43 protein-coding genes, 6 tRNA genes, 4 rRNA genes and 1 riboswitch (1 of these 54 cut by a window edge) are annotated in these 57,671 nt (G+C 55.2%); of the genes, 37 read left to right on the plus strand and 16 right to left on the minus strand.

Annotated features, from left to right (window positions below):
• The 3 genes in view from FEM41_RS06835 to FEM41_RS06845 are tightly spaced (at most 10 nt apart) and all read right to left on the minus strand, a layout consistent with a single transcriptional unit that may run on beyond the window.
• Nucleotides 1-900 carry the 5' end (the start) of a hydantoinase/oxoprolinase family protein gene (locus tag FEM41_RS06835; RefSeq protein WP_138095274.1) on the minus strand. 1,251 nt of this gene lie to the left of the window's left edge, so only the first 900 of its 2,151 coding nucleotides appear in the window; it begins with the start codon at nt 898-900; its stop codon lies off the left edge, out of view.
• 9 nt (nt 901-909) lie between these two features.
• Entirely contained in the window at nt 910-2,205 is a 1,296-nt protein-coding gene (locus tag FEM41_RS06840) for a Na+/H+ antiporter NhaC family protein (RefSeq protein WP_138095275.1), read from the minus strand.
• Between the two features lie 10 nt (nt 2,206-2,215).
• Nucleotides 2,216-3,562, minus strand: a complete 1,347-nt coding sequence (locus FEM41_RS06845) for an FAD-dependent oxidoreductase (RefSeq protein WP_138095276.1) — start codon at nt 3,560-3,562, stop codon at nt 2,216-2,218.
• Nucleotides 3,563-3,855: 293 nt separating this feature from the next.
• Here FEM41_RS06845 and FEM41_RS06850 point away from each other — a divergent pair, with 293 nt between their 5' ends.
• Together FEM41_RS06850 and FEM41_RS06855 are read left to right on the plus strand one after the other, a co-directional pair.
• Nucleotides 3,856-4,785: an ROK family protein gene (locus FEM41_RS06850; RefSeq protein ID WP_138095277.1), complete on the plus strand. Its 930-nt coding sequence runs from the start codon at nt 3,856-3,858 to the stop codon at nt 4,783-4,785.
• Complete coding sequence (locus tag FEM41_RS06855; RefSeq protein ID WP_138095278.1) at nt 4,782-5,756, plus strand: LacI family DNA-binding transcriptional regulator; 975 nt, start codon at nt 4,782-4,784, stop codon at nt 5,754-5,756. The genes FEM41_RS06850 and FEM41_RS06855 overlap by 4 nt, the downstream gene beginning before the upstream one ends.
• A 55-nt stretch (nt 5,757-5,811) precedes the next feature.
• Here the strand turns inward: FEM41_RS06855 and fadA are convergent, their stop codons facing one another.
• Nucleotides 5,812-6,975, minus strand: coding sequence for an acetyl-CoA C-acyltransferase FadA (gene fadA / locus FEM41_RS06860; protein WP_138095279.1), 1,164 nt, complete (start codon nt 6,973-6,975; stop codon nt 5,812-5,814).
• Nucleotides 6,976-6,985: 10 nt separating this feature from the next.
• A complete protein-coding gene (fadB, locus tag FEM41_RS06865) occupies nt 6,986-9,175 on the minus strand; it encodes a fatty acid oxidation complex subunit alpha FadB (protein ID WP_138095280.1) in 2,190 nt (729 codons plus the stop codon).
• A 188-nt stretch (nt 9,176-9,363) separates the two neighbouring features.
• On the opposite strand from fadB, the gene pepQ reads away from it, so the two are divergent.
• From pepQ to birA, 10 genes are all read left to right on the plus strand, one after another.
• A complete protein-coding gene (gene pepQ, locus FEM41_RS06870) occupies nt 9,364-10,695 on the plus strand; it encodes a Xaa-Pro dipeptidase (protein ID WP_138095281.1) in 1,332 nt (443 codons plus the stop codon).
• Nucleotides 10,695-11,309: an IMPACT family protein gene (locus FEM41_RS06875; RefSeq protein ID WP_138095282.1), complete on the plus strand. Its 615-nt coding sequence runs from the start codon at nt 10,695-10,697 to the stop codon at nt 11,307-11,309. The genes pepQ and FEM41_RS06875 overlap by 1 nt, the downstream gene beginning before the upstream one ends.
• Before the next feature lie 41 nt (nt 11,310-11,350).
• Nucleotides 11,351-12,802, plus strand: coding sequence for a Trk system potassium transporter TrkH (trkH, locus tag FEM41_RS06880; RefSeq protein ID WP_138095283.1), 1,452 nt, complete (start codon nt 11,351-11,353; stop codon nt 12,800-12,802).
• 12 nt (nt 12,803-12,814) lie between these two features.
• Nucleotides 12,815-13,360 (plus strand): menaquinone-dependent protoporphyrinogen IX dehydrogenase, encoded by a 546-nt coding sequence (hemG, locus tag FEM41_RS06885; protein WP_138095284.1) that lies wholly within the window; start codon nt 12,815-12,817, stop codon nt 13,358-13,360.
• 353 nt (nt 13,361-13,713) lie between these two features.
• Nucleotides 13,714-15,255 (plus strand): 16S ribosomal RNA (locus FEM41_RS06890).
• A gap of 88 nt (nt 15,256-15,343) precedes the next feature.
• Nucleotides 15,344-15,418 (plus strand) — tRNA-Glu (locus FEM41_RS06895).
• Nucleotides 15,419-15,598: 180 nt separating this feature from the next.
• A 23S ribosomal RNA gene (locus FEM41_RS06900) occupies nt 15,599-18,504 on the plus strand.
• Nucleotides 18,505-18,609: 105 nt separating this feature from the next.
• A 5S ribosomal RNA gene (rrf, locus tag FEM41_RS06905) occupies nt 18,610-18,725 on the plus strand.
• Together the 16S, 23S and 5S rRNA genes with 1 tRNA gene alongside form the textbook arrangement of a ribosomal RNA operon.
• A gap of 143 nt (nt 18,726-18,868) precedes the next feature.
• Nucleotides 18,869-19,897, plus strand: a complete 1,029-nt coding sequence (gene murB, locus FEM41_RS06910; RefSeq protein WP_138095285.1) for a UDP-N-acetylmuramate dehydrogenase — start codon at nt 18,869-18,871, stop codon at nt 19,895-19,897.
• Nucleotides 19,894-20,856, plus strand: coding sequence for a bifunctional biotin--[acetyl-CoA-carboxylase] ligase/biotin operon repressor BirA (gene birA / locus FEM41_RS06915; protein WP_138095286.1), 963 nt, complete (start codon nt 19,894-19,896; stop codon nt 20,854-20,856). Before murB ends, birA begins: the two co-directional genes overlap by 4 nt.
• Before the next feature lie 27 nt (nt 20,857-20,883).
• Here the strand turns inward: birA and coaA are convergent, their stop codons facing one another.
• Entirely contained in the window at nt 20,884-21,834 is a 951-nt protein-coding gene (gene coaA, locus FEM41_RS06920; RefSeq protein ID WP_138095287.1) for a type I pantothenate kinase, read from the minus strand.
• Between the two features lie 405 nt (nt 21,835-22,239).
• On the opposite strand from coaA, the gene FEM41_RS06925 reads away from it, so the two are divergent.
• The 15 genes from FEM41_RS06925 to FEM41_RS25035 all read left to right on the plus strand — a co-directional run bounded on the left by FEM41_RS06925 (nt 22,240) and on the right by FEM41_RS25035 (nt 38,905).
• Nucleotides 22,240-22,315 (plus strand) — tRNA-Thr (locus FEM41_RS06925).
• A gap of 10 nt (nt 22,316-22,325) precedes the next feature.
• A tRNA-Tyr gene (locus tag FEM41_RS06930) sits at nt 22,326-22,410 on the plus strand.
• A gap of 255 nt (nt 22,411-22,665) precedes the next feature.
• A tRNA-Gly gene (locus tag FEM41_RS06935) sits at nt 22,666-22,740 on the plus strand.
• Nucleotides 22,741-22,742: 2 nt separating this feature from the next.
• A tRNA-Thr gene (locus FEM41_RS06940) sits at nt 22,743-22,818 on the plus strand.
• A gap of 113 nt (nt 22,819-22,931) precedes the next feature.
• Nucleotides 22,932-24,116, plus strand: coding sequence for an elongation factor Tu (gene tuf, locus FEM41_RS06945; protein WP_138095288.1), 1,185 nt, complete (start codon nt 22,932-22,934; stop codon nt 24,114-24,116).
• A 229-nt stretch (nt 24,117-24,345) separates the two neighbouring features.
• Nucleotides 24,346-24,729 carry a preprotein translocase subunit SecE gene (gene secE / locus FEM41_RS06955; protein ID WP_138095289.1) on the plus strand — a complete coding sequence of 128 codons (384 nt, stop codon included), beginning with the start codon at nt 24,346-24,348 and terminating at the stop codon, nt 24,727-24,729.
• Nucleotide 24,730: 1 nt separating this feature from the next.
• Nucleotides 24,731-25,276: a transcription termination/antitermination protein NusG gene (gene nusG, locus FEM41_RS06960; RefSeq protein ID WP_138095290.1), complete on the plus strand. Its 546-nt coding sequence runs from the start codon at nt 24,731-24,733 to the stop codon at nt 25,274-25,276.
• A 139-nt stretch (nt 25,277-25,415) separates the two neighbouring features.
• Nucleotides 25,416-25,844 (plus strand): 50S ribosomal protein L11, encoded by a 429-nt coding sequence (gene rplK / locus FEM41_RS06965; RefSeq protein WP_138095291.1) that lies wholly within the window; start codon nt 25,416-25,418, stop codon nt 25,842-25,844.
• A gap of 4 nt (nt 25,845-25,848) precedes the next feature.
• Entirely contained in the window at nt 25,849-26,553 is a 705-nt protein-coding gene (gene rplA / locus FEM41_RS06970) for a 50S ribosomal protein L1 (RefSeq protein WP_138095292.1), read from the plus strand.
• 298 nt (nt 26,554-26,851) lie between these two features.
• Nucleotides 26,852-27,349 carry a 50S ribosomal protein L10 gene (gene rplJ, locus FEM41_RS06975; RefSeq protein WP_138095293.1) on the plus strand — a complete coding sequence of 166 codons (498 nt, stop codon included), beginning with the start codon at nt 26,852-26,854 and terminating at the stop codon, nt 27,347-27,349.
• A 69-nt stretch (nt 27,350-27,418) separates the two neighbouring features.
• The gene (rplL, locus tag FEM41_RS06980) at nt 27,419-27,787 is read left to right on the plus strand and encodes a 50S ribosomal protein L7/L12 (protein ID WP_138095294.1); all 369 of its coding nucleotides are present in this window, start codon (nt 27,419-27,421) and stop codon (nt 27,785-27,787) included.
• A 318-nt stretch (nt 27,788-28,105) separates the two neighbouring features.
• Nucleotides 28,106-32,134 (plus strand): DNA-directed RNA polymerase subunit beta, encoded by a 4,029-nt coding sequence (gene rpoB, locus FEM41_RS06985; RefSeq protein WP_138095295.1) that lies wholly within the window; start codon nt 28,106-28,108, stop codon nt 32,132-32,134.
• A 76-nt stretch (nt 32,135-32,210) separates the two neighbouring features.
• Entirely contained in the window at nt 32,211-36,434 is a 4,224-nt protein-coding gene (gene rpoC / locus FEM41_RS06990) for a DNA-directed RNA polymerase subunit beta' (RefSeq protein WP_138095296.1), read from the plus strand.
• A gap of 130 nt (nt 36,435-36,564) precedes the next feature.
• On the plus strand, nt 36,565-36,978 hold the full coding sequence (locus FEM41_RS06995; protein WP_138095297.1) for a PilZ domain-containing protein: 414 nt from the start codon (nt 36,565-36,567) through the stop codon (nt 36,976-36,978).
• Nucleotides 36,979-37,549: 571 nt separating this feature from the next.
• Nucleotides 37,550-38,905 carry a sensor domain-containing diguanylate cyclase gene (locus FEM41_RS25035; protein ID WP_277752994.1) on the plus strand — a complete coding sequence of 452 codons (1,356 nt, stop codon included), beginning with the start codon at nt 37,550-37,552 and terminating at the stop codon, nt 38,903-38,905.
• A gap of 1 nt (nt 38,906) precedes the next feature.
• Here FEM41_RS25035 and FEM41_RS07005 read toward each other — a convergent pair whose 3' ends face one another.
• The 8 genes from FEM41_RS07005 to rsd form a co-directional block, all read right to left on the minus strand.
• Entirely contained in the window at nt 38,907-39,908 is a 1,002-nt protein-coding gene (locus FEM41_RS07005; RefSeq protein ID WP_138095299.1) for a glycosyltransferase family 9 protein, read from the minus strand.
• A gap of 93 nt (nt 39,909-40,001) precedes the next feature.
• A complete protein-coding gene (thiH, locus tag FEM41_RS07010; protein WP_138095300.1) occupies nt 40,002-41,129 on the minus strand; it encodes a 2-iminoacetate synthase ThiH in 1,128 nt (375 codons plus the stop codon).
• The gene (locus FEM41_RS07015) at nt 41,126-41,896 is read right to left on the minus strand and encodes a thiazole synthase (protein ID WP_138095301.1); all 771 of its coding nucleotides are present in this window, start codon (nt 41,894-41,896) and stop codon (nt 41,126-41,128) included. Before FEM41_RS07015 ends, thiH begins: the two co-directional genes overlap by 4 nt.
• A 1-nt stretch (nt 41,897) precedes the next feature.
• Nucleotides 41,898-42,098 carry a sulfur carrier protein ThiS gene (gene thiS / locus FEM41_RS07020; RefSeq protein WP_138095302.1) on the minus strand — a complete coding sequence of 67 codons (201 nt, stop codon included), beginning with the start codon at nt 42,096-42,098 and terminating at the stop codon, nt 41,898-41,900.
• Entirely contained in the window at nt 42,082-42,837 is a 756-nt protein-coding gene (locus FEM41_RS07025; protein ID WP_138095303.1) for a HesA/MoeB/ThiF family protein, read from the minus strand. The genes thiS and FEM41_RS07025 overlap by 17 nt, the downstream gene beginning before the upstream one ends.
• The gene (gene thiE, locus FEM41_RS07030; protein ID WP_138095304.1) at nt 42,830-43,465 is read right to left on the minus strand and encodes a thiamine phosphate synthase; all 636 of its coding nucleotides are present in this window, start codon (nt 43,463-43,465) and stop codon (nt 42,830-42,832) included. The genes FEM41_RS07025 and thiE overlap by 8 nt, the downstream gene beginning before the upstream one ends.
• The gene (thiC, locus tag FEM41_RS07035) at nt 43,465-45,363 is read right to left on the minus strand and encodes a phosphomethylpyrimidine synthase ThiC (RefSeq protein WP_138095305.1); all 1,899 of its coding nucleotides are present in this window, start codon (nt 45,361-45,363) and stop codon (nt 43,465-43,467) included. The genes thiE and thiC overlap by 1 nt, the downstream gene beginning before the upstream one ends.
• 84 nt (nt 45,364-45,447) lie before the next feature.
• Nucleotides 45,448-45,556: riboswitch (TPP riboswitch) on the minus strand.
• Between the two features lie 59 nt (nt 45,557-45,615).
• Nucleotides 45,616-46,116 (minus strand): sigma D regulator, encoded by a 501-nt coding sequence (gene rsd / locus FEM41_RS07040; protein ID WP_138095306.1) that lies wholly within the window; start codon nt 46,114-46,116, stop codon nt 45,616-45,618.
• A 99-nt stretch (nt 46,117-46,215) separates the two neighbouring features.
• Here rsd and nudC point away from each other — a divergent pair, with 99 nt between their 5' ends.
• The 8 genes from nudC to FEM41_RS07080 all read left to right on the plus strand — a co-directional run bounded on the left by nudC (nt 46,216) and on the right by FEM41_RS07080 (nt 52,456).
• Nucleotides 46,216-46,983, plus strand: coding sequence for an NAD(+) diphosphatase (gene nudC, locus FEM41_RS07045; RefSeq protein WP_138095307.1), 768 nt, complete (start codon nt 46,216-46,218; stop codon nt 46,981-46,983).
• 137 nt (nt 46,984-47,120) lie between these two features.
• Nucleotides 47,121-47,834 (plus strand): bactofilin family protein, encoded by a 714-nt coding sequence (locus tag FEM41_RS07050; RefSeq protein WP_138095308.1) that lies wholly within the window; start codon nt 47,121-47,123, stop codon nt 47,832-47,834.
• Between the two features lie 385 nt (nt 47,835-48,219).
• Nucleotides 48,220-48,750 carry a bactofilin family protein gene (locus FEM41_RS07055; protein WP_168198770.1) on the plus strand — a complete coding sequence of 177 codons (531 nt, stop codon included), beginning with the start codon at nt 48,220-48,222 and terminating at the stop codon, nt 48,748-48,750.
• Between the two features lie 155 nt (nt 48,751-48,905).
• Complete coding sequence (gene hemE / locus FEM41_RS07060) at nt 48,906-49,970, plus strand: uroporphyrinogen decarboxylase (RefSeq protein ID WP_138095310.1); 1,065 nt, start codon at nt 48,906-48,908, stop codon at nt 49,968-49,970.
• 9 nt (nt 49,971-49,979) lie between these two features.
• On the plus strand, nt 49,980-50,651 hold the full coding sequence (gene nfi, locus FEM41_RS07065; protein ID WP_138095311.1) for a deoxyribonuclease V: 672 nt from the start codon (nt 49,980-49,982) through the stop codon (nt 50,649-50,651).
• A gap of 43 nt (nt 50,652-50,694) precedes the next feature.
• The gene (locus FEM41_RS07070) at nt 50,695-51,285 is read left to right on the plus strand and encodes a YjaG family protein (RefSeq protein WP_138095312.1); all 591 of its coding nucleotides are present in this window, start codon (nt 50,695-50,697) and stop codon (nt 51,283-51,285) included.
• 186 nt (nt 51,286-51,471) lie between these two features.
• Complete coding sequence (gene hupA / locus FEM41_RS07075) at nt 51,472-51,744, plus strand: nucleoid-associated protein HU-alpha (RefSeq protein WP_002884342.1); 273 nt, start codon at nt 51,472-51,474, stop codon at nt 51,742-51,744.
• A gap of 19 nt (nt 51,745-51,763) precedes the next feature.
• Nucleotides 51,764-52,456 (plus strand): DUF1481 domain-containing protein, encoded by a 693-nt coding sequence (locus tag FEM41_RS07080; protein WP_138099130.1) that lies wholly within the window; start codon nt 51,764-51,766, stop codon nt 52,454-52,456.
• 38 nt (nt 52,457-52,494) lie between these two features.
• On the opposite strand, the gene purD is transcribed toward FEM41_RS07080, so the two are convergent.
• A complete protein-coding gene (gene purD / locus FEM41_RS07085) occupies nt 52,495-53,778 on the minus strand; it encodes a phosphoribosylamine--glycine ligase (RefSeq protein WP_138095313.1) in 1,284 nt (427 codons plus the stop codon).
• Nucleotides 53,779-53,792: 14 nt separating this feature from the next.
• On the minus strand, nt 53,793-55,382 hold the full coding sequence (gene purH, locus FEM41_RS07090; RefSeq protein ID WP_138095314.1) for a bifunctional phosphoribosylaminoimidazolecarboxamide formyltransferase/IMP cyclohydrolase: 1,590 nt from the start codon (nt 55,380-55,382) through the stop codon (nt 53,793-53,795).
• Between the two features lie 571 nt (nt 55,383-55,953).
• Here purH and FEM41_RS07100 point away from each other — a divergent pair.
• Both FEM41_RS07100 and FEM41_RS07105 read left to right on the plus strand, forming a co-directional pair.
• Nucleotides 55,954-57,495: ribosomal RNA gene (locus tag FEM41_RS07100) — 16S ribosomal RNA — on the plus strand.
• Nucleotides 57,496-57,568: 73 nt separating this feature from the next.
• A tRNA-Ile gene (locus FEM41_RS07105) sits at nt 57,569-57,645 on the plus strand.
• Nucleotides 57,646-57,671 lie beyond the last annotated feature (26 nt).

Raw genomic sequence — 57,671 nt, forward strand, 5'->3', positions numbered from 1 at the left:
GCCGACCTGGGCATTCTGGATCATCACCTTGCCGTTTTTAATCACCGAAATATCGACGCTGGTACCACCGACTTCAAAAAAGATGCCGTCGGAGACCTTCTCATACATCAGAGCGCCTGCCACACCGGCCGCCAGTCCCGATAGCATGGTCAGAATGGGGCGCTTACGCACCTCGTCGATGCTCATCACGCCGCCGTCGCAGCGCATAATCATCAACTGTGAAGAGATACCGGCCTCTTTGATCGCCTGCTCGGTCATGTTGGCGGTTTCCAGCATGCGCGGAATCAGGCTGGCATTGACGACGGCGGTACGGGTCCGGGTTTTCAGACCGTATAGCTGGGTGATCTCATGGCCGCCGGTGGCGCAGATCCCCATTTCTGCGGCGATAGCGATCACCCGTAATTCGTTGGTGGGATCATCGACGCTATAGGCTTCTGAGGCGACGATCACCTCCGCGCCCTGATCGCAAAGTGCATTAATCGCCGAGCGAATCGTCCCGTCATCGAGCTGGCGACTGTCCAGAAAGGTATTGTACGTGTGCAGAAACTTGCCGTCGGCCAGCGGGATATCCTGAATATGCGCCTCTTTGCGGGCGCTTTTTCCCTCCAGCCCGCTGCCCATGGCAATGATCCCGACCTTTGCGACATCGCCTTCCAGCAGCGCGTTAGTGGCCTGAGTGGTGCCGTGGGCAATAAAGCTGACCTCCTGTGGCGAAATGCTATTTTCTTCCAGCACCTGATGAATAATGGTAATGATGCCGTGCGCCACCCCGTTGGGGTGATGGTGGGTAGTCGGGATCTTTTTCCGGGCGATGAGATCAAAGGTGGCATTATCGATCACCGCCGCATCGGTAAAGGTGCCGCCGACATCAATGCCGAGACGGTATTTTTTTGTTGTCATATCAGCTCCTTAGAAGGCAATGTAGCCCGCCATCATCATGGAAATCAGTACCGCGACCATCGCCCACGGCAGGGTCGCACGCAGGATGTCGTTCACATCCACTTTGGCGAAATCGGATGACCAGACGTTATGGGTATTGGTGGGGTCGGAGAGCCCCTGGACCAGATAAGCCGAACGCAGGGCCAGCATGGTCGCCAGCGGAGAGAGACCGCCGTGCATCATCAGCACGCCCACGCCGCTGCCGAGTCCGTAGCTGTTTAGCGGACCGCGATAGAGCGCCAGCGGGCTAAGCAGAGAGAAGAGCAGAATGTAACCCCACAGCGATCCAGGAACGATCGCTTCGATCAACGGCTTAAGGACCACGCTGACCTGCGGCGCCGTGACGGCATTTAGCAGAATGCCGATGCCGATCATCAGACCGATAGCGCCCGCGACATTCTGAATCCCCTCCACCAGGCTACTCACCAGGATATGGGTGATGCGTTTCGGTCTTGCCAGCAGCAGGCAGATTGCCAGGCTCAGGCAGATGGCGGGCACCACATCCATTTTAAAGACAAAGATAATGGTGACCGGCACCAGCGGTGAAATCAGCGCCAGGCCATTGACCTGCTTGCGGCGGTTAAGCGTATCGGCAGTCGGCATCGACCAGGCCTTACGCACTACGACATCGCGTTTCACCATCCAGACCACCATGGCGAGGTAGACGATGGTGGCCGGAATGGCGAACAGCGCGGCGTAACGGGCCATATCGGCAATGGGAATGCCATAGAGATCGTGCATCAGCGCCCAGCCGCTCACGGAGAACAGGCTGCCCAGCGCATGGCAGGCAAGCAGTACGACACAACTGGTGAGTGGCGACAGTCCGGCGGTCAGCAGAATGGGGATCACAATACTGCCTACCAGAATCACCATCCCCAGCCCGTCGCTGGATGAGAAGATAATGGTTCCGATAATAAAGAAAATAATGGCCATGGTGAGCGGTTTATCGCCGGACAGCTCCGCCGCTTTACGGACCAGTGCTTCTGTGACGCCAATTTTCTTGAGCACTTCGCCAAACCATGCGCCAAAAATCAGCGCGGCAATGGTCGCGCCAAGGCGCATCGAACCCTGAGTCAGCACGTTATTGGCAATAGAGAAGGTGCTTTTGTCTGCGCTGAACAGGGGAGCCCCGGCGATCAGCGGCATCAGCACCGCCATAATCGGCAACGCCAGAATAGCGGGCATTTTGCGGGTCATCATCAACCCGGAGAACAGCAGGAAGGTTAACAGAATCGCGCAGATTCTGATGATATGCAGCATATCCATAAAGGCTTCCTTAGAAGTCGAGATAACCCTGTTGTTGACGAATGGTGTCCTGAAGCTGTGACACCTGAAGCTGATGCACGCTGGTACTGGCCCGGGCGACCAGCGCTGCCGCAATCCCACCGGCCTGGCCGATGGCGCCGACCGTAGGGGTGGTGCGAATGGCGGCCTGGGCTTCGAAGGTGGCGGAAATGCAGCGGCCGACCACGATCAGGTTATCCAGCGTCTGTGTAATCAGCGAGCGCCAGGGGATTCCGTACATGCCGCCTTCCGGCAGTTTGCCGTGCTCTGTTCCTTCGCCGTCCGGGCTGTGAATATCGATGGGATAACCGGAGATAGCGATGGTGTCGTCAAAGCGCGTCTGCGCCAGCAAATCTTCGGCCGTAAGCTGGTAGCAGCCTACTATCTGGCAGGAACTGCGCACGCCAACCGACGGACCGGTCTGGACCACCAGCGCCTGCTCAAAGCCGGGTATTCTGCTTTTCATAAAGGCTTCCAGCTCGCGGCACTGCTGGCGCCCCACGAATTCAGCGTGGCTCAGGCTCCAGGGGTCGGTGGAATCGTGATCGAGGATGCGGCTGGTATTAAACACGACCTCGCCTGGAGTATTGGTTTCAAAGAACAGGATGTCCTCACGGGGAATCGAGATCTCCCCGGCGGCTCTGGCCGCTGCCAGCTCTTCTATAAATCCGTGACAGGCCAGACGGCTGGCGTTACGGACATCATCGGCGCGGTAGTGATTGTTAAGCTTATCGATGTTTTCCAGCATATAGCGGCGGATGGCTTCGCGGTCGACGTTGACCATTTTCATGGTCATGGTCATCGGCTGTGATTTACCGTCCGATTCGCGACCTTTGATGACCGGAACGCCTGCTTTGGTGGCCAGCATGGCATCGCCGCTGGCGTCGATAAAGGTAGTGGCACTGATATCCATCAGCCCTGACCTTGTGCAGACCGTGATGCTGTTAACCCGGCGCTCCTCGCAGGTGACATCCGCCAGGGTGGCGTGATAGAGCAGGGTGCCGCCTGCTTCCAACAGCATAAGCTCCAGCTCGTGTTTCATCGCTTCGGCATCGAAGGGGGTATAGGTCGTGGTGAAATGACCGGGGTCCGCAACGTGTCCGGGGGATTTTCCACGGGCCTGTAATCGGCTAATGAGTTCATCGGTAATACCACGAATGACCTGTTTCTCACCGGCATGAAACGTCATCATGGGATTAACGCCATTGGTGGTCAGCGAACCGCCCAGGCAGGAGGTCGCTTCAACAATTAACGTTTTTGCCTGGCAACGTGCTGCGGCAATAGCGGCGATACTGCCAGAGAAACCACCGCCGACAACGACAACATCAAAGTGCTCCATATCCTTACCTTTTAGTAAACATTATTTCGTGTGAAATCCTGCGGGCAATGATGGGCTGTTGTACAGAGGTGGAAAGCGGGTAATGTGAAGGCGCTCTCTGTTTTTAATAAACTTAATTTCAAACTGTGACCGATATTTAACTATCAGTGAAAATCTAATCCTGTCGCGGAAAAAAATTTCCAGGCGCCCGTTGTTATACCGCCTCTGCATCACATTTATTTCGTGATTGCATTGTGTATAGTAAACAAAATGCGTAGCCTGATTTGAGAGCACCGGGTAGAAGGAAACACAGGATGAGACTGGGACTGGATATTGGCGGCACGAAAATTGAAGCGGCGCTGTTAAGCGCACAGGGCGAGATCCTGTACTGCCAGCGCTACCCGACGCCGAAACAGAGCTATAGCCTGTTTCTGGCGGAGGTGATCAGAGTGATTCAACTGGCGCAGCAGCAGGCATCAGCGCCGGTGACGGTGGGTATCGGGGTGCCCGGTACGCCAGATCCCTCCACGGGACTTATCAAAAACTCCAATATCCTGGTACTGAACCAGCAGGCGTTCGTTCGCGATCTGGAACAGGGGCTGGGCATGCCAGTCGCGGTGACCAATGACGCCAACTGCTTCACGCTATCGGAAGCGATGGATGGCGGTGGAAGAGGGCATAGCGTGGTGTTTGGTGTGATACTTGGCACCGGGTGCGGGGGCGGTATGTGTATCGACCAACGGCCGATCGTCGGACCGAATGCCTGTGCCGGCGAGTGGGGGCATAATTCGCTGCCGCGTTACCGGAATGACCGGGACGGTGAGGCGGTTGTCTGTTACTGCGGGCAGACGAACTGCATTGAAAGTTTTATCTCTGGCAGTGGTCTGGAGCGACAGTATGCTGCCCGGGGGATGAACCAGCTCATGGTGCCGGAAATCGTCGGGCGGGTTGCGGCGGGAGAGCGGCTGGCGACTGACGTCTGGGAACAGTATTGCGATCAGCTTGCCCGCTCCCTGGCGGGAATTGTTAATATACTGGATCCGGATATCATTGTTCTGGGCGGCGGCGTTTCCAACGTTGAGCAGCTTTATTCCGGTTTACAGCTGCGCGTCGCCAGCTATGTCTTCGGCGGTCACTGCCATACCCCTATTGTGCGCGCTCGTCATGGCGATAGCAGCGGCGTGCGGGGGGCGGCATGGCTGGGGGCGCAGCAGATGAAAACGTCACAAACGAGTAATGCATGAGTAAACCTGTACGAATCAGAGATATTGCCGATGCCTGTGGCGTATCGCCCGGCGCGGTATCCCGGGCGCTGAAAGGCCAGCCAGGGCTGCGTGATGATACGCGCCAGCGCATTATTTCCGTTGCCCAGCAGCAGGGGTATGACTTTACCCGCCTGCGCAGCGATAAAATCAAACGGGTGCTGTTTTTGCTGCACCGTCAGCATAATATCAGCCGGGCGCTCCCCTTCTATTCCCAGCTTCTGTTGGGGATTGAGGATACCTGTCGGGAGCAGGGCATTGCGCTCAGCTTTCTTGCTATTGGCCCTGGAGATGCCGTTAGCGAACAGGTGATGCTGCATCAGCCCGATGCCCTGATTTGCGCCGGTTTTTTTGAGCCCGAGCTGCTGGCGCTGTTGCAACAGATGAAGCTGCCGCTGGTGCTGACCGATCTGTGGGCCCCGGGGATGCCGTGCGTTAACCCGGATAACGTGTTAGGGGGCTATCTGGCGACGCATCATCTGATTGCGCAGGGACGTCGGCGGATTGCCTTTTTAGCCAGTTCGCTGGCGCATTACAGTATTCGTCAGCGCGAGAAAGGATACCGACAGGCGCTCTATGAGGCGCAGCTATTAATGCCGCCGGAATACGAGGCCATTGCGCCACCGCTGCTGGATACCGAACAGTCGCTTACCCAGGCGGTCAACGAACTGCTTGCGCTTCCGACGCCGCCGGATGCCATTTTTGCCTACAATGACGCTGCGGCACGAGTGGTGTTGAGAGTGTGCGAACAGCGTGGATTACGGGTCCCTGCGGACATTTCGCTGGTGGGGTTTGATGATATCGATGCCGCTGCATGGACTTCGCCGCCCCTGACGACCATTGCCGTAGATAAACAGCAACTGGGACGACAGGCAGTCATGCTGCTGCTGGCTGAGGCGCAGGAAGGAAATACGCTGCTTCCGGTCAGTCTGGTAGCGCGGGCCAGCGCCTGAAATAAAAAACCCGCCCCTGACAGGCGGGAAGTACCACAGTTTAACCCCTTGCGCCTCAGGCGCGTTCGAAAAGGGTGGCTATCCCCTGGCCCAGCCCGATGCACATCGTGGCAAGGCCGAGTTGGGCATCCCGGCGCGTCATCTGGTTCACCAGGGTTGCGGTGATCCTGGCGCCTGAACAGCCCAGAGGGTGACCCAGGGCGATAGCGCCGCCGTTCAGGTTGACCCGATCGTCGATCTTCTCCATTAGCCCCAGATCCTTGATGCAGGGCAGGATCTGCGCGGCGAAGGCCTCGTTCATCTCGACCAGATCGATATCCTCCATCGCTATTCCGGCTTTGCTTAGCGCTTTACGGGTAGCGGGAACCGGGCCATAGCCCATAATTGACGGATCGCAGCCAGCAACGGCCATCGTCCGAATACGCACCTTTGGCGTCAGACCCAGCGATCTGGCATAAGATTCGCTCATAACCAGCAGCGCGGCGGCGCCGTCCGACAGGGCCGATGAGCTGCCCGCGGTAACGGTGCCGTTAACCGGATCGAAGGCTGGTGGCAACTGAGCCAGGGCTTCGACGCTGGTTTCCGGGCGAATCACTTCATCCTGTGTGATGCAGACCAGCGCGCCGTCGGCGTTGTGGCCCCAGGTGGGAACGATCTCATCATTGAACAGACCCGCTTCGGTGGCGGCCCAGGCCAGCTTGTGCGAGCGCGCGGCGAAGCTGTCCTGCATGGCGCGGCTGATGCCGTGCATGCGCGCCAGCATTTCTGCGGTCATCCCCATCATAGCGGCGGCTTTTGCCGTGGTGCGGCTGAGTCCGGGGTGAAAATCCACGCCGTGACTCATTGGAACGTGCCCCATATGCTCTACGCCGCCCACCAGGCAGACCCGGGCGTCGCCGGTCATAATGGCTCGGCTGGCGTCGTGCAGTGCCTGCATGGAAGAGCCGCACAGCCGGTTCACGGTGACGGCAGGCACGCTGGCGGGGATCTCTGCCAGTAGCGCCGCGTTACGGGCGATATTAAACCCCTGCTCCAGAGTCTGCTGAACGCAGCCCCAGTAAATATCATCGATGCTTTCCTGCTCCAGGGCGGGGTTGCGCGAAAGCAGGCTGCGCATCAGGTGCGCCGACAGATCCTCCGCCCGGGTGTGGTGATAAGCGCCCCCTTTAGAGCGGCCCATTGGGGTGCGAATGGCGTCGACAATGACCACATTTTCCATCTCAGCCTCCTCAGGCTTGCGCTACTGCGCCTGCCGGACGAACCGGGGCGACGGGGGGATACCAGGTTTGGTTATTGCGCGCTTTTTCCTGCACGCCAGCGCTGACCGTATAGAGCGGCCCCAGTTGCTGATACTGTTCGGCCATTTCCATGAAACGGGCATTACCCAGAGTGTCCAGCCAGCGCATGGCGCCGCCGTGGAAGGGCGGGAATCCCAGCCCGTAAACCAGGGCAATGTCGGCTTCTGCCGGGCTGGCGATAATTCCTTCTTCAAGGCAGCGGACGACCTCGTTCACCATCGGGATCATCATACGTTTGATAATTTCACTGTCGCTGAAGTCGCGTACTGGTTGGCAGACCTCCAGCAGCAGACGATCGGTGGTGTCGTCCGGCGTTTTGCGCGGTTTGCCTTTACGATCTGGTTGATAGCGCCAGAAGCCCTGGCCGCTCTTCTGACCGTAGCGTCCGGCTTCGAACAGCACGTCGATAGCGTCACGGTCGGATTTCGCCATGCGATCGGGATAGCCCTCCGCCATCACTGTCTGAGCATGGTGGGCAGTATCGATACCTACCACATCCAGCAGCAGGGCGGGTCCCATCGGCCAGCCGAACTTTTTCTCCATCACCTTATCAACCCGTCGGAAATCGGCGCCGTCGCGCAGTAGCTGGCTAAAGGCAGCGAAATAGGGGAACAGCACCCGATTAACGAAAAATCCGGGGCAGTCGTTAACCACCACCGGCGTCTTACCCATTTTCCGGGCCCAGGCGACCACCCGGGCGGTGGTTTCGTCCGTGGTCTGACGGCCACGAATCACTTCGACCAGCGGCATGCGGTGCACCGGGTTAAAGAAGTGCATACCGCAGAATTTTTCAGGTCGTTGCAGGCCTTCCGCCAGCAGTGAGATCGGAATGGTGGAAGTGTTCGAGGCCAGCACGGTATCGGCACCGACCTGACTTTCCAGCTCCGCCAGTACGGCGCGCTTCACTTTAGGATTTTCCACTACCGCTTCGACCACGGCGTCGACCCGTTCAAAGCCGGTATAGTCGAGTGTCGGATGAATGGTCGAGACGACCTCCGAGAGCCTCAGGCCGTCGATTTTCCCCTGCTCCAGCTTTTTATTCAGCAGTTTGCCTGCCTCATTCATGCCCAGCGTCAGCGCTTTGTCGTTGATGTCTTTCATCAACACCGGAATACCTTTCCAGGCACATTGGTAAGCGATGCCGCCGCCCATAATTCCGGCGCCCAGCACTGCGGCCTGACGGGGAGGATTCACGTCGCGGGTCAGTTGTTTCGCCTGACCTTTAATATAATGATCGTTCAGGAAGATACCGACCAGCGCCCGGGCGGCGTCGGTGTGAGCCAGGGGAACAAAGTTGCGGGTTTCCAGCGCCAGTGCTTCGTCGCGAGGCAGACCGGCCGCGGCTTCAATCGTTTCAATGGCCGTTACCGGCGCCGGATAGTGTCCGCCAGCCTGCTGCTTCACCATGGCTTTGGCGGTGGCGAAACTCATGGCTGATTCTATGGGGCTGAGCTTCAGGGGCTGTAGGCGGGGTGCGCGTCTGGCCTTCCAGTCCAGTTGCTCGTTAATGGCCTGGCGCAGCGTGGTTAAGGCTGACTCATGCAGCTTTTCCGGTTCGACGATAGCATCCAGCAGTCCACGCTTCAGGGCTTCGCTGGCATCCAGCTCTTTACCGGCGGCGATGACCTCCATCGCGCTGTCGGCTCCCAGCAGGCGGGGCAGTCTGACGGTGCCACCAAACCCGGGCATGATGCCGAGTCGGGTTTCCGGCAGGCCAATGCGAACATCCGGCGTGGCAATGCGGAAATCGGTCGCCAGCACGCATTCACAGCCGCCGCCGAGCGCATAGCCGTTAATGGCTGAAAGAGTGGGAACCGGAAGATCTTCCAGTCGGCTGAAAATCGAATTGGCATAGCGCAGCCATTCGCTGAGCTGTTCGGCAGGGGCAAGGAACAGCCCCAGAAACTCGGTGATATCAGCGCCGACGATAAACGCCTGTTTGCCGGAGCGCAGCAGGAGCCCGCGCAGTTCCGGCAATGCTTCAAGCACTTCAACCGCCTGGCCCAGGCTGGCAACGGTTGCCGTATCGAGCTTATTGACCGAACCGGGAGCGTCAAAGACCAGTTCGGCGATGCCATCATCCAGCCAGTCGAGGTACAGGGTGTCGCCTTGATAAAGCATATCAATCTCCTGAATCCAGCGTTGGGATCTGGTCTTACCAGATGAAGCGGAGTGTGGAATTAATGTTAATAAAATGCAAATTTCAGTTTAAATAATTGCTGTGAAGATCACGGATGGCGGAAAGGGTTCGGTGCCCGAATGGCTGTGCTAAGATGCGCAGGTTATGGTCGAAAACAGAAGGGTAAACTATGGATTCGCTGGCCGCACAGTATAAAGAGCATATGGCAACGCTACAGGAGCGCGCCCGCAATGTTCTGGCGCGCTTCAATCTTGATGCGTTGCTGATTCATTCGGGTGAACTGTTCAACGTCTTCCTTGACGATCACCCCTATCCCTTCAAGGTGAACCCCCAGTTTAAGGCGTGGGTGCCGGTCACCCAGGTGCCGAACTGCTGGCTGCTGGTGGATGGCGTGAACAAGCCGAAACTCTGGTTCTACCTGCCGGTGGATTACTGGCATAACGTAGAGCCGCTGCCGGACAGTTTCTGGACCGATGAAGTTGAGCTGGTGGCGCTGCCGAAAGCGGATGGCATCGGCAGCCAGTTGCCCGCGAATCGTAAAAATATCGCTTATATTGGCCCGGTGCCGGAACGTGCGCTGCAACTGGAGATTCCGGCCGACCAGATCAACCCGAAAGGGGTGATTGATTACCTGCACTACTACCGCGCCTATAAGAGCGACTATGAGATTAGCTGCATGCGTGAAGCGCAGAAAATGGCGGTATCAGGTCACCGGGCGGCCGAAGAGGCGTTTCTCTCTGGGATGAGCGAATTCGATATTAACCAGGCTTATCTGACCGCGACGGGACATCGTGATATCGATGTGCCTTACGGCAATATTGTGGCCCTGAACGAGCATGCCTCAGTACTTCATTACACCAAACTGGATCACACTGCGCCGCCTGAAATGCGTAGCTTCCTGCTGGATGCCGGGGCGGAGTATAACGGCTATGCGGCGGATCTGACCCGAACCTGGACCACGCATCACGACAGTGACTTTGCCCAACTGATTAAAGACGTCAATGAAGAACAGCAGGCGTTGATCGCCACTATGAAAGTCGGCGAGCGCTATAGCGATTACCATCTTCAGTTTCACCAGCGCCTGGCGAAGATTCTGCGTCGTCATCAGATTGTGACCGACATCAGCGAAGAGGCGATGGTGGAAGCGAACCTGACCGGGCCCTTTATGCCGCATGGTATCGGCCATCCGCTGGGGCTCCAGGTCCACGATGTGGGCGCTTTTATGCAGGATGATACCGGCACCCATCTGGCGCCGCCGGAGCTGTATCCTGCACTGCGCTGCACCCGTATCCTGGAGCCGCGTATGGTGTTGACCATTGAGCCGGGTATCTACTTTATCGACTCGCTGCTGTCGCCCTGGCGTGAAGGCCAGTACAGTAAGCACTTTAACTGGCAGAAGATCGAAGCGCTGAAGCCTTACGGCGGTATCCGTATAGAGGATAACGTGGTGATGCATGAAAATAGCCTCGAAAATATGACCCGGGATCTGAAGCTGGCCTGATGGAAAGCTGGTTGATTCCGGCGGCGCCGGTCACCGTTAACGAAGAGATTAAAAAGAGCCGCTTTACCACGCTGTTGGCCCATACCGACGGCGTGGAGGCGGCGAAGGCGTTTGTTGATGCCGTACGTGCCGAACATCCTGATGCCCGCCATCATTGCTGGGCCTGGGTGGCCGGTGCGCCTGATGATTCGCAGCAGTTGGGGTTTTCCGACGATGGCGAACCCGCGGGCACGGCGGGTAAACCGATTCTGGCGCAGCTGATGGGCAGCGGCGTTGGCGAAATTACCGCCGTGGTGGTGCGTTACTATGGCGGGATTAAGCTTGGAACCGGCGGGCTGGTTAAAGCCTATGGCGGCGGCGTACAGTTGGCGCTTGGCCAGCTCACTACCTCGCGTAGGGTGCCTCTGCAAACGTACCTTCTTCACTGTGACTATGGCCAACTGTCTGGCGTGGAAGCACTGCTGAAACAGTATGAAGGAGTGGTGGACCATAGTGACTATCAGGCCGAAGTCAGGCTCCAGGTGGCGCTTCCCCAGGCAAAAGTGGCCGAATTTTCGGCCAGACTGGCCGATCTGAGCCGCGGTACATTGCATTTGCTACCGTTTGCACAATAATCCCACCTGATATTTTTTTGATTGCAAAGGAAACGGCTGAAATGCATTTTCGTGCCATAACCCGAATCGTTGGCCTGTTGGTTATCCTCTTTTCGGGAACGATGTTCCTTCCCGGCCTGGTGGCATTGATTTATCGGGATGGCGCCGGCCGCGCCTTTACGCAGACCTTTTTTGTCGCACTGGCCATTGGCGTGTTGTTGTGGTGGCCCCATCGTCATCAGAAAAGTGAACTGAAGCCGCGCGAAGGCTTTCTTATTGTGGTGCTGTTCTGGACCGTGCTGGGTAGCGTCGGGGCCCTGCCTTTTATCTTTTCCGAACGGCCTAACCTGACGGTGACTGATGCTTTCTTTGAGTCCTTCTCTGGGCTGACGACCACTGGTGCCACTACGCTTGTGGGGCTGGATTCGCTGCCGCATGCGATACTCTTCTATCGTCAGATGCTTCAGTGGTTTGGCGGGATGGGAATCATCGTACTGGCGGTGGCGATACTCCCGATCCTGGGGGTTGGGGGCATGCAGCTCTATCGCGCGGAAATGCCAGGGCCGCTGAAGGACAATAAAATGCGACCGCGTATTGCCGAGACGGCCAAAACGCTGTGGCTAATCTACGTACTATTAACGATAGCCTGTGCTCTGGCGCTGTGGTTCGCCGGTATGCCAGCCTTCGATGCCATTGGCCACAGCTTTTCGACCATCGCCATCGGCGGCTTTTCGACACATGACGCCAGCGTGGGCTACTTCGACAGCACGACTATCAACACCATTATCGCCATCTTCCTGCTGATCTCTGGCTGTAACTATGGGCTGCACTTCTCGCTGCTGAGCGGTCGCAGCCTGAAGGTGTACTGGCGCGACCCGGAATTCAGAATGTTTATTGGGGTACAGCTATCGCTGGTGGTGATCTGCACTCTGGTGCTGTGGTTCCATAATGTCTATGAATCGGCCTGGCAAACTCTGAATCAGTCTTTCTTCCAGGTGGTCTCGATGGCGACCACGGCAGGGTTCACGACCGACAGTATTGCTCGCTGGCCGCTGTTCCTGCCGGTATTGCTGCTCTGTTCTGCGTTTATCGGCGGCTGTGCTGGTTCTACCGGTGGGGGCCTTAAAGTCATTCGTATCCTGCTGTTGTTTAAACAGGGGAACCGCGAACTGAAGCGCCTGGTGCATCCCAGCGCGGTCTACAGTATTAAGCTTGGCAATCGCGCGCTGCCGGAACGTATTCTGGAAGCCGTGTGGGGATTCTTTTCGGCCTATGCACTGGTCTTCCTGATCAGTATGCTGGCGATTATCGCCACCGGTGTGGACGACTTCTCAGCATTTGCTTCTGTAGCAGCTACGCTAAATAACTTGGGGCCGGGACTTGGCGTAGTGGCGGATAACTTTTCCACCATGAATCCGGTTGCTAAGTGGATCCTGATTTGCAACATGCTGTTCGGGCGACTGGAAGTCTTTACCTTATTGGTACTCTTTACGCCAACATTCTGGCGCGAATAATCGGAGCGAAATGTGACAACCCTGATTCTGTTTTCGACAAGGGACGGGCAAACCCGGGAGATTGCTGCCAGCATTGCTTCCGGTCTGAAGGAACATGGCATTGATGCCGAGCTGCAGAATCTGCATCGGGTGGAAACGCTGGCGTGGGAGCAGTACGATCGGGTGGTGATTGGCGCTTCTATTCGCTATGGCCATTTTCATCCGGCCCTGACGGATTTTGTGAAAAAGCATGTGGTCGAGCTCAATGCGCGGCCAGGCGCCTTCTTTTCCGTAAATCTGGTTGCTCGTAAGCCGGAAAAGCGGACTCCGCAAACCAACTCTTATACGCGCAAGTTTCTGCTGGCTTCTCCCTGGCAACCGGATCTCAGCGCGGTCTTTGCTGGCGCGCTGCGTTATCCACGCTATCGCTGGTTTGATCGCTTTATGATTCGCCTGATTATGAAAATGACCGGGGGAGAAACGGATACCAGTAAAGAAGTGGTCTACACCGACTGGAATCAGGTGGCTGATTTTGCCCGTGAAGTTGCTCGCTTAACGCGCAGCGGGACGATTAATTGAGCGTAATGGCGGAAAAACGGGCTGATAAACATTTTTTTTAAATTAGCCCTTGCCAGCACGAATTCAGGCCCTATAATGCGCCACCACTGACACGGAACAACGCCTTACGGCACACCGGGTCAGCGGGACGAAAGCGAAAATAAACGCTTGACTCTCAAGCGGGAAAGCGTAATATACGCAGCCCGCGCCGCTGACAAAACAGCGCGCACTGCTCTTTAACAATTTATCAGACAATCTGTGTGGGCACTCGAAAGCACTGATATCCTGAACGTCGAAAGACGCTAAATGAATATCAAGTCTCAAGAGTGAACACGTAATTCATTACGAAGTTTAATTCTTTGAGCATCAAACTTTAATTGAAGAGTTTGATCATGGCTCAGATTGAACGCTGGCGGCAGGCCTAACACATGCAAGTCGGGCGGTAACAGGGAGAAGCTTGCTTCTCTGCTGACGAGCGGCGGACGGGTGAGTAATGTCTGGGGATCTGCCTGATGGAGGGGGATAACCACTGGAAACGGTGGCTAATACCGCATAATCTCGAAAGAGCAAAGTGGGGGACCTTCGGGCCTCACGCCATCAGATGAACCCAGATGGGATTAGCTAGCAGGTAGGGTAATGGCCTACCTGGGCGACGATCCCTAGCTGGTCTGAGAGGATGACCAGCCACACTGGAACTGAGACACGGTCCAGACTCCTACGGGAGGCAGCAGTGGGGAATATTGCACAATGGGCGCAAGCCTGATGCAGCCATGCCGCGTGTATGAAGAAGGCCTTCGGGTTGTAAAGTACTTTCAGTCAGGAGGAAGGGTGTGAGCTTAATACGCTCATGCATTGACGTTACTGACAGAAGAAGCACCGGCTAACTCCGTGCCAGCAGCCGCGGTAATACGGAGGGTGCAAGCGTTAATCGGAATTACTGGGCGTAAAGCGCACGCAGGCGGTTGGTTAAGTCAGATGTGAAATCCCCGGGCTCAACCCGGGAACTGCATTTGAAACTGGCCAGCTGGAGTCTCGTAGAGGGAGGTAGAATTCCAGGTGTAGCGGTGAAATGCGTAGAGATCTGGAGGAATACCGGTGGCGAAGGCGGCCTCCTGGACGAAGACTGACGCTCAGGTGCGAAAGCGTGGGGAGCAAACAGGATTAGATACCCTGGTAGTCCACGCCGTAAACGATGTCGACTTGGAGGCTGTGAGCTTGACTCGTGGCTTCCGGAGCTAACGCGTTAAGTCGACCGCCTGGGGAGTACGGCCGCAAGGTTAAAACTCAAATGAATTGACGGGGGCCCGCACAAGCGGTGGAGCATGTGGTTTAATTCGATGCAACGCGAAGAACCTTACCTGGTCTTGACATCCACGGAAGGTCTCAGAGATGAGACTGTGCCTTCGGGAGCCGTGAGACAGGTGCTGCATGGCTGTCGTCAGCTCGTGTTGTGAAATGTTGGGTTAAGTCCCGCAACGAGCGCAACCCTTATCCTTTGTTGCCAGCGATTCGGTCGGGAACTCAAAGGAGACTGCCGGTGATAAACCGGAGGAAGGTGGGGATGACGTCAAGTCATCATGGCCCTTACGACCAGGGCTACACACGTGCTACAATGGCGCATACAAAGAGAAGCGACCTCGCGAGAGCAAGCGGACCTCATAAAGTGCGTCGTAGTCCGGATTGGAGTCTGCAACTCGACTCCATGAAGTCGGAATCGCTAGTAATCGTGAATCAGAATGTCACGGTGAATACGTTCCCGGGCCTTGTACACACCGCCCGTCACACCATGGGAGTGGGTTGCAAAAGAAGTAGGTAGCTTAACCTTCGGGAGGGCGCTTACCACTTTGTGATTCATGACTGGGGTGAAGTCGTAACAAGGTAACCGTAGGGGAACCTGCGGTTGGATCACCTCCTTACCTTTGGATACAGGTTTCGCAGTGTCCACACAGATTGTCTGATGAAAGTAAAGAAGCAAGACGGCTACGAAGTCGTGACACTTTTCGTGTCCCCTTCGTCTAGCGGTTAGGACTCCGCCCTTTCACGGCGGCAACAGGGGTTCGAATCCCCTAGGGGACGCCACTTGCTCGGTGACAGGTGAAAGATGTTACCCCCGATATCTCAAAACTGGCTCAGTGAGTCACGTTTGAGATATTTGCTCTTTAACAATCCGGAACAAGCTGAAAATTGATAATCCATAAACGGGACAACCGTTTAATGGGTCTCTCAAGCTTACAACACGAAGACATCTTCGGGTTGTGAGGTTAAGCGAATAAGCGTACACGGTGGATGCCCTGGCAGTCAGAGGCGATGAAGGACGTGCTAATCTGCGAAAAGCGTCGGTAAGCTGATATGAGGCGTTATAACCGACGATGTCCGAATGGGGAAACCCAGTGTGATTCGTCACACTATCATTAACTGAATCCATAGGTTAATGAGGCGAACCGGGAGAACTGAAACATCTAAGTACCCCGAGGAAAAGAAATCAACCGAGATTCCCTGAGTAGCGGCGAGCGAACGGGGAAGAGCCCAGAGTCTGAATCAGCGTGTGTATTAGTGGAACGGTCTGGAAAGTCCGGCGATACAGGGTGACAGCCCCGTACACGAAAATGCACATGCTGTGAGCTCGATGAGTAGGGCGGGACACGTGTTATCCTGTCTGAATATGGGGGGACCATCCTCCAAGGCTAAATACTCCTGACTGACCGATAGTGAACCAGTACCGTGAGGGAAAGGCGAAAAGAACCCCGGCGAGGGGAGTGAAACAGAACCTGAAACCGTGTACGTACAAGCAGTGGGAGCACTCTTTATGGGTGTGACTGCGTACCTTTTGTATAATGGGTCAGCGACTTATATTCTGTAGCAAGGTTAACCGAATAGGGGAGCCGAAGGGAAACCGAGTCTTAACCGGGCGTTAAGTTGCAGGGTATAGACCCGAAACCCGGTGATCTAGCCATGGGCAGGTTGAAGGTTGGGTAACACTAACTGGAGGACCGAACCGACTAATGTTGAAAAATTAGCGGATGACCTGTGGCTGGGGGTGAAAGGCCAATCAAACCGGGAGATAGCTGGTTCTCCCCGAAAGCTATTTAGGTAGCGCCTCGTGAATTCATCTCCGGGGGTAGAGCACTGTTTCGGCTAGGGGGCCATCCCGGCTTACCAACCCGATGCAAACTACGAATACCGGAGAATGTTATCACGGGAGACACACGGCGGGTGCTAACGTCCGTCGTGAAGAGGGAAACAACCCAGACCGCCAGCTAAGGTCCCAAAGTCATGGTTAAGTGGGAAACGATGTGGGAAGGCCCAGACAGCCAGGATGTTGGCTTAGAAGCAGCCATCATTTAAAGAAAGCGTAATAGCTCACTGGTCGAGTCGGCCTGCGCGGAAGATGTAACGGGGCTAAACCATGCACCGAAGCTGCGGCAGCGACACTCATGTGTTGTTGGGTAGGGGAGCGTTCTGTAAGCCGTTGAAGGTGTACTGTGAGGTATGCTGGAGGTATCAGAAGTGCGAATGCTGACATGAGTAACGATAAAGCGGGTGAAAAGCCCGCTCGCCGGAAGACCAAGGGTTCCTGTCCAACGTTAATCGGGGCAGGGTGAGTCGACCCCTAAGGCGAGGCCGAAAGGCGTAGTCGATGGGAAACGGGTTAATATTCCCGTACTCGGTGTTACTGCGATGGGGGAACGGAGAAGGCTATGTCATCCGGGCGACGGTCGTCCCGGTTTAAGCGTGTAGGCTGACTTTCCAGGCAAATCCGGAAAGTTAAGGCTGAGGCGTGATGACGAGGCACTACGGTGCTGAAGTGACAAATGCCCTGCTTCCAGGAAAAGCCTCTAAGCTTCAGGTAACAACGAATCGTACCCGAAACCGACACAGGTGGTCAGGTAGAGAATACCAAGGCGCTTGAGAGAACCCGGGTGAAGGAACTAGGCAAAATGGTGCCGTAACTTCGGGAGAAGGCACGCTGACATGTAGGTGAAGCCCCTGCGGGTGGAGCTGAAGTCAGTCGAAGATACCAGCTGGCTGCAACTGTTTATTAAAAACACAGCACTCTGCAAACACGAAAGTGGACGTATAGGGTGTGACGCCTGCCCGGTGCCGGAAGGTTAATTGATGGGGTTATGGGTAACCAGAAGCTCCTGATCGAAGCCCCGGTAAACGGCGGCCGTAACTATAACGGTCCTAAGGTAGCGAAATTCCTTGTCGGGTAAGTTCCGACCTGCACGAATGGCGTAATGATGGCCAGGCTGTCTCCACCCGGGACTCAGTGAAATTGAACTCGCTGTGAAGATGCAGTGTACCCGCGGCAAGACGGAAAGACCCCGTGAACCTTTACTATAGCTTGACACTGAACATTGAGCCTTGATGTGTAGGATAGGTGGGAGGCTTTGAAGCGTGGACGCAAGTACACGTGGAGCCAACCTTGAAATACCACCCTTTAATGTTTGATGTTCTAACCTGGCGCCCTAATCGGGCGTGGGGACAGTGTCTGGTGGGTAGTTTGACTGGGGCGGTCTCCTCCCAAAGAGTAACGGAGGAGCACGAAGGTTGGCTAATCCTGGTCGGACATCAGGAGGTTAGTGCAATGGCATAAGCCAGCTTGACTGCGAGCGTGACGGCGCGAGCAGGTGCGAAAGCAGGTCATAGTGATCCGGTGGTTCTGAATGGAAGGGCCATCGCTCAACGGATAAAAGGTACTCCGGGGATAACAGGCTGATACCGCCCAAGAGTTCATATCGACGGCGGTGTTTGGCACCTCGATGTCGGCTCATCACATCCTGGGGCTGAAGTAGGTCCCAAGGGTATGGCTGTTCGCCATTTAAAGTGGTACGCGAGCTGGGTTTAGAACGTCGTGAGACAGTTCGGTCCCTATCTGCCGTGGGCGCTGGAAGACTGAGGGGGGCTGCTCCTAGTACGAGAGGACCGGAGTGGACGCACCACTGGTGTTCGGGTTGTGATGCCAATTGCATTGCCCGGTAGCTAAGTGCGGAAAAGATAAGTGCTGAAAGCATCTAAGCACGAAACTTGCCCCGAGATGAGTCTTCCCTGAGACTTTGAGTCTCCTGAAGGGACGTTGAAGACGACGACGTTGATAGGCCGGGTGTGTAAGCGCAGCGATGCGTTGAGCTAACCGGTACTAATGACCCGAGAGGCTTAACCTTACAACGCCAAAGATGTTTTGGTATGATGTTGAGAGACAGAATCAAATCAGCTTGTGACGGATAAACGCTTATGGCCGTGTGTGGCGGTAAGCGGAACAGAATTTGCCTGGCGGCGAGAGCGCGGTGGTCCCACCTGACCCCATGCCGAACTCAGAAGTGAAACGCCGTAGCGCCGATGGTAGTGTGGGGTCTCCCCATGCGAGAGTAGGGAACTGCCAGGCATCAAATTAGTGAAGAACCCCGGTCATTGACCGGGGTTTTTTGCGTTCAGGGAACGGGGAAAAATCCCCTCCCCGTCACGTTATAAGCGATCGTCGCCAGGATAGGGTAAACTAGCGGGGTTTGACTGACCTGGAAAGAAACCATGACCACCTCCCTAAAACCTTTCAATACATTCGGTATAGATGCACAAGCCGCTCGAATTGTGCACGCTGAAAATGAACAGCAACTCCTGAAGGCATGGCAGAGCGCCAGTGCGGAACATCAGCCGATATTGATCCTGGGGGAGGGAAGCAACGTACTACTGCTGGAAGACTTTGCAGGCACGGTGATCCTGAATCGTATTGGTGGCATAGACATCCGTGAAGGGCATGATGCCTGGTATTTGCACGTGGGTGCGGGTGAAAACTGGCACCACCTGGTGAAGTATACGCTGGATCATGGTATTGCTGGTCTGGAGAATCTGGCGCTGATTCCTGGATGTGCGGGGTCTGCGCCTATTCAGAACATCGGTGCCTATGGCGTGGAGCTGAAGCAGGTGTGTGATTATGTTGACTGCCTGGAACTTGCTACCGGGAAGCATAAACGCCTGTTGGCGGATGAATGCTGCTTCGGTTATCGCGACAGTATCTTCAAGCATGAGTATCAGCACCGCTATGCCATCACGGCACTGGGCCTGCGCCTGCCTAAACAATGGCAGCCAGTGCTCTCCTATGGCGATCTGTCCCGCCATAACTCTCAGAATGTTACGCCACGTCAGGTTTTCGACGCGGTGTGCCATATGAGACGCAGTAAGTTGCCGGATCCCGCACTTACCGGGAATGCAGGCAGCTTTTTCAAAAATCCTGTCATCACAGAGCAGCAGGCCGCGTCATTACTGGCGGAGTACCCTAATGCTCCTCGTTATCCTCAGGTGGATGGAACGGTGAAGCTGGCAGCCGGCTGGCTGATCGACCGCTGCCAGTTAAAAGGACATCAGAAAGGGGGGGCTGCGGTTCATCGTCAACAGGCGTTGGTTCTGATTAATGAAAACAATGCGACTGCACGGGATGTGGTTGCCCTGGCCCATGACGTCCGACAGCGTGTGGGGGAAACGTTTAATGTCTGGCTTGAACCTGAAGTCCGCTTTATTGGCGCCCGGGGAGAAGTCAGCGCGGTGGAGACCATTGCATGAAGGATTACAAGATCCCCCTGACGTTGATCGGCATTCTGGCCGACGGCGAGTTTCATTCTGGCGAGCAGCTTGGTGAGCAGTTGGGAATGAGCCGGGCTGCGATTAATAAGCATATTCAAACCCTGCGTGACTGGGGGATCGATGTCTTTACCGTTCCAGGTAAGGGCTATAGCCTGCCTGCCCCTATTCAGTTACTGGAGCGCGATGTCATCCTCAACCAGATTGGTGATGGCTCGGTGGAGGTGCTGCCGGTGATCGATTCCACTAACCAGTACCTGATTAACCGTATTGGTGAACTGCATTCGGGTGACGTCTGTATTGCCGAATATCAACAGGCCGGTCGTGGCCGCCGTGGCCGTCAGTGGTTCTCTCCCTTTGGTGCGAACCTGTATCTTTCCATGTACTGGCGTCTTGAGCAGGGACCTGCAGCGGCTGTAGGGTTGAGTCTGGTGATCGGTATCGTCATGGCTGAAGTGCTTCACAAGCTGGGTGCCGATGAGGTTAGGGTTAAATGGCCGAACGATCTCTATTTACATGACCGTAAGCTGGCGGGGATTCTTGTTGAACTCACGGGTAAGACCGGTGATGCGGCGCAGATCGTTTTCGGTGGTGGTATTAACCTGGCAATGCGTAATGTTGCGACCGATATCGTAAACCAGGGCTGGATCAATCTGCAGGAGGCGGGGATCAGCGTCGACCGTAACCAACTGGCGGTGCTACTGATCAAAGAGCTGCGTCAGTCACTGCGTCAGTTTGAACAAGGTGGCCTGGCGACTTTCCTGGCGCGCTGGGAAAAGCTGGATAATTTTATTAACCGGCCGGTTAAGCTCATTATTGGCGAGCGTGAAATACCCGGTATCTCTCGGGGAATTAATGAACAGGGCGCGCTAATGCTGGAGCAGGATGGGGTAATTACGCCCTGGGTTGGCGGCGAAATTTCATTACGTCCGGGCGATTAATAATAAAGGGGGATATACCCCCTTTGTTTATTTCCGTAACCGCACGCAGTCCACGGCGTGATTGGCGCTTTTGGTCATGATCAGACTGGCGCGCTCACGAGTGGGAAGGATATTTTCCTTAAGATTCTGCCAGTTAATTTCTCTCCACAGACGAGTCGCTGTCTCGACAGCCTCATCACGGGATAACTTTGCATAGTTGTGGAAATAAGAGTCGGGATCGGTAAATGCCCCTTCGCGGAATTTCAGGAAGCGGTTAATGTACCAGCTTTCCAGTAAATTCTCAGGCGCATCGACGTAAATAGAAAAGTCGACGAAGTCAGAGACAAATACATGATGCGGATCGTGGGGATAATCCATGCCACTCTGTAGAACATTAAGACCTTCAAGAATCAGAATGTCCGGTTGATTAACGGTTTTATCTCCACCGGGAATCACGTCATAGGTCAGATGAGAATAGACCGGTGCGGTAACGTTAGGTACGCCTGACTTGATGTCTGAGACAAACTTCACCAGCCGGTGCATATCATATGACTGTGGGAACCCCTTCTTCTTCATCAGGTTACGTTCGTTCAGAACCTTGATGGGGTAGAGGAAACCGTCAGTGGTAATAAGCTCTACTTTGCGATGTTCCGGCCAGCGGCTGAGTAACGCCTGTAAAACGCGCGCAGTAGTGCTTTTACCCACGGCAACGCTGCCGGCGATACTAATCACATACGGAATCCGCTGCCCATTGGTACCGAGGAATTGCTCCAGCACCGCCTGACGACGTAGATCAGAACTGATATAGAAATTTAGTAGACGGGAAAGAGGCAGATAGATTTCCGCCACCTCTTCAAGCGAGAGATCTTCGTTGATCCCCTTAAGGCGTGCGACTTCGCTTTCCGTCAGCGTCATGGGGACGGAATTACGAAGTGCGGCCCACTGGCTCCGGTTGAACTGAAGATAAGGCGTCATTAACTTTTGCTCTTTATTGCTCATAAGCATGCATCGGCCTGCGGTTCAGGGAGATACCAGAGGACTCCCACACTGGCGCACTACATCAACAAATTTTTAATATCAGGGCTGGAGGGTATCACCAGATGCTGGCGAATAATAAGAAAAAATCGCCTCTGGTCATCCTGTGCTATGCTGCAATCGAAGCGTTAGTCTGGTGCTGTACCGGGTCAGTGGTGCGGAGTCTGCGCACATAATGTGCAATGTTCTGGTGGATAAGGAAAATCTGCTGAACATAAAATCCGCGCCCGCAGAGAAATCGCGGTAGCAAATTGCGTAAAATAACAGCACTTTTTCGGTCTGTAGCGCAAAATGTGAGCGGTAGGCCATTTTACGCAATTTTTTTGTTGCATAGGCGGGCAGCTGTTTCTAGAATGCGCGCTACTTGATGCCGGCTTAGCTCAGTTGGTAGAGCAACTGACTTGTAATCAGTAGGTCGCCAGTTCGATTCCGGCAGCCGGCACCATCAAGTATCGGGTGGGGTTCCCGAGTGGCCAAAGGGAGCAGACTGTAAATCTGCCGTCATCGACTTCGAAGGTTCGAATCCTTCCCCCACCACCATATTCACCGCAGAAATGCGGTAAACCAGTAAGCGGTTTCGTTAAGAAACGCTTGCCGGGGAAGGCGCAAGCCTTCTGGGGCATTATGTCACGGTTGAGTAATCAACCTGCGTGGTGGCCCCCTGGTGAGACGTATTTTGTCTCACCGCTGTTTTAGCAGTGCTTTTAGTGCTGTGAGGCGGTAGCCTCAACAAAACGGCTCGAATACTTGAGAGGTTTTCTCTCCAGAAAGAATCAGGTAGCCGGGTTTCAGGATGCGGGCATCGTATAATGGCTATTACCTCAGCCTTCCAAGCTGATGATGCGGGTTCGATTCCCGCTGCCCGCTCCAGTGCTGATATAGCTCAGTTGGTAGAGCGCACCCTTGGTAAGGGTGAGGTCGGCAGTTCGAATCTGCCTATCAGCACCACCTCCTTTATCCCCCCTGTTTCTCTTCTGCTTGCTGAATTCAACAAATTCAGGCGTTGTGCCTGGTTGATGTGGTGATATCACCGATTTATCCGTGTCTTAGAGGGACAATCGATGTCTAAAGAAAAGTTTGAACGTACAAAACCGCACGTTAACGTCGGTACTATCGGCCACGTTGACCATGGTAAAACAACGCTGACCGCCGCCATTACCACCGTACTGGCTAAAACCTACGGTGGTTCTGCTCGCGCATTCGATCAGATCGATAACGCGCCGGAAGAAAAAGCTCGTGGTATCACCATCAACACCTCTCACGTTGAGTATGACACCCCGACTCGCCACTACGCGCACGTTGACTGCCCCGGGCACGCCGACTACGTGAAAAACATGATCACCGGTGCTGCTCAGATGGACGGCGCTATCCTGGTTGTTGCTGCAACTGACGGCCCGATGCCGCAGACCCGTGAGCACATCCTGCTGGGTCGCCAGGTAGGCGTACCGTGCATCATCGTGTTCATGAACAAGTGCGACATGGTTGATGACGAAGAGCTGCTGGAACTGGTTGAGATGGAAGTTCGTGAGCTGCTGTCTCAGTACGACTTCCCGGGCGACGACTGCCCGGTTATCCGCGGTTCTGCACTGAAAGCGCTGGAAGGTGACGCTGAGTGGGAAGCGAAGATCGTTGAACTGGCTGAAGCTCTGGATACCTACATCCCTGAGCCGGAGCGTGACACCGACAAGCCGTTCCTGCTGCCGATCGAAGACGTATTCTCCATCTCTGGTCGTGGTACCGTTGTTACCGGTCGTGTTGAAACCGGTATCGTTAAAGTGGGCGACGAAGTAGAAATCGTCGGTATCAAAGATACTGCGAAGACCACCTGTACTGGCGTTGAAATGTTCCGCAAACTGCTGGACGAAGGTCGTGCTGGTGAGAACTGTGGCGTTCTGCTGCGTGGTACCAAGCGTGATGAAATCCAGCGTGGCCAGGTTCTGGCTAAGCCGGGCTCCATCAAGCCGCACACCAAGTTCGAAGCGGAAGTTTACGTTCTGTCCAAAGACGAAGGCGGCCGTCACACTCCGTTCTTCAAAGGCTACCGTCCGCAGTTCTACTTCCGTACCACTGACGTGACGGGTTCTATCACTCTGCCGGAAGGCGTAGAGATGGTAATGCCGGGCGACAACGTTAAAATGAACGTTGAGCTGATCCATCCGATCGCAATGGACCAGGGTCTGCGCTTCGCAATCCGTGAAGGCGGTCGTACCGTTGGTGCGGGTGTTGTTGCTAAAGTTGAAGCTTAATTGCCGATAACGTTTGACGCAATGCACAAGGAAAGGGCATCATTTGATGCCCTTTTTGTACGCTGTCGAAATACAGAACCTGGCTCATCAGTGATTTTTTTCTCATAATCATTGCTGAGACAGGCTCTGCCGATAGCGTTAATGCCGGATGTGCGGCAACGTACGCCGGTCTGGTCTGCCCCGCTTAGCCGGGGCGCAAATGTTTGTCTTTATTGTGACAGGTTGATTTATGAGTGCGAATACCGAAGCTCAGGGAAGTGGGCGCGGCCTGGAAGCGATGAAATGGCTGGTTGTTGCCGTGCTGCTGCTTGTGGCTATCGTCGGCAACTATCTTTATCGTGATATTACCCTGCCGCTGCGTGCTCTCGCAGTGGTGATTCTGATTGCTGCGGCGGGCGGTGTTGCGCTGTTGACGACCAAAGGCAAAGCGACGGTTGCGTTTGCCCGCGAAGCGAGAACCGAAGTCCGTAAGGTGATTTGGCCGACTCGTCAGGAAACTCTGCACACCACGCTGATTGTGGCAGCGGTGACGGCTGTCATGTCACTGATCCTGTGGGGGCTGGATGGTATTCTGGTCCGCCTGGTCTCCTTTATCACTGGCCTGAGGTTCTGAGATGTCTGAAGCTCCAAAAAAGCGCTGGTACGTCGTTCAGGCGTTTTCCGGTTTTGAAGGCCGCGTAGCGACTTCCCTGCGCGAGCATATCAAATTGCATAACATGGAAGATCTGTTTGGCGAAGTCATGGTGCCAACCGAAGAGGTTGTTGAAATCCGCGGTGGCCAGCGTCGTAAAAGCGAGCGCAAATTCTTCCCGGGCTATGTACTGGTTCAAATGGTTATGAATGACGCGAGCTGGCACCTGGTGCGCAGCGTACCGCGCGTGATGGGATTCATTGGTGGGACGTCCGATCGTCCGGCACCGATCAGCGACAAAGAAGTTGATGCGATTATGAACCGCCTGCAGCAGGTGGGTGATAAGCCGCGTCCGAAGACGCTGTTCGAACCGGGCGAAATGGTTCGCGTCAACGATGGGCCCTTCGCCGACTTTAACGGCGTGGTGGAAGAGGTGGATTACGAAAAGAGCCGCCTGAAGGTTTCCGTCTCTATCTTCGGCCGCGCAACACCGGTCGAGCTGGACTTCGGCCAGGTAGAAAAAGCCTAACCACGGCGATCAATCGTTGCACAGGGCGTGAGATTGGAATACAATTTCGCGCCTTTTGTTTTTATGGGCCTTGCCCGTAAGACGGTTTTAATATGGGGAGCCTGATTTCAGGCGCTATACCCAACAGAGGAAATTTAAGATGGCCAAGAAAGTACAAGCCTACGTTAAGCTGCAGGTTGCAGCTGGTATGGCTAACCCGAGCCCGCCGGTTGGTCCGGCTCTGGGTCAGCAGGGTGTTAACATCATGGAATTCTGTAAGGCGTTCAACGCCAAGACTGATTCCGTTGAGAAAGGTCTGCCGATTCCGGTTGTTATTACCGTTTACGCTGACCGTTCCTTCACCTTTGTTACCAAAACCCCGCCGGCTGCCGTTCTGCTGAAGAAAGCTGCTGGTATCAAGTCTGGTTCCGGTAAGCCGAACAAAGACAAAGTGGGTAAAGTAACTCGCGCTCAGGTTCTGGAAATTGCCCAGACTAAAGCAGCGGACATGACTGGTGCCGATATTGAAGCGATGGCTCGTTCCATCGAAGGTACCGCTCGTTCCATGGGCCTGGTAGTGGAGGACTAAGACAATGGCTAAACTGACCAAGCGCATGCGCGTGATCCGTGACAAGGTTGATGCGACCAAACAGTACGACATCAACGAAGCCGTTGCCCTGCTGAAAGAGCTGGCTACCGCTAAATTCGTAGAAAGCGTTGACGTTGCCGTTAACCTCGGTATCGACGCGCGTAAATCTGACCAGAACGTTCGTGGTGCAACCGTACTGCCGCACGGTACTGGCCGTTCCGTTCGCGTAGCCGTATTTACCCAGGGCCCGAACGCTGAAGCTGCTAAAGCAGCTGGCGCTGAGCTGGTAGGTATGGAAGATCTGGCTGACCAGATCAAGAAAGGCGAGATGAACTTCGACGTGGTTATCGCTTCTCCGGATGCGATGCGCGTAGTTGGCCAGCTGGGCCAGATTCTGGGGCCGCGTGGCCTGATGCCGAACCCGAAAGTGGGTACCGTAACGCCGAACGTTGCTGAAGCTGTTAAGAACGCTAAAGCCGGTCAGATCCGTTACCGTAACGACAAGAACGGCATCATCCACACCACCATCGGTAAAGTGGACTTTGACGCTGACAAACTGAAAGAAAACCTGGAAGCGCTGCTGGTTGCCCTGAAAAAGGCGAAGCCGGCTGCAGCGAAAGGCGTGTACATCAAGAAAGTTAGCCTGTCCACCACCATGGGCGCTGGCGTTGCGGTAGACCAGGCTGGTCTGAGTGCTTCCGCTAACTGATTTCGCCTTTGACGTGGGCGGCGAATTTGTCTACAATTTTACGCCCACTGTTCTGCCACGTGCAGAACGGCAATGATTTATCTGGTTGGAGCCTGGCCTTATCCAGGCCTCCGTCCAAGACCGCAGGTGGTTCGCAAGAGTCTTAATTTCCTGCGTAGACGGTGACAGAACCTGAAGAATATTTTTAATAATCTTTGGCTTGCTTCTGCTCACCGTATTTCGACGCTTAGGGCTTCGCCCGAAGTGAAGTGAGTTCCGGGGCCATTTGTCCCCGGCAAAAATCCAGGAGCAAAAGCTAATGGCTTTAAATCTTCAAGACAAACAAGCGATTGTTGCTGAAGTCAGCGAAGTAGCCAAAGGCGCGCTGTCTGCAGTAGTTGCGGATTCCCGTGGCGTGACTGTAGACAAAATGACCGAACTGCGTAAAGCAGGTCGCGAAGCCGGCGTATACATGCGTGTTGTTCGTAACACCCTGCTGCGCCGTGTTGTTGAAGGTACTCAGTTCGAGTGCCTGAAAGACGCGTTTGTTGGTCCGACCCTGATCGCATACTCGATGGAACACCCGGGCGCTGCTGCTCGTCTGTTCAAAGAGTTCGCTAAAGCGAATGCAGATTTTGAGGTCAAAGCCGCTGCCTTTGAAGGTGAGCTGATCCCGGCGTCGCAAATCGATCGCCTGGCAACGCTGCCGACTTACGAAGAAGCACTGGCACGCCTGATGTCGACCATGAAAGAAGCCGCTGCCGGCAAACTGGTCCGTACTCTGGCTGCTGTACGCGATGCAAAAGAAGCTGCTTAATTGCACTCCTTTGGCTGGCGTACTCCTTGCTAACGTATAAACTTAATTCTGATTTTCAGGAACAATCAAATGTCTACCACTAAAGATCAAATCATCGAAGCAGTTGCCGAAATGTCCGTAATGGATATCGTAGAGCTGGTATCTGCAATGGAAGAAAAATTCGGCGTTTCTGCCGCTGCTGCTGTAGCTGTTGCTGCCGGCGGTGCTGCTGAAGCTGCTGAAGAGAAGACCGAGTTCGACGTCATTCTGAAAGCCGCTGGCGGTAACAAAGTTGCTGTAATCAAAGCAGTACGTGGTGCTACCGGCCTGGGCCTGAAAGAAGCTAAAGACCTGGTAGAGTCTGCTCCGGCAGCTCTGAAAGAAGGCGTTAGCAAAGACGACGCTGAAGCTCTGAAAAAATCCCTGGAAGAAGCTGGCGCTGAAGTTGAAATCAAGTAAGCCCAACTTTCAGGTTGCAGCCTGAGAAATCAGGCTGATGGCTGGTGACTTTTTAGTCACCAGCCTTTTTGCGCTGTAGAGCGCCAGTAGCGTTTCACACTGTTTGACTGCTGGTTGCTCCACAATGCTTGTTTCTATCGACGACTTAATATACTGCGACAGGACGCAGTCCTGTGTAAATTGCAATGAAATGATTTAAGAGTGATAGAAACAGGCATTGCGAGAGGTGTTCCACTTCTCGGTCAACAAAATGGTGTTGCATAAACTGTCCTTTCAATGGGCAGAGTGGGTCGACTTGTCAGCGAGCTGAGGAACCCTATGGTTTACTCCTATACCGAGAAAAAACGTATTCGTAAGGATTTTGGTAAACGTCCGCAGGTGCTGGATGTTCCATATCTCCTTTCTATCCAGCTTGACTCGTTCCAGAAGTTTATCGAGCAAGATCCTGAGGGGCAGAACGGTCTGGAAGCGGCTTTCCGTTCCGTATTCCCGATTCAGAGTTATAGCGGTAACTCCGAGCTGCAGTACGTCAGCTACCGCCTTGGCGAACCTGTGTTCGATGTTAAAGAGTGCCAGATTCGCGGCGTGACCTTTTCGGCACCGCTGCGTGTGAAACTGCGCCTGGTGATCTACGAGCGTGAAGCGCCGGAAGGCACCGTAAAAGACATCAAAGAGCAGGAAGTCTACATGGGCGAAATTCCGCTCATGACTGACAACGGTACCTTCGTTATCAACGGTACCGAGCGTGTTATCGTTTCTCAGCTGCATCGCAGCCCGGGCGTCTTCTTTGACAGCGATAAAGGGAAAACCCACTCTTCGGGTAAAGTGCTGTATAACGCACGTATCATCCCTTACCGTGGCTCCTGGCTGGATTTCGAATTCGATCCGAAAGACAACCTGTTCGTCCGTATTGACCGCCGTCGTAAACTGCCGGCCTCCATCATTCTGCGCGCCCTGAACTACACCTCTGAGCAGATTCTCGATCTGTTCTTCGAAAAAGTGGTGTATGAGATCCGCGACAACAAGCTGCAGATGGAGCTGGTTCCGGAACGCCTGCGTGGCGAAACCGCCTCCTTCGACATCGAATCTGACGGCAAGGTCTACGTTGAGAAAGGTCGTCGTATCACCGCGCGCCATATCCGTCAGCTGGAAAAAGACGATGTGAAACACATCGAAGTTCCGGTTGAGTACATTGCAGGTAAAGTTGCCGCGAAGGATTATGTTGATGAATCCACCGGTGAGCTGATCTGCACGGCTAACATGGAGCTGTCGCTGGATCTGCTGGCGAAACTGAGCCAGGCCGGCCACAAGCGTATCGAGACCCTGTTCACCAACGATCTCGACCATGGCCCGTACATCTCCGAAACGCTGCGCGTTGACCCGACCAGCGATCGCCTGAGCGCGCTGGTTGAAATCTACCGCATGATGCGTCCTGGCGAGCCGCCGACGCGTGAAGCGGCTGAGAGCCTGTTCGAAAACCTGTTCTTCTCTGAAGACCGCTACGATCTGTCTGCGGTTGGCCGTATGAAGTTCAACCGTTCGCTGCTGCGTGACGAAGTTGAAGGTTCCGGCATCCTGAGCAAAGACGACATTATCGATGTGATGAGAAAGCTCATCGATATCCGTAACGGTAAAGGCGAAGTGGACGATATCGACCACCTCGGCAACCGTCGTATCCGCTCCGTAGGCGAAATGGCGGAAAACCAGTTCCGCGTTGGCCTGGTTCGTGTAGAGCGTGCGGTAAAAGAGCGTCTGTCTCTGGGCGACCTCGATACCCTGATGCCTCAGGATATGATCAACGCCAAGCCGATCTCCGCAGCGGTGAAAGAGTTCTTCGGTTCCAGCCAGCTTTCTCAGTTCATGGACCAGAACAACCCGCTGTCCGAGATTACCCATAAGCGTCGTATCTCTGCTCTGGGCCCGGGCGGTCTGACCCGCGAGCGTGCCGGCTTTGAAGTTCGAGACGTTCACCCGACCCACTACGGTCGCGTATGTCCTATCGAAACGCCGGAAGGTCCGAACATCGGTCTGATCAACTCCCTGTCCGTGTACGCGCAGACTAACGAGTATGGCTTCCTGGAAACGCCGTACCGTCGCGTTATCGATGGCAAGGTATCGGATGAGATTCACTACCTTTCCGCCATTGAAGAAGGCAACTTCGTTATCGCGCAGGCTAACGCCCCTCTGGATGACGACGGCGCTTTCGTCGACGACCTGGTAACCTGCCGTAACAAAGGCGAGTCCAGCCTGTTCAGCAACGATCAGGTTGACTATATGGACGTATCCACCCAGCAGGTGGTTTCCGTTGGTGCCTCCCTGATTCCGTTCCTGGAGCACGATGACGCAAACCGTGCATTGATGGGTGCGAACATGCAGCGTCAGGCTGTACCGACCCTGCGTGCTGACAAGCCGCTGGTTGGTACTGGTATGGAGCGCGCCGTTGCCGTTGACTCCGGTGTAACCGCCGTTGCCAAACGCGGTGGTGTGGTGCAGTACGTTGACGCCTCCCGTATCGTTATCAAGGTTAATGAAGATGAGATGTATCCGGGCGAAGCGGGCATCGACATCTACAACCTGACCAAATACACCCGTTCTAACCAGAACACCTGCATCAACCAGATGCCTTGTGTCTCTCTGGGTGAGCCGGTAGAGCGCGGAGACGTGCTGGCCGACGGTCCGTCCACCGATCTGGGCGAACTGGCGCTGGGCCAGAACATGCGCGTCGCGTTCATGCCGTGGAACGGTTACAACTTCGAGGACTCCATCCTCGTATCCGAGCGCGTGGTGCAGGAAGACAGATTCACCACCATCCACATTCAGGAACTGGCCTGTGTGTCTCGTGACACCAAGCTGGGGCCGGAAGAGATCACCGCGGATATTCCGAACGTGGGTGAAGCTGCGCTCTCTAAACTGGATGAATCCGGTATCGTCTACATCGGTGCGGAAGTCACCGGCGGTGATATCCTGGTCGGTAAGGTAACGCCGAAAGGTGAAACCCAGCTGACCCCGGAAGAGAAGCTGCTGCGCGCCATCTTCGGTGAGAAAGCGTCTGACGTTAAAGACTCTTCTCTGCGCGTGCCGAATGGCGTATCCGGTACCGTTATCGACGTTCAGGTCTTTACCCGCGATGGCGTAGAAAAAGACAAGCGTGCTCTGGAAATCGAAGAGATGCAGCTCAAGCAGGCTAAGAAAGACCTGTCTGAAGAACTGCAGATCCTTGAGGCCGGTCTGTTTAGTCGTATCTACGCGGTGCTGGTTGCCGGTGGTGTGGAAGCCGAGAAGCTCGACAAGCTGCCGCGCGACCGCTGGCTGGAACTGGGCCTGACCGACGAAGATAAACAGAACCAGCTGGAACAGCTGGCTGAGCAGTACGATGAACTGAAACATGAGTTCGAGAAGAAACTGGAAGCCAAACGTCGCAAGATCACTCAGGGCGACGACCTGGCACCGGGCGTACTGAAGATCGTTAAGGTCTATCTGGCCGTTAAACGTCAGATCCAGCCGGGTGACAAGATGGCAGGCCGTCACGGTAACAAAGGTGTTATCTCCAAGATCAACCCGATCGAAGATATGCCTTACGACGAAAACGGCACGCCGGTTGATATCGTACTGAACCCGCTGGGCGTACCGTCGCGTATGAACATCGGTCAGATCCTGGAAACCCACCTGGGTATGGCTGCCAAAGGCATCGGCGATAAGATCAACGCGATGCTCAAGCAGCAGCAGGAAGTGGCGAAGCTGCGTGAGTTCATCCAGCGCGCTTACGATCTGGGCATGGATGTTCGTCAGCGCGTCGATCTGAACACCTTCAGCGATGATGAGGTTCTGCGTCTGGCTGAAAACCTGCGTAAGGGTATGCCGATTGCAACGCCAGTGTTCGACGGTGCGAAAGAGGCAGAGATCAAAGAGCTTCTGAAGCTGGGTGACCTGCCGACCTCCGGTCAGATCACGCTGTACGATGGCCGTACCGGCGAGCAGTTTGAGCGTTCGGTAACCGTTGGCTACATGTACATGCTGAAACTGAACCACCTGGTTGACGATAAGATGCACGCGCGTTCCACCGGTTCTTACAGCCTCGTTACTCAGCAGCCGCTGGGTGGTAAGGCGCAGTTCGGTGGTCAGCGCTTCGGTGAGATGGAAGTGTGGGCGCTGGAAGCTTACGGCGCCGCCTACACCCTGCAGGAAATGCTGACCGTGAAGTCTGATGACGTGAACGGCCGTACTAAGATGTATAAGAACATCGTAGATGGCAATCACCAGATGGAACCGGGCATGCCGGAATCCTTCAACGTACTGTTGAAAGAGATCCGTTCGCTGGGTATCAACATCGAACTGGAAGACGAGTAATTCTCGCTCAAACAGGTCACTGCTGCCGGGGTAACACCCGGCAGCAGAATGTGCTAACTCCGACGGGAGCCAATCCGTGAAAGACTTATTAAAGTTTCTGAAAGCGCAAACTAAAACCGAAGAGTTTGATGCGATCAAAATTGCTCTGGCTTCGCCAGACATGATCCGTTCCTGGTCTTTCGGTGAAGTTAAAAAGCCGGAAACCATTAACTACCGTACGTTCAAGCCGGAACGTGACGGTCTGTTCTGCGCCCGCATTTTCGGGCCGGTAAAAGACTATGAGTGCCTGTGCGGTAAGTACAAGCGCCTGAAGCACCGCGGCGTTATCTGTGAAAAATGTGGTGTTGAAGTTACTCAGACCAAAGTACGTCGTGAGCGTATGGGTCACATTGAGCTGGCTTCTCCGACCGCGCACATCTGGTTCCTGAAGTCGCTGCCGTCCCGTATCGGTCTGCTGCTGGATATGCCGCTGCGCGACATTGAGCGCGTGCTGTACTTCGAATCCTATGTGGTTATCGAAGGCGGTATGACCAACCTGGAACGTAGCCAGATCCTGACTGAAGAGCAGTATCTGGATGCGCTGGAAGAGTTCGGTGACGAATTCGACGCCAAGATGGGTGCCGAAGCGATCCAGGCGCTGCTGAAAGCGATGGATCTGGAGCAGGAGTGTGAAACCCTGCGCGAAGAGCTGAATGAAACCAACTCAGAAACCAAACGTAAGAAGCTGACCAAGCGCATCAAGCTGCTGGAAGCCTTCGTACAGTCCGGCAACAAGCCGGAGTGGATGATTCTGACCGTTCTGCCGGTTCTGCCGCCGGACCTGCGTCCGCTGGTACCGCTGGATGGCGGCCGCTTCGCGACTTCCGATCTCAACGATCTGTATCGCCGTGTGATCAACCGTAACAACCGTCTGAAACGCCTGCTGGATCTGGCTGCGCCGGATATCATCGTACGCAACGAAAAGCGTATGCTGCAGGAAGCGGTCGACGCCTTGCTGGATAACGGTCGTCGCGGTCGCGCCATCACGGGCTCTAACAAGCGTCCGCTGAAATCTCTGGCCGACATGATCAAAGGTAAACAGGGTCGTTTCCGTCAGAACCTGCTGGGTAAACGTGTCGACTACTCCGGTCGTTCCGTTATCACCGTAGGTCCGTACCTGCGTCTGCATCAGTGCGGTCTGCCGAAGAAAATGGCGCTGGAGCTGTTCAAGCCGTTCATCTACGGCAAGCTGGAGCTGCGTGGCCTTGCTACCACGATCAAAGCGGCCAAGAAAATGGTCGAGCGCGAAGAAGCAGTAGTATGGGATATCCTGGATGAAGTTATCCGTGAGCACCCGGTACTGCTGAACCGTGCGCCGACCCTGCATCGTCTGGGTATCCAGGCGTTCGAGCCGGTACTGATCGAAGGTAAAGCTATTCAGCTTCACCCGCTGGTGTGTGCGGCGTACAACGCCGACTTCGATGGTGACCAGATGGCGGTACACGTTCCGCTGACCCTGGAAGCCCAGCTCGAAGCTCGTGCGCTGATGATGTCTACCAACAACATCTTGTCGCCGGCGAACGGTGAGCCGATCATCGTACCGTCTCAGGACGTGGTTCTGGGTCTGTACTACATGACCCGTGACAAGATTAACGCCAAAGGCGAAGGCATGGTGCTGACTGGCCCGAAAGAGGCTGAGCGTATTTATCGCGCTGGCCTGGCTGAGCTGCACGCCCGCGTTAAGGTACGTATCACTGAGTATGAAAAAGATGCTCAGGGTGAGTTCGTGGCCAAAACCAGCCTGATCGACACCACCGTTGGTCGTGCGATCCTGTGGATGATCGTGCCGAAAGGCCTGCCGTTCTCCATCGTCAACCAGGCGCTGGGTAAGAAAGCGATCTCCAGGATGCTGAACACCTGTTACCGCATCCTGGGCTTGAAGCCGACCGTTATCTTCGCTGACCAGACCATGTATACCGGCTTTGCCTATGCAGCACGTTCTGGTGCTTCCGTTGGTATCGACGATATGGTTATCCCGGCTAAGAAAGCCGAGATCATCAATGAAGCGGAAGCTGAAGTGGCGGAAATTCAGGAGCAGTTCCAGTCTGGTCTGGTTACCGCTGGCGAACGCTACAACAAAGTTATCGATATCTGGGCAGCGGCCAACGACCGCGTATCCCGCGCGATGATGGAAAACCTGCAGACCGAAACCGTTATCAACCGTGACGGTGAAGAAGAGCAGCAGGTCTCCTTCAACAGCATCTATATGATGGCCGACTCCGGTGCGCGTGGTTCTGCGGCACAGATTCGTCAGCTGGCTGGTATGCGTGGTCTGATGGCGAAGCCGGATGGCTCCATCATCGAAACGCCGATCACCGCGAACTTCCGTGAAGGTCTGAACGTACTCCAGTACTTCATCTCGACCCACGGTGCTCGTAAAGGTCTGGCGGATACCGCACTGAAAACGGCGAACTCCGGTTACCTGACTCGTCGTCTGGTCGACGTGGCGCAGGATCTGGTGGTCACCGAAGACGACTGTGGTACCCACGAAGGTATCCTGATGACGCCGGTTATCGAAGGTGGTGACGTTAAAGAACCGCTGCGCGACCGCGTTCTGGGTCGTGTGACCGCGGAAGACGTGCTGAAGCCGGGTACTGCAGATATTCTGGTACCGCGCAACACGCTGCTGAACGAACAGTGGTGTGAAGTGCTGGAAGAGAACTCTGTCGACAGCGTGAAAGTGCGTTCTGTTGTTGCCTGTGACACCGACTTCGGCGTCTGCGCCCACTGCTACGGTCGTGACCTGGCACGTGGTCACATCATCAACAAAGGTGAGGCCATCGGCGTTATCGCAGCACAGTCCATCGGTGAGCCGGGTACTCAGCTGACCATGCGTACCTTCCACATCGGTGGTGCGGCATCTCGTGCGGCAGCTGAATCCAGCATCCAGGTGAAGAACAAAGGTAGCCTGAAACTGGTTAACGCCAAGACGGTTGTGAACTCCAGCGAAAAACTGGTGATCACCTCTCGTAACACCGAACTGCGTCTGATCGACGAATTCGGCCGTACCAAAGAGAGCTATAAAGTGCCTTACGGTGCAGTACTGGCGAAGGGCGATGGCGAACCGGTTAACGCGGGCGAAACCGTGGCGAACTGGGATCCGCACACCATGCCGGTTATCACCGAGGTGGCTGGTTTCATCCGCTTCACCGACATGATCGACGGCCAGACCGTAACGCGTCAGACCGACGAACTGACCGGCCTGTCCTCCATCGTGGTTCTGGATTCCGCAGAGCGTACGGCGGGTGGTAAAGATCTGCGTCCGGCACTGAAGATCGTTGACGCTAACGGCGACGACGTATTGATTCCGGGCACCGACATGCCGGCACAGTACTTCCTGCCGGGTAAAGCGATTGTTCAGCTCGACGATGGTGTACAGATCAGCGGCGGTGACACCCTGGCGCGTATTCCGCAGGAATCTGGCGGTACCAAGGATATCACCGGTGGTCTGCCGCGCGTTGCCGACCTGTTCGAAGCACGTCGTCCGAAAGAGCCGGCAATCCTGGCAGAAATCGGCGGTATTATCTCCTTCGGTAAAGAGACCAAAGGCAAGCGCCGTCTGGTTATCACGCCGGTAGACGGTAGCGATCCGTACGAAGAGATGATTCCGAAGTGGCGTCAGCTGAACGTGTTTGAAGGTGAGCGCGTAGAGCGTGGTGACGTGGTTTCTGATGGTCCGGAAGCACCGCACGATATTCTGCGTCTGCGTGGCGTTCAGGCCGTGACTCGCTACATCGTTAACGAAGTGCAGGACGTATACCGTCTGCAGGGCGTTAAGATCAACGATAAGCACATCGAAGTTATCGTTCGTCAGATGCTGCGTAAAGCGACCATCATGAATGCGGGCAGCTCCGAGTTCCTGGAAGGTGAGCAGGTGGAATACTCCCGCGTCAAGATCGCCAACCGCGATCTGGAAGCCGAAGGCAAAATCAGCGCGACTTACATGCGCGATCTGCTGGGTATCACCAAAGCGTCTCTGGCGACTGAGTCCTTCATCTCCGCGGCATCGTTCCAGGAGACCACTCGCGTGCTGACCGAAGCAGCCGTTGCGGGCAAACGCGACGAACTGCGCGGTCTGAAAGAGAACGTTATCGTAGGTCGACTGATTCCGGCGGGTACTGGCTATGCCTACCACCAGGATCGTATGCGTCGTCGCGCGGCTGGCGAAACGCCGGTTGTGCCGCAGGTCAGCGCGGAAGAAGCTTCCGCCAGCCTGGCAGAACTGCTGAATGCAGGTCTGGGCGGCTCCGACAACGAGTAAGCCTCTGCGCTCTAAAAAACCCTGCTTCGGCAGGGTTTTTTTTCGCCTCTGGTCGGCGGCTGTGATATAAAAGCGTTCCTTCATATTTGTATTCATTAAACCATCACTCCTGAAGGAACCAGCCACGACGATGCAGAGACGTTCTTTTTACCGCGTTAATGTTCCACACAGTACCGCGGGCTTTTGCGCGCTGATCGTTCATAACGGCAAAAGAATTAACCTTGCCATACAGAATATTTCCGTTGGTGGAGTCTGCCTGTATGGCCGCGATCCGTTAATTGCCGCCCTGCAACGGCACCAGACAGTCAGGCAGGTGAGCTTCTCACTGGGAGACTACCTGCGATTCGAGACGGATATCTTTATCATCGATAAGACCGTCCGTCTGGAGCAGGGGAAAGGTGAGGTGACAAATTTGCATATCCGTTTCGAAAATTTACCGCCCCGACAAGAGGTGGCACTCCAGCGTAGCATATACCAGCTTGAGATGAGTGTTCGCTATCCGGGAGTGGCGGAGAAACCCAGAGTCGTTATTCTGAAGAGGTAAACCGATTCGCATTAAAAGGTTAGAGAGGAATTAGCCTGTTATTAATGATTCCCTAATTTTAAATTCAAGCCTATTCCTAAATAATGAGTCTGTCCGTTATCTTATTTTTCTGAATAACGTTTTTTGCCGCTGAATTGTAAAAAGATGCAATTAATTTCAATGGGTTGTCAGAGTTTTCCTGTAAATTACTGTTGGTCTGTATCGATAGATTTGCGTCTCCTTCTTGCCTGGCATCGCGCATTACATTAGTATTCATATTTTCCAACGCGGTAACCACAAAACACTTAAGCCTCTCCCGGTCGTCTTAAATATTGTTTTTATTTATATTAATGCCTGGCAGACGTTTATATTTTACAAGATAATTCTGATTCAAGCGGGTAACCTGTTAATACTCATGACAAAGACTCTCGGATTATCAAAGAAGATACACTACAGTCTTCTTTCTGCTTTTATGGCGATTATTGCCACTGCCTTTTTTGTGATTGACAGTCAGAAAAAGACTATTCATAAATCATATATTAATATTAGTCGTAACTTTGTTAGTAATGTTGCGACACTGTATCTAAATAATATGATTGATGTAGTGGAAGAGAAAATCATCTCGGCCAGTAGTAAATTCGGCGGTGATGATATCTTTAACAACGCTTTTTACCACGACAGTCACAGCGTACTGGCGCACATGATGTTTATCATGTCAAAGTCACCGGAGATTAACGCGGTTATCCTGGCGGATACTCGCGGCCACTATCTCCGGGTGCCGGAAAAAGGGAGTATCGTAAAGAAGACGCCCCAGCAGATTCAGCAACGTCCGTGGTTTATTGATGAGGCTAACTCGCAGCATCGGGTACAGTTTACTGAGCCCTATAAGGATCTTATTACCCAGGTCAGCACCGTAACTCTTTCCACGCCGGTGATTAACAGCCACGGTTTTTTCAATGGAGTACTGGCGTTTGATATCAACCTTGCCCAGCTCAATAAAAATATTGAACGCCTGCTTCCTCCGGTGGAAGGCAATGTGGTACTGCTTTCCGATACGGGAAAAGTGATTGCCGATGATATTGTGGATGAAACGCCAGAGCGCCATGATTTCCAGACTATCCTGTCGGAGCTGAAAAAAAGCGGAGGGCTCTATTATGACGAGCATCAGGACCGCTGGTTCTTTTCGTATCGTTTTGATGGCCCCAAATGGCTGCTGGTCTACTCCGTGGAGAATCGGGCTCTGAATGAACTGGTCTGGAGCGAGTCCCAGAAGGTCATTTATGGCTTCGTCATCTCACTGCTGATTCTTCTGTTCTTTGGTTTTTACCTAAAGAGCCACTGGGATAAGACGCTGATCAACATCATCGGCCACATTAAAACCGGCGCGCCGGATGGCTGGGGTAACCTTGAATCTCTGCTTTCTCAGGAGATTAACAATACCCGGGAGCGTGAAGCAGCGTTGACGGCGGAATCTGCGCATGATGCCCTGACCGGTGCGCTTAATCGCCGGTCTTTTGATAAAGACCTTCAGCAGCATATTGCGGAGAATCGGATGTTCTCGCTGGCACTGCTGGATATCGATAATTTCAAAACCATCAACGACAGCTTCGGACATCTGGTCGGGGATGTGGTACTGCGCGGAATGGTGGCGGAATGTAAGGCGATTCTGGCGCAGGAGAAGGGCACAATCTACCGCTATGGCGGAGAGGAGTTTGCCATCATTTTCAGCGAAATACCGGAACAGCAGGCCTGGCAACTGCTTGAACAGTGCAGGCTTGGCGTCAGGAGTCGGGAATGGCGTGAAGATATTAGTGCGGTCACCTTTAGTGCCGGGCTGGGTCGCTGGAACGGCGAGGAAGCACAGGCGCTGATAGCGCAGGTTGATGCGCGTCTGTATCAGGCCAAGCATGCCGGTAAAGACCAGACTGTTGCTGGCAATGCCGCGTAGCCTACAGTTCGTTATCCTGAAAGAAGCGATCGAATCTGGCGGCGACCTGCTGTAGCAGTATGGCATCGTTACTCTGGTGTAACTGGCGGGTGCTGTCATCCCCGAGCCAGACGGCATCACAGGCTGGGTAATATCGGGTACGCAACGCCGGAGGGATGGCGCTGAACAGCGCGCGGGTCGGCACCTGAAAGCCCGCGGCAATATGCAGGGCGGAAGAGTCTGCGCTGTAGAGATAGTCGGCGCCAGCAATGGCAGCGATAAATTTAGGGGTGCTGTCGCACTCTCTGGCGATGCAGCGATAAGCAGGGTGAGCAATACGGGTGAAGCCCAACACCGGCAGTTTAAAGCGCTGGTGGAGCCGCTCGACAATCTCAGGGTAATGGCGCCGGGGAATGGCGCGCAGCGGCGTGCTGGAGCCGGGGCTGAGCAGTACATAGCGTTGCCCGTCGCCCGGAAAATCCGGGAGCGACAGCTTGCGCAGCCAGCGGTTCTGTTTATCCTCAATGGGAATATTCGCCGCCGTCAGCCCCATATGGTTGTAGAAGAAGTCATGCATTTCCTGGGTGGCGAAATCGCGGCGAAACAGCTGGTTGCCCATATCGATGACAATCCCTCTGTCGGGTAGCCTGGCGGGCAGCCGGGCCAGTTCGCTGATAATGCCGACTTCATGCGCCATGCGATACAGGGCTTCAACGCTATCGCTGGCACAGGCGGGGCGCAGCACCCGAATCATCAGTTCCGGATAACGCCGTCTCAGGGTGTTGAGAATCTCAATGCCAATAACGGAATCCCCCAGCGCCACGCCCATACCGTTAATCACGGTCACCTGGTCGTGTTTTCCGATATCGAGGTGAAAAGGGCGCAGGGCGGCGTTATGAATTTCCGGACGAGCCAGACGGCTCAGGCAACCGTAGCGCTGGCCCTGTTCGATATCGTAACTGGCGACCAGGGTCTGGCCGTCACTAAGCAGGCTGCCGGGGCTTGTCAACAGGTTATCGGTCATAGCGTATTACGGTGGGTCAATGGTGGTTTTATTATAGGTTCACCTCCCGGTGGGGTACAAAAGTAGCGGCGCATGCGCCGCTACGGGAACGGATTAGAGAGGCGTTCTTCCCAGCCAGCTATCCCAGTCTTTCCAGACCGACTGTAACCCGGCTCGGGATAGCGCCTGCATGACCTGTTCGGGGCGACGCCCGTCGTGTGGAGCGAACTGCTCCAGTTCCGGATGATCGTCCGCATAGCCCCCCGGCTGGGTTTTTGAGAAGGCGCTGACGTTATTGATGGCGATAGGCACCACCCTGTCGCGGAATTCGGGCGACTCCCGGGTGGAAAGGGAAAGTTCGACTTCCGGCGCCAGCAGTCGGAAAGCGCAGATCGCCTGCACCAGTTGGCGCTCGTCCATAATTGATGCGGGCTCAATGCCGCCTGCACAGGGGCGCAGGCGCGGGAAAGAGACCGAATAGCGGCTCTGCCAGTACTGGCGCTGTAGCCACAGCAGATGTTCCGCCACCATAAAACAGTCGATACGCCAGCTATCGGACAGACCGCTCAGCGCCCCAAGGCCTATCTTATCGATTCCGGCGCGCCCCAGACGATCCGGCGTTTCCAGCCGCCAGAAGAAGTCCTGCTTGTTGCCGCGCAGGTGATGGCGGGCGTAGGTGGCCTCGTGGTAGGTCTCCTGATACACCATCACGCCGTCCAGTCCCAGGCCTTTTAGCTCGGCATACTCCTCCTGAGAAAGCGGCTGTACCTCCATCTGCAACGAACTGAACTGGCGGCGAATGGCAGGCAGATGACGACGGAAATAGTCCATTCCCACCTTACTTTGATGCTCGCCGGTGACCAGCAACAGGTGGCTGAAACCCAGTTTGCGAATCGCCTCGCATTCACGGGCTATCTCCTGTTCATCCAGAGTCTTACGCCTGATGCGGTTACTCATGGAAAATCCGCAGTAGGTGCAGTCGTTGGCGCACAGGTTGGAAAGGTAGAGCGGTACATAGAATCCCACCGTGTTACCGAAACGCTGGCGCGTCAGGCGCTGGGCCTTCTGCGCCATGGGCTCCAGATAACCGGCGGCGGCTGGTGAAAGCAGCGCCATCATCTCGCGTGCGCCGGGACGGGGAGCATTCAGCGCGCGCTCGACGTCTGCGGCGGTCTGGCTGTTGATCTCCAGACGTAAGGCGTCCCAGTCCAGCTCACGCCAGCGGTCAGTAAAGGTCTTCATGCGTCGGCCTCCAGAAACTGCGTCAGCGGGCTGGTGGCCACCGCCTGTGAATGGCGGGTTCCCTGGCCAGCCCGGGCTGCCATGGCACCGGCTTCCACCGCCAGCCGGAAAGCCTGAGCCATACGAACCGGATCGCTCGCTACGGCGATGGCGGTATTCACCAGTACGGCGTCGGCGCCTATCTCCAGTGCCTCGCTGGCGTGGCTTGGAGCGCCAATACCGGCATCCACCACGACCGGCACGCTGGCCTGGTCGATGATGATCTCCAGCAGAGGACGTGTCTGTAGCCCCTGATTGGACCCGATGGGCGCCCCCAGCGGCATAACGGCGGCGCAGCCTGCTTCCTCCAGCCGTTTACACAGTACCGGATCGGCGCCGCAGTAGGGCAGAACCACAAATCCTTCCTGCACCAGGCGCTCGGCGGCGCGCAGCGTTTCTATTGGGTCCGGCAGCAGCCAGCGGGCGTCGGGATGAATCTCCAGTTTAATCCAGTGGGTGCCCAGCGCTTCCCTGGCCAGGCGTGCGGCGAAGATCGCTTCATCGGCGGTTTTGGCGCCGGAGGTATTCGGCAGTAGCGAAACCCCCAACGCTCGCAGCGGTGCCAGAATGTCATCCTGACGGTTATTCAGATCCACCCGCTTCATGGCCATGGTGACCAGCTGGCTGCCCGATGCCTGGAGCGCATCGCTTATCAGCTGCGGCGAGGCGAATTTGCCCGTTCCGGTGAACAGGCGTGAGTTAAAGGTTTTATCGGCAATCTGTAGCATATTAACCTCCGGCAATGGCCTGGAACAGCAGGAGGCTATCGCCTTCCTGCAGGCGGTGGTGCTGCCACTGTTCGCGCGGAATGATGGTCTGATTAACGGCCAGCGCGGCGCCCGGCTGGTGCAGGTTCATGCTTTCCAGCAGCGTTGCCACGGTCGCGTCATCGTCGCAGGTGACGGGTTCGTCATTAAACTGAATGCGCACTGACACCTCCGCAAACCGGGCAGCTCTGGCTCTGCTGACGTGCCAGGGTACGCCACTGTAGAGAGCGGGCATCGAACAGGTGCAGACAGTCGTCGCGTACCGGCAGGTCGCACAGCAGCTTGATGGCCTCCAGCGCCTGAAGTCCGCCCATAATGCCGACCACCGGCCCCAGCACGCCCGCGGTACGGCAGTTGCGCTGTGGTTCGCTATCGTCGGGCCACAGGCAGCGGTAGCAGCCGTGTAGCCAGGGGGGCGTCAGCACCATCATCTGGCCGCCGAAGGCCACGGCGCTGGCGCTGACCAACGGCTTAGCGAGCGCTACGCAGGCCGCATTAATGGCCTGACGGCTGACCATGTTGTCGGTGCAATCCAGCACCAGATCGACTTCGCCGACGGCCTGATGCAGGGCATCGCCTTCCAGCCGTTTATCCAGCGTGACCAGGTGAATATTCGGGTTGATTCCGTGCAGGCGCCGCCGTGCGGCCTGGGTTTTAGGCTGGTCGATATCCGCATTACTGAACAGAATCTGGCGTTGCAGATTGCTGATGTGCACGCAGTCGTCATCGGCCAGCCACAGAGAACCGACACCTGCACCGGCCAGCCAAAGCGCCGCCGGTGAGCCGAGCCCGCCGAGCCCGACGATCAAAACCCGGGCATTCAGCAGTTTTTGCTGACCTTCCGGGCCGATGTCCTCCAGCAAAAGCTGGCGGCTGTAGCGCATAAAATCCGTATCATTCATCACCCGCTCCTGCCAGCTGGAGTAGCTGCGCCGTTGCGGCCTGCCAGTCCGGGGCCTGAGTGATGGCGCTGACCACAGCGATACTGCCGACACCTGTCGCCAGCACCGCCGGCGCCCGGGCGATGCTGATGCCGCCGATAGCGACCGTGGGGGTATCCCCCAGGCGTGCGATATGCGTAGCCAGTTGCTCCAGCCCCTGGGGGGCCGATGGCATCTGCTTGGTTTGGGTAGGAAAGACATGGCCCAGCGCAATGTACGAAGGACGTACCGCCAGCGCGACATCGATTTCCATATCGTCATGGGTAGAGACGCCCAGCCGTAGCCCGGCGGCGCGGATCGCATCGAGATCGGTCTGCTCCAGATCCTCCTGACCAAGATGAACGCCGTACGCGCCATGCTTTATCGCCAGCCGCCAGTAATCGTTGATAAACAGCCGGGCGTTGTAGCGCTGTCCCAGGGCGATGGCGGCAATAATATCTGCCTCCACCTCGTCATCCTGTTTATCTTTAATGCGTAGCTGGATGGTACGCACACCCGCCTCCAGCAGGCGTGCGATCCAGTCAACGCTGTCCACTACCGGGTAGAGACCCAGGCGGAAGGGGACGGTGGGGAAATCGGGCTGGTACATTAGGCTTCCTCCTGACGAAGATAGATCTCGCCGCCTTTGGCGCGAAAGGTATTCGACATATCTTTCATTCCTTCGGCGATCTCCTGCTGTGCCGCATAGTCGCGAACTTCCTGGGTGATTTTCATCGAGCAGAATTTCGGGCCGCACATGGAACAGAAGTGCGCCACCTTACCGGATTCCTGGGGCAGGGTTTCGTCGTGATAAGCGCGGGCGGTAAAGGGATCGAGTGCCAGGTTGAACTGATCTTCCCAGCGGAATTCGAAGCGCGCTTTGGACATAGCGTTGTCGCGGATCTGAGCGCCGGGGTGTCCCTTGGCCAGATCGGCGGCGTGCGCGGCGATCTTATAGGTAATCAGCCCCTGCCGGACGTCCTCTTTATTCGGCAGACCAAGGTGCTCTTTCGGCGTGACGTAGCAGAGCATGGCGCAACCGAACCAGCCAATCATGGCGGCGCCGATGCCGGAGGTAAAGTGGTCGTAACCCGGCGCGATATCGGTGGTGAGCGGCCCCAGCGTGTAGAATGGCGCTTCATGGCAGTGCTCCAGCTCTTCGGTCATATTGCGGCGGATCATCTGCATCGGCACATGGCCGGGGCCTTCAATCATCACCTGGACGTCGTACTCCCTGGCGATTTTGGTCAGCTCGCCCAGGGTATGCAGTTCGGCGAACTGGGCTTCGTCGTTGGCGTCCTGAATTGAACCGGGCCGCAGGCCATCGCCCAGCGACAGCGAAACATCATAGGCGGCACAGATTTCACAGATTTCGCGGAAGTGCTGGTACAGAAAGCTTTCCTGATGATGCGACAGACACCACTTGGCCATAATGGAGCCGCCGCGCGAAACGATGCCCGTCAGGCGTTTGGCGGTCATTGGTACATAGCGTAGCAGGACGCCCGCGTGAATCGTAAAGTAGTCGACGCCCTGTTCCGCCTGCTCCAGCAGCGTATCGCGGAACATTTCCCAGTTCAGATCTTCGGCAACGCCGTTCACTTTCTCCAGCGCCTGATAGATGGGCACCGTACCGATAGGAACCGGGCTGTTTCGCAGGATCCATTCACGGGTTTCGTGGATATAGCGGCCGGTGGAAAGGTCCATCACGGTATCTGCACCCCAGCGGGTGGCCCAGACCAGTTTTTCCACCTCCTCTTCAATGGAAGAGGTCACCGCAGAGTTGCCGATGTTGGCGTTGATTTTCACCAGAAAATTGCGGCCGATAATCATCGGCTCGGATTCCGGGTGGTTAATATTTGCAGGGATAATTGCCCGCCCGGCGGCCACTTCGTCGCGTACGAATTCCGGGGTGATGTCCTGCGGCAGATGGGCGCCGAAGCTTTCTCCCGGATGCTGCTGGCGCAGTATCTCGCCGCGGATGCGCTCGCGGCCCATATTTTCACGCAGGGCGATAAATTCCATCTCTGGCGTGACGATGCCCTGGCGGGCGTAATGCAACTGAGTGACCCGCTTGCCGGCAAGGGCGCGGCGCGGAGGCAGCAGACCGGTAAAGCGCAGCTCGTCCAGGCCATCGTCCGCCAGACGGGCTTTGGTATAGCTGGAACTGCGATCGTCGAGCAGCGCGGTATCGCTGCGTGCGTCTATCCACGGCTGGCGCAACTTCGCCAGCCCTTCGCGGACGTTAATCGCAATATCCGGATCGCCGTAAGGGCCGGAGGTATCGTAGACCGGCACCGGTTCGTTCTCTTCGTATTGCGGGTTGGCTTTATCTCCGCCGGTAAGCGTTGGGCTCATCCGAATTTCGCGCATGGGAACGCGGATGTCCTGACGGGAGCCGGTCAGGTAGATACGGTGGGAGTTGGGAAAATTGGTGCCTTCCAGAGTATCGATAAACTGCTGGGCGGCGGCGCGCTGTTCACGGCGATTAGGTTTTGTTGATACAGACATAGCTCGTTCCGGTTTTTTAGTGACTGGAAGTGGCTTGTCAGAACGACGGAAGGAGTAACAGGCACGGGCGCAGGTGCGCGCGTAGATGAAATTACTCTTGTTCCCTTCGCAGGTTTTAACCTGATCAGGTTCCGCGGATCCCGAATTAACGGTCTCAGCCCGTGCATGGCACTGGGCACTCCGACAAGATAAAAGGCCTGCTCCGTATCATCGGGCAGGCCTTATGTAAACTACGCGTTAATGAATGGGAACTCAAGCCGGTCGGGCAAAATGTCCGCAATCGTTAGCACTGTCCAGGCTGTCGCCCAGCGCCAGAACGATCAGACTATCCTCCAGCGTGAAACGAGACGCCATAGATTCTCCAAGCTTTGACAGCACCTGGTGGAACTCCAGACAGTTATCATGATCGATGGCGATCTCCAGATGTGAATCGTAATAATCCATGATCTGTTGAGTATTCGCTTCCAGCTGTGTCCAGAGCTGCCCGGCGGAGGTGCGGGGCTCTCCCTCTTCCATTTCGCGGATAATGCGTTCATAAATATTGAAATGGCCGCAGGAGAGATAATCCACCAGACGCTGGCAGAAATCGTCCAGCGCCATCTCGTCCAGTGCAGAGAGCGATCCTTTGCCAGGTTTGATCCCAACCAGGTTGTAATAAGCCACTAACAGCTGTTTGCGATCCTGCAGTAAACGATCGATCAACTCATTACAACCACCAACGCGCTCTGCCAGTCTTTCCAGTTGGTTTAGCATGATTGACTCCGTGAGTTATATGATTAAAACGCTAAGTAACCTGGAATGTAAAAACAATGTTAAAAGAGTGCCAGTGAAGCCGAGGTCGTGCAAGAGATTATGGAACATACAGTAGAAAAATTAGACTATGGTTGGTGGTTCGTCAGCCATCAACAGAAATTATGGTTGCCGCAGGGGGAACTTCCGCACGGTCACGCACAGCAGTTTGGGCTGGTGGGTTGCGCTGCGCTGCAGATTGGTAGCTGGCAGGGAGAGCCCGCCTGGCTGGTGGTGCAGGAGCGTTCGCGTGATATGGGATCGGTGCGTCAGTTGATCGATGAGGATCCTGCACTGTTTCAACTGGCCGGACGTGCCGTACAGCTGGCAGAATTTTATCGTTCCCACCGTTTTTGTGGTTACTGCGGGCACAGCATGCATCCCAGTAAAACGGAGTGGGCAATGCTGTGTAACAACTGCCGGGAGCGTTATTATCCGCAGATCGCCCCTTGCATTATTGTGGCGATTCGCGATCGCGACAAGATCCTGTTGGCCCAACATAATCGTCACCGAAATGGCCTTTATACCGTACTGGCGGGGTTTGTTGAGGTAGGGGAAACTCTGGAGCAGGCGGTGGCGCGGGAAGTCATGGAAGAGAGCGGCATTCAGATTAAAAACCTGCGTTATATCTCCTCTCAACCCTGGCCATTTCCTCAGTCGCTGATGACGGCCTTTATGGCGGATTACGATAGTGGGGAATTGGTTGTCGATCGCAGCGAGCTGCTCGATGCTGGCTGGTATCGTTACGACCAGTTGCCGCTATTGCCGCCTCCGGGGACAGTGGCCCGACGTTTGATCGAGGATACGGTCGCTTTATGTCGGGGGGGATAGGGGAAATATCCCCGGATATAACATATTTTCTGATTTGTAAAGTTTTTCATGATTATTTGATGGTAATAGGATAATTTACAACGGGGCGTTGAAATGTATTCGTAGGATACGGAGTTGGGGGCCTAAGGAAAAGAATTATGCCCGGAAGAGTAACGCAAAGTTGTTTATATGGGATTTGGTTGGCCTGGTCTGGCGCCATTGTTTGTTATGTGGTGCCTTATGATGGATTGTTTACTATTTCTGTTTCTGTAATGGCTGGCCTTTGTCTGTTCTTGCTGGTCTATAAATTATTCTCAGGAAGGAGGTCGTTCAGGATGTTTAATTCTAAACAGAGCGAAATGAATATGGAGTCTTTGCCTCTGGCAGGGGAGGTCGATGCTACAAAGACTCTCCGAAAATTAGCACTGGAGTCCGCAGAAAGTGTTTTTCCTAAAGAGTCGGGAGAGTGTGTGGTTGCTCCGGGAACGATTTTTAGGGGGGCCATCGTGAGTGAGTCGGATATCGTCATCAATGGCTCGGTGGAAGGAGACATTAGTTGTCTGGGGATGGTACAGATTGGTGAAAATGGTATCATTATCGGTAACGTGACGGGCTGTAAGGTGATGCTTGATGGCTACCTGAATGGTAGCTGCCGGGCAAATACCGTTACCGTAATGACTAACGGGCGCATGGAAGGGGATATTTTTTCCCATGAACTTTCCGTTGAGCGCGGTGGTATCTTTATTGGCGCCTCTCATTATATTGAGGAGATGGCGCGGATTGAAATCAATACAGTGGCTGAAAAAGCAATGCCGACAGCGGGCTCACTGCCTGACGAGAGTCATCCGAAAAAATGGCGTTGGATGAAATAATCGATTGCTTTCCCGATTGGCTCACATTGCAGTGTAGAATCGTGCTGTTACGGTGGTAAAGACGGTCTGATATACGGCGGATGGAGTTGGTTGCATTATTTTTACGAATTCCCGTTAAAGTATTTTCTCTTCTGGACGATCCTGACAGGGTGAGATTCAGAAGATGGGTGCGTAGAGGGTGAGTTTTAGTGACCAGAGGGGAAATAATTCTTCCGGGAAAGTGGTTCAGTGCTGTTTGTATGGTATCTGGCTTTTTTGGTTGAGTGCTATTGGCTGTTATGTCACGTCGTGCAATGGGCTGCTTGCCGTTTCTGTTGCTGCAATGGTTGTCCTTTGTTTGATCTTGATGGCTAACAAACTATTTTCAGGAAGGAGTATGTTCAGGATGTTTAATTTTAATAAGGGTGAAGCAAAAACTGGCTCCTGTAGTACGTTAACGAACCCGAAGAGTGAAAATCGCCTGAATATGGAGCGTCCTCCTGCGGAAGAGGGGCAAATGGTCAGGGAAACTATCATTACGCCGGGAGTGGTGCTGAGAGGCTCGGTATCCAGTGAGGTGGATATCATTATTGACGGTACGATTGAAGGAGATGTCAGCAGCCAGAAGAGCATTCGCGTGGACGGAAAGGGCAATATCACGGGGAATGTCGTGGGTCGAAAAGTGACGATTAATGGTTATCTGAAGGGGAGCTGTCGGGCGAATATTGTGGTAATCATGGAGCACGGACGCGTTGAGGGTGATATTTTCGCTCATGAGCTTTCGATTGAGCGTGGTGGCGTCTTTATCGGCGGTTCTAACCATATCGATGAAATGGTGCTGGAAGACGTGGATGGCGGCGAGCAGGTAAAAACGCCATTTCCCGTTTCGGAGCAGGTGGAAGAAAGTAATATCATTATGTCCGAGTTTAATCGATAAAACGATAAAAAAACAAACGAAATCAGTAGGTTTTGTAAAACAACACACACCGCGGTGGGGGCCGTTTTCATTCCGACTCTGCAGAATACATCTCTACATCCGTTTGGTCGATAATGCATGTTAACCTATGGCGACCACTTGTAAGGAAAACGCTGATGACCGAACTGAAAAACGATCGATATCTGCGCGCGTTGTTGCGCCAGCCGGTGGACGTAACGCCGGTATGGATGATGAGGCAGGCGGGGCGCTATCTTCCGGAATATAAAGCCACCCGCGCGCAGGCCGGGGACTTTATGTCGCTGTGTAAAAATCCGGAGCTGGCCTGCGAAGTTACCCTGCAGCCGTTGCGCCGCTTTGACCTGGACGCGGCAATTCTGTTTTCCGACATTCTGACCGTTCCGGACGCCATGGGACTCGGTCTGTATTTTGAAGCGGGAGAAGGGCCGCGCTTTTCGCACCCGGTGCGTAGCCGGGCCGATGTCGATAGGTTGCCGGTACCGGATCCCGAGCAGGAACTTGGCTACGTGATGGATGCCGTGCGCACCATTCGTCGCGGCCTGCAGGGTAGCGTCCCGCTTATCGGTTTTTCCGGCAGCCCCTGGACCCTGGCTACCTACATGGTGGAAGGCGGCAGCAGCAAGGCGTTTACCATTATCAAAAAGATGATGTATGCCGACCCCGAGGCGCTGCATCGCCTGCTGGATAAACTGGCCCGGAGTGTCACGCTGTATCTCAATGCCCAGATTCGCGCGGGCGCGCAGTCGGTGATGATTTTCGATACCTGGGGCGGCGCGCTGACCGGGCGTGACTATCTGCAGTTCTCCCTGAATTACATGCACAAGATTATCGATGGTTTGCAGCGTGAAAACGAAGGCCGCCGCGTGCCGGTGACGCTGTTTACCAAAGGGGGAGGCCAGTGGCTGGAAGCCATGGCCCAAACCGGCTGTGATGCGCTGGGGCTGGACTGGAGCACGGATATCGCCGATGCCCGACGCCGGGTAGGGGATAAGGTCGCGCTACAGGGGAATATGGATCCTTCCATTCTCTATGGCTCTGCGGAGCGCATTGAGCAGGAGGTTGCCGACATCCTTGCAGGATTCGGTAACGGAGAAGGGCACGTCTTTAACCTGGGGCACGGCATTCATCAGGATGTGCCACCGGAACACGCTGGTGCCTTTGTCGAGGCGGTACACCGCCTTTCCGGACAGTATCACCAGTAAGGAGTGGCTATGGATCTCGCATCGCTTCGCGCTAAACAGCTGGAACTGGCTTCATCGGTTTCTCGTGCCGATCGTCTGGATGTCGACCCTCCCCGTCTGATCGGCGGCGCGGATGTTGGGTTCGAGCAGGGCGGTGAAGTGACGCGAGCGGCCATGGTACTGCTGAAATATCCCTCTCTGGAGCTGGTGGAGTATCGCGTGGCGCGTATTGCGACGACCATGCCTTACATCCCCGGCTTTCTGTCGTTCCGTGAGTATCCGGCGCTGCTGGCGGCCTGGGAGCAGCTCTCACAGCCGCCGGACCTGCTGTTCGTGGATGGTCATGGTATCTCGCATCCGCGCCGTGTGGGGGTGGCCAGCCACTTTGGCCTGTTGGTGGATGTGCCGACCATCGGCGTGGCGAAAAAGCGGCTGTGCGGTCAGTATGAGGGGCTCTCCGATGCGCCAGGCGCCACGGCGCCGCTGATGGATAAAGGAGAGCAACTGGGCTGGGTGTGGCGTAGCAAGAAGCGCTGTAACCCGCTGTTTATCTCCACCGGCCACCGGGTCAGCGCCGACAGCGCGCTGGCGTGGGTACAGCGCTGCATGGCGGGCTACCGTCTGCCGGAGCCGACGCGCTGGGCCGATGCGGTAGCCTCCGGGCGCCTGGCATTCACGCGTTGGCAGGAAAATAACCGCTGATTCGGGTAAACTGCCGCAAGTTGACGATTAATGAGAACCCGAGATGTTACAGAACCCCATCCATCTGCGGCTGGAGAAGCTGGAAAGCTGGCAGCACGTCACCTTTATGGCGTCGCTCTGTGAGCGGATGTACCCCAATTACGCCATGTTTTGCCAGCAGACCGGTTTTGGCGAGTCGCAGCTCTACCGTAGGATTCTTGATCTGGTCTGGGAAACGCTGACCGTCAAAGACGCCAAAGTGAACTTTGACAGCCAGCTCGAAAAGCTGGAAGCCGCGATTCCGGATGCCGATGATTACGATATTTATGGCGTTTATCCGGCCATCGATGCCTGCGTGGCGCTCAGTGAACTCTTGCATTCGCGGCTGAGTGGTGAAACGCTTGAGCATGCTATCGAGGTGAGTAAGACTTCTATCACTACGGTAGCGATGCTGGAAATGACCCAGGCTGGTCGCGAAATGAGCGATGAAGAGCTGAAGGACAACCCGGCAGTGGAAGAGGAATGGGATATTCAGTGGGAAATATTCCGACTTTTGGCCGCCTGCGAAGAGCGCGACATTGAGCTGATAAAAGGGCTACGTGCCGACCTTCGGGAGGCCGGTAGCAGCAATATCGGTATAAATTTGCAGCAATGAGACAATAAAACGTGATTTACTGCCTGTTTTGTCGTGCCTGAAGGCTTCCAATTAGCCCCCCGTCTGGTCTACATTTGTGGGGCGAAAAAAAGTGGCTATCGGTGCGTGTATGCAGGAGAGTGCTGTTATGGCATTTCCGTCGCACTCGATGCTTAGCAAGCGATAAACACATTGTAAGGATAACTTATGAACAAGACTCAACTGATTGATGTAATTGCGGACAAGGCTGACCTGTCTAAAGCGCAAGCAAAAGCTGCTCTGGAATCTACTCTGGCTGCAATTACCGAGTCTCTGAAAGAAGGCGATGCTGTACAACTGGTTGGTTTCGGTACCTTCAAAGTGAACCACCGCGCTGAGCGTACTGGCCGCAACCCGCAGACCGGTAAAGAGATCAAGATCGCCGCCGCTAACGTACCGGCGTTCGTATCTGGTAAAGCACTGAAAGACGCAGTCAAATAAGACGACGCGTCGCGTGGCAGTGAACAGTTTTAGCAGGGGGGCGTTTACGCCCCTTTTGTCTGTCAGGCAGCCGCTCATGGCCCTGTCGGCACTGTTGCTGCTCACGGCCTGCAGCGCTTCCGCGCCACCTCCTTTCACCGCCAGCGGCTATGTCGACAACGACGGCGTGGTACGCATCTGGCGCAAAGATGACGCCAACGGCGATATCCATCTGTTTACTGCCTTCAGCCCCTGGTCGCACGATAAGACCGCAACCAGCGAATACCGCTGGCATGGGGACAAACTCACCTCGATCGAACGCAGCTTGTTTGGCGAAACGCCGGAGCGGGTAAAAATTCGTTTTGATGCCCGTGGCGGCCTGAGCTTTATGCAGCATGACGTCGAAGGCCATAAGCAACAGCTTTCTGAAGAGAAGATCGCGCTGTACCGCTATTATGCCCGCCAGGTTCGCGATACCAGCGATGCCTTGCGGAGCGGGCGCGTGGTGTTGTTGCAGGGGCGCTGGCAGCCCGATGGTACCGTCATCAATTGTGAAGGGCAGCGTTTAACGCCGACGTTTTCTGACGCCGAGCGTAGGCATATCTGGCAGCGTCAGCATCATTCGTCGCTGGCGGTGAGTCTTGCCTGGCTGGAAGCGCCGGGGGGAACGCAACTTCTATTGGTTGCGAATGAGGATTACTGCCACTGGCAGCCGAATCCGAAGACCTTTTAAAAAAACCGCCGGATGGCGGTTTTTTTTATGACTGGAGATTAGCGACGGGCGATGGCGCGCCAGCCGATGTCGCTGCGGCTGAAGCAATCGTCCCAGCGGATCTCCTGCAATTGTGCATAGGCGCGCTGCTGCGCCTGGGCCACATCGTCACCCAGCGCTGTAACGCACAGAACGCGACCGCCGCTGGTGGTCACATCACCGGCTGCATTCAGCGTTGTACCGGCATGGAACACTTTCGCGTCCTCCTGCTCCTGCTCCGGAAGCCCGCTGATGACATCGCCAGTGCGGTAGCTGCCCGGATAGCCGCCCGCGGCCATTACGACACCCAGTGCGGCGCGGTCATCCCACTCCGAACGTTGGGTATCCAGTTTGCCTTCGCAGGCGGCCTGGCACAGCGCTACCAGATCGGAGCGCATACGCAGCATAATGGGCTGGGTTTCCGGATCGCCGAAGCGGCAGTTAAATTCAATCACCTTCGGGTTGCCCTGTTTATCGATCATCAGTCCGGCATACAGGAAACCGGTATAGGTATTGCCCTCTGCCGCCATACCACGCACGGTTGGCCAGATAATGCGTTCCATGGTGCGCTGATAGACATCGTCGGTCACCACCGGGGCAGGGGAGTAAGCGCCCATACCGCCAGTATTAGGACCGCTGTCGCCGTCGCCCACCCGCTTGTGATCCTGGCTGGTGGCCATGGGTAATACGTGCTCGCCGTCGACCATCACAATAAAGCTGGCTTCTTCGCCATCCAGGAACTCTTCTACCACTACGCGATGACCGGCGTCGCCAAAGGCGTTGCCTGCCAGCATATCCTGAATCGCCGCTTCCGCTTCTTCCAGAGTCATCGCCACGATAACGCCTTTACCTGCCGCCAGACCGTCGGCCTTGATAACGATGGGGGCGCCTTTTTCGCGCACATATGCCAGCGCGGGCTCGACTTCGGTAAAGTTCTGGTATTCGGCGGTTGGGATAGCATGACGCGCCAGAAAATCCTTGGTGAAGGCTTTAGAGCCTTCGAGCTGGGCGGCCTCTTTGGTGGGGCCAAAGATCGCCAGACCAGCAGCGCGAAAAGCGTTAACCACGCCGGCAACCAGCGGTGCTTCGGGGCCGACGATGGTCAGATCAATACCTTCCGCCTGGGCGAAAGCCAGCAGGCCCGGGATGTCGGTGACGCCAATCTCCACATTCTTTAGTGCAGGCTCCAGCGCGGTGCCTGCGTTACCAGGTGCGACAAAGACGGTATCAACCTGCGCAGACTGAGCCGCTTTCCAGGCAAGCGCGTGTTCGCGCCCGCCGTTTCCTATTACTAATACTTTCATCGCTACGCTCCCTGTTAGTGGCGGAAGTGGCGCATGCCGGTGAAAATCATGGCGATGCCGTGTTCATCGGCGGCGGCAATGACCTCTTCATCGCGAATAGAGCCACCGGGCTGGATAACACAGGTAACACCCACTGCGGCAGCGGCATCGATACCGTCCCGGAATGGGAAGAAGGCGTCGGAAGCCATGGCTGAGCCTTTCACTTCCAGACCTTCATCACCGGCTTTAATGCCCGCGATCTTTGCGGAATAAACGCGGCTCATCTGCCCGGCGCCGATGCCGATGGTCATATTCTCTTTGGCGTAGACGATGGCATTGGACTTCACGAACTTGGCGACCTTCCAGCAGAACAGCGCATCGCGCAGTTCCTGCTCGCTGGGTTGGCGCTTTGTGACCACGCGCAGTTCGTCGTTGCTCACCATGCCGAGATCGCGGTCCTGGACCAGAAGCCCACCGTTCACGCGCTTAAAGTCCAGTCCCGGAACCCGGGCCTGCCACTGTCCGCAGGTCAGCACCCGGACGTTCTGTTTGGTCGCGGTGATCTTCAGCGCTTCTTCACTAACGGAAGGGGCGATAATCACCTCAACGAACTGGCGTGACACAATGGCCTGGGCCGTTTCAGCATCCAGCTCGCGGTTAAACGCGATAATGCCGCCGAAGGCGGAGGTAGGGTCGGTCTGGTATGCGCGCTCATAGGCGCCCAGGATGGAATCGCTGACCGCAACGCCGCAGGGGTTAGCGTGTTTAACGATCGCACAGGCCGGTTCGGCGAACTCTTTGACGCACTCCAGTGCGGCATCGGTATCGGCAATATTATTGTAAGACAGCGCCTTGCCCTGTAGTTGGGTCGCGGTGGCGACCGAAGCTTCCTGAACGTTTTCTTCTATATAGAAGGCTGCCTGCTGGTGGCTGTTCTCGCCGTAACGCATATCCTGCTTCTTAATAAAGTTCAGGTTCAGGGTACGCGGGAAACGACCGGAAGGCTGTTCGCTATCGCCATGATAGGCCGGAACGAGGCTACCAAAGTAGTTGGCGATCATGCTGTCGTAAGCGGCGGTGTGCTCGAAGGCCTTGATGGCGAGATCGAAACGGGTTGCCTGGGTCAGAGAACCGTCGCCGGCGTCCATCTCTTTAATAATGGCGTCATAGTCGCTGCTCTTCACCACGATGGTCACATCTTTATGGTTTTTGGCCGCAGAGCGCACCATGGTCGGGCCGCCAATATCGATATTCTCGACGGCGTCTTCCAGCGTGCAGCCTTCGCGTGCGACGGTCTGGGCAAAGGGGTAGAGGTTGACCACGACCATATCAATGGGAGAGATGGCGTGCTGTGCCATAACGTCATCGTCCTGGCCGCGACGACCCAGAATGCCGCCGTGCACTTTCGGGTGCAGGGTTTTCACACGTCCGTCCATCATCTCCGGGAAGCCGGTGTAGTCGGATACCTCGGTTACCGGCAGGCCAGCTTCAGCCAGCAGGCGCGCAGTGCCGCCGGTGGAGAGCAGCTCTACATTGCGAGTGGAGAGTGCCTTAGCGAATTCGACGATGCCGGCTTTATCAGAAACGCTGAGCAAAGCGCGGCGTACAGGACGACGTTGTTGCATGGTGATAAATCCCCTGGATTTGGTTCATTGCAGAAGAGCGTTAGCTGAACTATTCCTTACCAGAGAGGGAAAAGCTCAGCTAACGCCCCATAAGGGCATCCCTTCTATATCGCGGGAAGCATTGTAGCGAAAACGTTTGCGTGGTGCTCGAAAAATTTCCCGACCCAGCCTTCCTGTGGATAATTCTGTGTGTAAGTGGGTATAACATGGGGTTTTGCTGGGGAATGCAGCAGTCAGTAAATTTAAGTCAATTTTTCGGTTGCGGCCCGCAGCTAAACCCCTATAATGCGCCTCCATCGACACGGCGCAGCGGCAACGCAGCGTGGTGATTCGAAGAGAGAAAATCCTGAAAATCAGGGTTGACTCTGAAAGAGGAAAGCGTAATATACGCCACCTCGCGACGGTGAGCTGAAAGCCGCGTCGCAACTGCTCTTTAACAATTTATCAGACAATCTGTGTGGGCACTCGAAAGCACTGATATCCTGAACGTCGAAAGACGCTAAATGAATATCAAGTCTCAAGAGTGAACACGTAATTCATTACGAAGTTTAATTCTTTGAGCATCAAACTTTAATTGAAGAGTTTGATCATGGCTCAGATTGAACGCTGGCGGCAGGCCTAACACATGCAAGTCGAGCGGCAGCGGAAGGAAGCTTGCTTCCTTGCCGGCGAGCGGCGGACGGGTGAGTAATGTCTGGGGATCTGCCTGATGGAGGGGGATAACCACTGGAAACGGTGGCTAATACCGCATAATCTCGAAAGAGCAAAGTGGGGGACCTTCGGGCCTCACGCCATCAGATGAACCCAGATGGGATTAGCTAGCAGGTAGGGTAATGGCCTACCTGGGCGACGATCCCTAGCTGGTCTGAGAGGATGACCAGCCACACTGGAACTGAGACACGGTCCAGACTCCTACGGGAGGCAGCAGTGGGGAATATTGCACAATGGGCGCAAGCCTGATGCAGCCATGCCGCGTGTATGAAGAAGGCCTTCGGGTTGTAAAGTACTTTCAGTCAGGAGGAAGGGTGTGAGCTTAATACGCTCATACATTGACGTTACTGACAGAAGAAGCACCGGCTAACTCCGTGCCAGCAGCCGCGGTAATACGGAGGGTGCAAGCGTTAATCGGAATTACTGGGCGTAAAGCGCACGCAGGCGGTTGGTTAAGTCAGATGTGAAATCCCCGGGCTCAACCCGGGAACTGCATTTGAAACTGGCCAGCTGGAGTCTCGTAGAGGGAGGTAGAATTCCAGGTGTAGCGGTGAAATGCGTAGAGATCTGGAGGAATACCGGTGGCGAAGGCGGCCTCCTGGACGAAGACTGACGCTCAGGTGCGAAAGCGTGGGGAGCAAACAGGATTAGATACCCTGGTAGTCCACGCCGTAAACGATGTCGACTTGGAGGCTGTGAGCTTGACTCGTGGCTTCCGGAGCTAACGCGTTAAGTCGACCGCCTGGGGAGTACGGCCGCAAGGTTAAAACTCAAATGAATTGACGGGGGCCCGCACAAGCGGTGGAGCATGTGGTTTAATTCGATGCAACGCGAAGAACCTTACCTGGTCTTGACATCCACGGAAGGTCTCAGAGATGAGACTGTGCCTTCGGGAGCCGTGAGACAGGTGCTGCATGGCTGTCGTCAGCTCGTGTTGTGAAATGTTGGGTTAAGTCCCGCAACGAGCGCAACCCTTATCCTTTGTTGCCAGCGATTCGGTCGGGAACTCAAAGGAGACTGCCGGTGATAAACCGGAGGAAGGTGGGGATGACGTCAAGTCATCATGGCCCTTACGACCAGGGCTACACACGTGCTACAATGGCGCATACAAAGAGAAGCGACCTCGCGAGAGCAAGCGGACCTCATAAAGTGCGTCGTAGTCCGGATTGGAGTCTGCAACTCGACTCCATGAAGTCGGAATCGCTAGTAATCGTGAATCAGAATGTCACGGTGAATACGTTCCCGGGCCTTGTACACACCGCCCGTCACACCATGGGAGTGGGTTGCAAAAGAAGTAGGTAGCTTAACCTTCGGGAGGGCGCTTACCACTTTGTGATTCATGACTGGGGTGAAGTCGTAACAAGGTAACCGTAGGGGAACCTGCGGTTGGATCACCTCCTTACCTTTGGATACAGATTTCGCAGTGTCCACACAGATTGTCTGATGAAAAACAAAGAAGCAGTGAAAACCTCTACAGGCTTGTAGCTCAGGTGGTTAGAGCGCACCCCTGATAAGGGTGAGGTCGGTGGTTCAAGTCCACTCAGGCCTACCAAATTCTTCCCCGTACTGCGTTGTTCG

The organism is Jejubacter calystegiae (assembly GCF_005671395.1).
GTDB lineage: Bacteria > Pseudomonadota > Gammaproteobacteria > Enterobacterales > Enterobacteriaceae > Jejubacter > Jejubacter calystegiae.

Coding starts and splice junctions, on each gene's coding strand:
- rplA (WP_138095292.1), top strand. CDS start 25,849: ATGGCTAAACTGACCAAGCGCATGCGCGTGATCCGTGACAAGGTTGAT.
- thiC (WP_138095305.1), bottom strand. CDS start 45,363: ATGTCTGTATCAACAAAACCTAATCGCCGTGAACAGCGCGCCGCCGCC.
- fadA (WP_138095279.1), bottom strand. CDS start 6,975: ATGGAAAATGTGGTCATTGTCGACGCCATTCGCACCCCAATGGGCCGC.
- FEM41_RS06995 (WP_138095297.1), top strand. CDS start 36,565: ATGCAGAGACGTTCTTTTTACCGCGTTAATGTTCCACACAGTACCGCG.
- FEM41_RS06840 (WP_138095275.1), bottom strand. CDS start 2,205: ATGGATATGCTGCATATCATCAGAATCTGCGCGATTCTGTTAACCTTC.
- rplK (WP_138095291.1), top strand. CDS start 25,416: ATGGCCAAGAAAGTACAAGCCTACGTTAAGCTGCAGGTTGCAGCTGGT.
- FEM41_RS07005 (WP_138095299.1), bottom strand. CDS start 39,908: ATGACCGATAACCTGTTGACAAGCCCCGGCAGCCTGCTTAGTGACGGC.
- FEM41_RS06875 (WP_138095282.1), top strand. CDS start 10,695: ATGGAAAGCTGGTTGATTCCGGCGGCGCCGGTCACCGTTAACGAAGAG.
- secE (WP_138095289.1), top strand. CDS start 24,346: ATGAGTGCGAATACCGAAGCTCAGGGAAGTGGGCGCGGCCTGGAAGCG.
- thiH (WP_138095300.1), bottom strand. CDS start 41,129: ATGAAGACCTTTACTGACCGCTGGCGTGAGCTGGACTGGGACGCCTTA.
- FEM41_RS07055 (WP_168198770.1), top strand. CDS start 48,220: ATGTTTAATTTTAATAAGGGTGAAGCAAAAACTGGCTCCTGTAGTACG.
- nusG (WP_138095290.1), top strand. CDS start 24,731: ATGTCTGAAGCTCCAAAAAAGCGCTGGTACGTCGTTCAGGCGTTTTCC.
- FEM41_RS07070 (WP_138095312.1), top strand. CDS start 50,695: ATGTTACAGAACCCCATCCATCTGCGGCTGGAGAAGCTGGAAAGCTGG.
- thiE (WP_138095304.1), bottom strand. CDS start 43,465: ATGTACCAGCCCGATTTCCCCACCGTCCCCTTCCGCCTGGGTCTCTAC.
- coaA (WP_138095287.1), bottom strand. CDS start 21,834: ATGAGCAATAAAGAGCAAAAGTTAATGACGCCTTATCTTCAGTTCAAC.
- pepQ (WP_138095281.1), top strand. CDS start 9,364: ATGGATTCGCTGGCCGCACAGTATAAAGAGCATATGGCAACGCTACAG.
- rplJ (WP_138095293.1), top strand. CDS start 26,852: ATGGCTTTAAATCTTCAAGACAAACAAGCGATTGTTGCTGAAGTCAGC.
- purH (WP_138095314.1), bottom strand. CDS start 55,382: ATGCAACAACGTCGTCCTGTACGCCGCGCTTTGCTCAGCGTTTCTGAT.
- birA (WP_138095286.1), top strand. CDS start 19,894: ATGAAGGATTACAAGATCCCCCTGACGTTGATCGGCATTCTGGCCGAC.
- FEM41_RS25035 (WP_277752994.1), top strand. CDS start 37,550: ATGATTGATGTAGTGGAAGAGAAAATCATCTCGGCCAGTAGTAAATTC.
- nudC (WP_138095307.1), top strand. CDS start 46,216: ATGGAACATACAGTAGAAAAATTAGACTATGGTTGGTGGTTCGTCAGC.
- rplL (WP_138095294.1), top strand. CDS start 27,419: ATGTCTACCACTAAAGATCAAATCATCGAAGCAGTTGCCGAAATGTCC.
- FEM41_RS07025 (WP_138095303.1), bottom strand. CDS start 42,837: ATGAATGATACGGATTTTATGCGCTACAGCCGCCAGCTTTTGCTGGAG.
- nfi (WP_138095311.1), top strand. CDS start 49,980: ATGGATCTCGCATCGCTTCGCGCTAAACAGCTGGAACTGGCTTCATCG.
- hemE (WP_138095310.1), top strand. CDS start 48,906: ATGACCGAACTGAAAAACGATCGATATCTGCGCGCGTTGTTGCGCCAG.
- FEM41_RS07050 (WP_138095308.1), top strand. CDS start 47,121: ATGCCCGGAAGAGTAACGCAAAGTTGTTTATATGGGATTTGGTTGGCC.
- tuf (WP_138095288.1), top strand. CDS start 22,932: ATGTCTAAAGAAAAGTTTGAACGTACAAAACCGCACGTTAACGTCGGT.
- rsd (WP_138095306.1), bottom strand. CDS start 46,116: ATGCTAAACCAACTGGAAAGACTGGCAGAGCGCGTTGGTGGTTGTAAT.
- FEM41_RS06850 (WP_138095277.1), top strand. CDS start 3,856: ATGAGACTGGGACTGGATATTGGCGGCACGAAAATTGAAGCGGCGCTG.
- FEM41_RS06855 (WP_138095278.1), top strand. CDS start 4,782: ATGAGTAAACCTGTACGAATCAGAGATATTGCCGATGCCTGTGGCGTA.
- murB (WP_138095285.1), top strand. CDS start 18,869: ATGACCACCTCCCTAAAACCTTTCAATACATTCGGTATAGATGCACAA.
- trkH (WP_138095283.1), top strand. CDS start 11,351: ATGCATTTTCGTGCCATAACCCGAATCGTTGGCCTGTTGGTTATCCTC.
- rpoB (WP_138095295.1), top strand. CDS start 28,106: ATGGTTTACTCCTATACCGAGAAAAAACGTATTCGTAAGGATTTTGGT.
- hupA (WP_002884342.1), top strand. CDS start 51,472: ATGAACAAGACTCAACTGATTGATGTAATTGCGGACAAGGCTGACCTG.
- purD (WP_138095313.1), bottom strand. CDS start 53,778: ATGAAAGTATTAGTAATAGGAAACGGCGGGCGCGAACACGCGCTTGCC.
- fadB (WP_138095280.1), bottom strand. CDS start 9,175: ATGCTTTATCAAGGCGACACCCTGTACCTCGACTGGCTGGATGATGGC.
- FEM41_RS06845 (WP_138095276.1), bottom strand. CDS start 3,562: ATGGAGCACTTTGATGTTGTCGTTGTCGGCGGTGGTTTCTCTGGCAGT.
- FEM41_RS07015 (WP_138095301.1), bottom strand. CDS start 41,896: ATGCTACAGATTGCCGATAAAACCTTTAACTCACGCCTGTTCACCGGA.